This is a genomic window from Burkholderia sp. 10_S31 (assembly GCF_056930375.1).
On the sequence record NZ_JBXOWK010000001.1, the window covers coordinates 794970 to 850439 of the forward strand.

At 68.8% G+C, this 55470-nt stretch carries 51 protein-coding genes and 3 pseudogenes (2 of these 54 running past the window's edge); 22 read left to right on the forward strand and 32 right to left on the reverse strand.

Annotated features, from left to right (window positions below; translation table 11 throughout):
- On the forward strand, positions 1 to 1005 hold the final stretch of the coding sequence (locus tag AC1Z3W_RS03650) for a hydantoinase B/oxoprolinase family protein (protein ID WP_483507048.1). The gene continues 2634 nt to the left of window position 1, outside the view; only the last 1005 of its 3639 coding nucleotides appear in the window; the start codon falls outside the window, past its left edge; the stop codon is at positions 1003 to 1005.
- Between the two features lie 668 nt (positions 1006 to 1673).
- On the forward strand, positions 1674 to 3677 hold the full coding sequence (gene pdeR / locus AC1Z3W_RS03655; protein WP_057925889.1) for a cyclic di-GMP phosphodiesterase: 2004 nt from the start codon (positions 1674 to 1676) through the stop codon (positions 3675 to 3677).
- Between the two features lie 53 nt (positions 3678 to 3730).
- Here the strand turns inward: pdeR and AC1Z3W_RS03660 are convergent, their stop codons facing one another.
- Positions 3731 to 4594, reverse strand: a complete 864-nt coding sequence (locus tag AC1Z3W_RS03660; RefSeq protein WP_057925888.1) for a crotonase/enoyl-CoA hydratase family protein — start codon at positions 4592 to 4594, stop codon at positions 3731 to 3733.
- A gap of 804 nt (positions 4595 to 5398) precedes the next feature.
- Between AC1Z3W_RS03660 and AC1Z3W_RS03665 the strand changes: the two genes are divergently transcribed.
- A complete protein-coding gene (locus AC1Z3W_RS03665; protein WP_057925887.1) occupies positions 5399 to 5719 on the forward strand; it encodes a DUF1840 domain-containing protein in 321 nt (106 codons plus the stop codon).
- A 104-nt stretch (positions 5720 to 5823) separates the two neighbouring features.
- Here AC1Z3W_RS03665 and AC1Z3W_RS03670 read toward each other — a convergent pair whose 3' ends face one another.
- From AC1Z3W_RS03670 to AC1Z3W_RS03680, 3 genes are read right to left on the reverse strand one after another with little or no spacing between them, the layout of a single operon-like run.
- Entirely contained in the window at positions 5824 to 5982 is a 159-nt protein-coding gene (locus AC1Z3W_RS03670) for a hypothetical protein (RefSeq protein ID WP_175826287.1), read from the reverse strand.
- 45 nt (positions 5983 to 6027) lie between these two features.
- Complete coding sequence (locus AC1Z3W_RS03675; RefSeq protein ID WP_483507051.1) at positions 6028 to 6303, reverse strand: hypothetical protein; 276 nt, start codon at positions 6301 to 6303, stop codon at positions 6028 to 6030.
- Positions 6304 to 6360: 57 nt separating this feature from the next.
- Positions 6361 to 6546, reverse strand: coding sequence for a hypothetical protein (locus tag AC1Z3W_RS03680; protein WP_057925886.1), 186 nt, complete (start codon positions 6544 to 6546; stop codon positions 6361 to 6363).
- Positions 6547 to 6879: 333 nt separating this feature from the next.
- Between AC1Z3W_RS03680 and AC1Z3W_RS03685 the strand changes: the two genes are divergently transcribed.
- Positions 6880 to 8784 carry a DUF3857 domain-containing transglutaminase family protein gene (locus AC1Z3W_RS03685; protein ID WP_124835364.1) on the forward strand — a complete coding sequence of 635 codons (1905 nt, stop codon included), beginning with the start codon at positions 6880 to 6882 and terminating at the stop codon, positions 8782 to 8784.
- A gap of 76 nt (positions 8785 to 8860) precedes the next feature.
- Entirely contained in the window at positions 8861 to 9028 is a 168-nt protein-coding gene (locus AC1Z3W_RS03690; protein WP_162840552.1) for a hypothetical protein, read from the forward strand.
- Positions 9029 to 9128: 100 nt separating this feature from the next.
- On the opposite strand, the gene AC1Z3W_RS03695 is transcribed toward AC1Z3W_RS03690, so the two are convergent.
- On the reverse strand, positions 9129 to 10163 hold the full coding sequence (locus AC1Z3W_RS03695; RefSeq protein WP_483507054.1) for an AraC family transcriptional regulator: 1035 nt from the start codon (positions 10161 to 10163) through the stop codon (positions 9129 to 9131).
- 70 nt (positions 10164 to 10233) lie between these two features.
- Between AC1Z3W_RS03695 and AC1Z3W_RS03700 the strand changes: the two genes are divergently transcribed.
- Complete coding sequence (locus AC1Z3W_RS03700; protein WP_057925882.1) at positions 10234 to 11445, forward strand: MFS transporter; 1212 nt, start codon at positions 10234 to 10236, stop codon at positions 11443 to 11445.
- Positions 11446 to 11489: 44 nt separating this feature from the next.
- Here AC1Z3W_RS03700 and AC1Z3W_RS03705 read toward each other — a convergent pair whose 3' ends face one another.
- The 4 genes from AC1Z3W_RS03705 to AC1Z3W_RS03720 all read right to left on the reverse strand — a co-directional run bounded on the left by AC1Z3W_RS03705 (position 11490) and on the right by AC1Z3W_RS03720 (position 14871).
- Positions 11490 to 12335 carry a helix-turn-helix domain-containing protein gene (locus tag AC1Z3W_RS03705; RefSeq protein ID WP_124835359.1) on the reverse strand — a complete coding sequence of 282 codons (846 nt, stop codon included), beginning with the start codon at positions 12333 to 12335 and terminating at the stop codon, positions 11490 to 11492.
- A 48-nt stretch (positions 12336 to 12383) separates the two neighbouring features.
- Entirely contained in the window at positions 12384 to 12941 is a 558-nt protein-coding gene (locus tag AC1Z3W_RS03710) for a carboxymuconolactone decarboxylase family protein (RefSeq protein WP_124835358.1), read from the reverse strand.
- Between the two features lie 120 nt (positions 12942 to 13061).
- A complete protein-coding gene (locus AC1Z3W_RS03715; RefSeq protein ID WP_483507057.1) occupies positions 13062 to 13829 on the reverse strand; it encodes an isocitrate lyase/PEP mutase family protein in 768 nt (255 codons plus the stop codon).
- Positions 13816 to 14871 carry a saccharopine dehydrogenase family protein gene (locus tag AC1Z3W_RS03720; RefSeq protein ID WP_124835354.1) on the reverse strand — a complete coding sequence of 352 codons (1056 nt, stop codon included), beginning with the start codon at positions 14869 to 14871 and terminating at the stop codon, positions 13816 to 13818. The genes AC1Z3W_RS03715 and AC1Z3W_RS03720 overlap by 14 nt, the downstream gene beginning before the upstream one ends.
- Before the next feature lie 119 nt (positions 14872 to 14990).
- Here AC1Z3W_RS03720 and AC1Z3W_RS03725 point away from each other — a divergent pair, with 119 nt between their 5' ends.
- Positions 14991 to 15584, forward strand: coding sequence for a TetR/AcrR family transcriptional regulator (locus AC1Z3W_RS03725; protein WP_483507059.1), 594 nt, complete (start codon positions 14991 to 14993; stop codon positions 15582 to 15584).
- An 18-nt stretch (positions 15585 to 15602) separates the two neighbouring features.
- Here the strand turns inward: AC1Z3W_RS03725 and AC1Z3W_RS03730 are convergent, their stop codons facing one another.
- Positions 15603 to 16070 carry a MarR family winged helix-turn-helix transcriptional regulator gene (locus AC1Z3W_RS03730; protein WP_057925876.1) on the reverse strand — a complete coding sequence of 156 codons (468 nt, stop codon included), beginning with the start codon at positions 16068 to 16070 and terminating at the stop codon, positions 15603 to 15605.
- Positions 16071 to 16152: 82 nt separating this feature from the next.
- Here AC1Z3W_RS03730 and AC1Z3W_RS03735 point away from each other — a divergent pair.
- Positions 16153 to 16515 (forward strand): annotated as a pseudogene (locus tag AC1Z3W_RS03735) (hypothetical protein); the annotation flags it as partial.
- 98 nt (positions 16516 to 16613) lie between these two features.
- Complete coding sequence (locus AC1Z3W_RS03740; protein WP_057925977.1) at positions 16614 to 17231, forward strand: glutathione S-transferase family protein; 618 nt, start codon at positions 16614 to 16616, stop codon at positions 17229 to 17231.
- Positions 17232 to 17296: 65 nt separating this feature from the next.
- On the opposite strand, the gene AC1Z3W_RS03745 is transcribed toward AC1Z3W_RS03740, so the two are convergent.
- The 5 genes and pseudogenes from AC1Z3W_RS03745 to AC1Z3W_RS03765 all read right to left on the reverse strand — a co-directional run.
- Complete coding sequence (locus AC1Z3W_RS03745; protein ID WP_124835348.1) at positions 17297 to 18019, reverse strand: HAD family hydrolase; 723 nt, start codon at positions 18017 to 18019, stop codon at positions 17297 to 17299.
- Positions 18020 to 18048: 29 nt separating this feature from the next.
- Complete coding sequence (locus AC1Z3W_RS03750) at positions 18049 to 19020, reverse strand: ornithine cyclodeaminase family protein (RefSeq protein WP_483507062.1); 972 nt, start codon at positions 19018 to 19020, stop codon at positions 18049 to 18051.
- 149 nt (positions 19021 to 19169) lie between these two features.
- Positions 19170 to 20300 (reverse strand): DSD1 family PLP-dependent enzyme, encoded by a 1131-nt coding sequence (locus tag AC1Z3W_RS03755; protein WP_483507064.1) that lies wholly within the window; start codon positions 20298 to 20300, stop codon positions 19170 to 19172.
- A 113-nt stretch (positions 20301 to 20413) separates the two neighbouring features.
- Entirely contained in the window at positions 20414 to 21340 is a 927-nt protein-coding gene (locus AC1Z3W_RS03760) for a LysR family transcriptional regulator (RefSeq protein WP_260428395.1), read from the reverse strand.
- A 163-nt stretch (positions 21341 to 21503) separates the two neighbouring features.
- Positions 21504 to 21913, reverse strand: a pseudogene (locus AC1Z3W_RS03765) (FAD-dependent oxidoreductase); the annotation flags it as partial.
- On the opposite strand from AC1Z3W_RS03765, the pseudogene AC1Z3W_RS03770 reads away from it, so the two are divergent.
- The 4 genes and pseudogenes from AC1Z3W_RS03770 to AC1Z3W_RS03785 all read left to right on the forward strand — a co-directional run.
- A pseudogene (locus AC1Z3W_RS03770) lies at positions 21914 to 22054 on the forward strand (transcriptional regulator); the annotation flags it as partial.
- 259 nt (positions 22055 to 22313) lie between these two features.
- Complete coding sequence (locus tag AC1Z3W_RS03775) at positions 22314 to 22889, forward strand: DUF2760 domain-containing protein (RefSeq protein ID WP_124835341.1); 576 nt, start codon at positions 22314 to 22316, stop codon at positions 22887 to 22889.
- Positions 22886 to 24727 (forward strand): Hsp70 family protein, encoded by a 1842-nt coding sequence (locus AC1Z3W_RS03780; protein ID WP_057925870.1) that lies wholly within the window; start codon positions 22886 to 22888, stop codon positions 24725 to 24727. The genes AC1Z3W_RS03775 and AC1Z3W_RS03780 overlap by 4 nt, the downstream gene beginning before the upstream one ends.
- A gap of 5 nt (positions 24728 to 24732) precedes the next feature.
- Positions 24733 to 27540: an Hsp70 family protein gene (locus AC1Z3W_RS03785; RefSeq protein WP_483507067.1), complete on the forward strand. Its 2808-nt coding sequence runs from the start codon at positions 24733 to 24735 to the stop codon at positions 27538 to 27540.
- Between the two features lie 149 nt (positions 27541 to 27689).
- Here AC1Z3W_RS03785 and ctlX read toward each other — a convergent pair whose 3' ends face one another.
- Both ctlX and AC1Z3W_RS03795 read right to left on the reverse strand, forming a co-directional pair.
- A complete protein-coding gene (ctlX, locus tag AC1Z3W_RS03790) occupies positions 27690 to 28691 on the reverse strand; it encodes a citrulline utilization hydrolase CtlX (protein WP_483507069.1) in 1002 nt (333 codons plus the stop codon).
- A gap of 59 nt (positions 28692 to 28750) precedes the next feature.
- Positions 28751 to 29830 (reverse strand): ornithine cyclodeaminase, encoded by a 1080-nt coding sequence (locus tag AC1Z3W_RS03795; protein WP_057925867.1) that lies wholly within the window; start codon positions 29828 to 29830, stop codon positions 28751 to 28753.
- A 295-nt stretch (positions 29831 to 30125) separates the two neighbouring features.
- Here AC1Z3W_RS03795 and AC1Z3W_RS03800 point away from each other — a divergent pair, with 295 nt between their 5' ends.
- Positions 30126 to 30557, forward strand: coding sequence for an Lrp/AsnC family transcriptional regulator (locus AC1Z3W_RS03800; protein WP_044845386.1), 432 nt, complete (start codon positions 30126 to 30128; stop codon positions 30555 to 30557).
- A gap of 295 nt (positions 30558 to 30852) precedes the next feature.
- On the opposite strand, the gene AC1Z3W_RS03805 is transcribed toward AC1Z3W_RS03800, so the two are convergent.
- Positions 30853 to 32274 carry a sensor histidine kinase gene (locus AC1Z3W_RS03805; RefSeq protein WP_124835336.1) on the reverse strand — a complete coding sequence of 474 codons (1422 nt, stop codon included), beginning with the start codon at positions 32272 to 32274 and terminating at the stop codon, positions 30853 to 30855.
- Positions 32261 to 32926, reverse strand: coding sequence for a response regulator transcription factor (locus AC1Z3W_RS03810; RefSeq protein ID WP_057925865.1), 666 nt, complete (start codon positions 32924 to 32926; stop codon positions 32261 to 32263). Before AC1Z3W_RS03810 ends, AC1Z3W_RS03805 begins: the two co-directional genes overlap by 14 nt.
- Positions 32927 to 33210: 284 nt before the next feature.
- Here AC1Z3W_RS03810 and AC1Z3W_RS03815 point away from each other — a divergent pair, with 284 nt between their 5' ends.
- Positions 33211 to 34227 carry an ABC transporter substrate-binding protein gene (locus AC1Z3W_RS03815; RefSeq protein ID WP_124835334.1) on the forward strand — a complete coding sequence of 339 codons (1017 nt, stop codon included), beginning with the start codon at positions 33211 to 33213 and terminating at the stop codon, positions 34225 to 34227.
- 111 nt (positions 34228 to 34338) lie between these two features.
- Complete coding sequence (locus tag AC1Z3W_RS03820; RefSeq protein ID WP_057925863.1) at positions 34339 to 35649, forward strand: MFS transporter; 1311 nt, start codon at positions 34339 to 34341, stop codon at positions 35647 to 35649.
- Between the two features lie 46 nt (positions 35650 to 35695).
- Here AC1Z3W_RS03820 and AC1Z3W_RS03825 read toward each other — a convergent pair whose 3' ends face one another.
- Together AC1Z3W_RS03825 and AC1Z3W_RS03830 are read right to left on the reverse strand one after the other, a co-directional pair.
- The gene (locus tag AC1Z3W_RS03825) at positions 35696 to 37495 is read right to left on the reverse strand and encodes a sensor histidine kinase (protein WP_057925862.1); all 1800 of its coding nucleotides are present in this window, start codon (positions 37493 to 37495) and stop codon (positions 35696 to 35698) included.
- Positions 37492 to 38139, reverse strand: a complete 648-nt coding sequence (locus tag AC1Z3W_RS03830; protein WP_124835333.1) for a response regulator — start codon at positions 38137 to 38139, stop codon at positions 37492 to 37494. The genes AC1Z3W_RS03825 and AC1Z3W_RS03830 overlap by 4 nt, the downstream gene beginning before the upstream one ends.
- Positions 38140 to 38445: 306 nt before the next feature.
- Between AC1Z3W_RS03830 and AC1Z3W_RS03835 the strand changes: the two genes are divergently transcribed.
- Both AC1Z3W_RS03835 and AC1Z3W_RS03840 read left to right on the forward strand, forming a co-directional pair.
- On the forward strand, positions 38446 to 38898 hold the full coding sequence (locus tag AC1Z3W_RS03835) for a hypothetical protein (protein WP_057925860.1): 453 nt from the start codon (positions 38446 to 38448) through the stop codon (positions 38896 to 38898).
- A 108-nt stretch (positions 38899 to 39006) separates the two neighbouring features.
- Complete coding sequence (locus AC1Z3W_RS03840; RefSeq protein WP_483507070.1) at positions 39007 to 41025, forward strand: LssY C-terminal domain-containing protein; 2019 nt, start codon at positions 39007 to 39009, stop codon at positions 41023 to 41025.
- A 15-nt stretch (positions 41026 to 41040) separates the two neighbouring features.
- Here the strand turns inward: AC1Z3W_RS03840 and AC1Z3W_RS03845 are convergent, their stop codons facing one another.
- From AC1Z3W_RS03845 to AC1Z3W_RS03865, 5 genes are all read right to left on the reverse strand, one after another.
- Positions 41041 to 41370, reverse strand: a complete 330-nt coding sequence (locus AC1Z3W_RS03845) for an addiction module antidote protein (RefSeq protein ID WP_006752118.1) — start codon at positions 41368 to 41370, stop codon at positions 41041 to 41043.
- Entirely contained in the window at positions 41367 to 41681 is a 315-nt protein-coding gene (locus tag AC1Z3W_RS03850) for a type II toxin-antitoxin system RelE/ParE family toxin (protein WP_483507825.1), read from the reverse strand. The genes AC1Z3W_RS03845 and AC1Z3W_RS03850 overlap by 4 nt, the downstream gene beginning before the upstream one ends.
- A gap of 553 nt (positions 41682 to 42234) precedes the next feature.
- Positions 42235 to 44688, reverse strand: coding sequence for an alpha/beta hydrolase fold domain-containing protein (locus tag AC1Z3W_RS03855; protein WP_483507071.1), 2454 nt, complete (start codon positions 44686 to 44688; stop codon positions 42235 to 42237).
- A complete protein-coding gene (locus tag AC1Z3W_RS03860) occupies positions 44675 to 46402 on the reverse strand; it encodes a GMC family oxidoreductase (protein ID WP_483507072.1) in 1728 nt (575 codons plus the stop codon). Before AC1Z3W_RS03860 ends, AC1Z3W_RS03855 begins: the two co-directional genes overlap by 14 nt.
- A 26-nt stretch (positions 46403 to 46428) precedes the next feature.
- Entirely contained in the window at positions 46429 to 47850 is a 1422-nt protein-coding gene (locus AC1Z3W_RS03865; RefSeq protein WP_483507073.1) for a coniferyl aldehyde dehydrogenase, read from the reverse strand.
- 142 nt (positions 47851 to 47992) lie between these two features.
- On the opposite strand from AC1Z3W_RS03865, the gene AC1Z3W_RS03870 reads away from it, so the two are divergent.
- Positions 47993 to 49051, forward strand: a complete 1059-nt coding sequence (locus tag AC1Z3W_RS03870) for an AraC family transcriptional regulator (RefSeq protein ID WP_483507074.1) — start codon at positions 47993 to 47995, stop codon at positions 49049 to 49051.
- Between the two features lie 40 nt (positions 49052 to 49091).
- Positions 49092 to 49601: a GNAT family N-acetyltransferase gene (locus AC1Z3W_RS03875; protein ID WP_057925853.1), complete on the forward strand. Its 510-nt coding sequence runs from the start codon at positions 49092 to 49094 to the stop codon at positions 49599 to 49601.
- 8 nt (positions 49602 to 49609) lie between these two features.
- Here the strand turns inward: AC1Z3W_RS03875 and AC1Z3W_RS03880 are convergent, their stop codons facing one another.
- On the reverse strand, positions 49610 to 50563 hold the full coding sequence (locus AC1Z3W_RS03880; protein WP_483507075.1) for a CgnE/CgnB domain-containing protein: 954 nt from the start codon (positions 50561 to 50563) through the stop codon (positions 49610 to 49612).
- 58 nt (positions 50564 to 50621) lie between these two features.
- Complete coding sequence (locus AC1Z3W_RS03885; protein WP_006752127.1) at positions 50622 to 50744, reverse strand: hypothetical protein; 123 nt, start codon at positions 50742 to 50744, stop codon at positions 50622 to 50624.
- A gap of 501 nt (positions 50745 to 51245) precedes the next feature.
- Between AC1Z3W_RS03885 and AC1Z3W_RS03890 the strand changes: the two genes are divergently transcribed.
- Positions 51246 to 52505: a YbfB/YjiJ family MFS transporter gene (locus AC1Z3W_RS03890; RefSeq protein WP_057925851.1), complete on the forward strand. Its 1260-nt coding sequence runs from the start codon at positions 51246 to 51248 to the stop codon at positions 52503 to 52505.
- Between the two features lie 53 nt (positions 52506 to 52558).
- On the opposite strand, the gene hpaC is transcribed toward AC1Z3W_RS03890, so the two are convergent.
- Positions 52559 to 53104: a 4-hydroxyphenylacetate 3-monooxygenase, reductase component gene (hpaC, locus tag AC1Z3W_RS03895; RefSeq protein WP_057925850.1), complete on the reverse strand. Its 546-nt coding sequence runs from the start codon at positions 53102 to 53104 to the stop codon at positions 52559 to 52561.
- A 334-nt stretch (positions 53105 to 53438) separates the two neighbouring features.
- Here hpaC and AC1Z3W_RS03900 point away from each other — a divergent pair, with 334 nt between their 5' ends.
- Positions 53439 to 54071 (forward strand): response regulator transcription factor, encoded by a 633-nt coding sequence (locus tag AC1Z3W_RS03900; protein ID WP_057925849.1) that lies wholly within the window; start codon positions 53439 to 53441, stop codon positions 54069 to 54071.
- Here AC1Z3W_RS03900 and AC1Z3W_RS03905 read toward each other — a convergent pair.
- The 3 genes in view from AC1Z3W_RS03905 to AC1Z3W_RS03915 are tightly spaced (at most 56 nt apart) and all read right to left on the reverse strand, a layout consistent with a single transcriptional unit that may run on beyond the window.
- Positions 54068 to 54202, reverse strand: coding sequence for a hypothetical protein (locus AC1Z3W_RS03905; RefSeq protein WP_483507076.1), 135 nt, complete (start codon positions 54200 to 54202; stop codon positions 54068 to 54070). The genes AC1Z3W_RS03900 and AC1Z3W_RS03905 overlap by 4 nt on opposite strands.
- A gap of 9 nt (positions 54203 to 54211) precedes the next feature.
- On the reverse strand, positions 54212 to 54955 hold the full coding sequence (locus tag AC1Z3W_RS03910; protein ID WP_124835321.1) for an SDR family NAD(P)-dependent oxidoreductase: 744 nt from the start codon (positions 54953 to 54955) through the stop codon (positions 54212 to 54214).
- Positions 54956 to 55011: 56 nt separating this feature from the next.
- Positions 55012 to 55470, reverse strand: the 3' portion of a protein-coding gene (locus tag AC1Z3W_RS03915) for an amidase (RefSeq protein WP_483507077.1). The gene runs 666 nt beyond the window's last position; the window shows 459 of its 1125 coding nt (coding positions 667-1125); its start codon lies beyond the right edge, outside the window; it ends in the stop codon at positions 55012 to 55014.

The following is a 55470-nucleotide window of genomic DNA, read 5'->3' on the forward strand; positions in this document are numbered from 1 at the left end:
CGCAACGTCGAGCAGAACATGGCCGATCTGCGCGCGCAGATCGCCGCGAACCAGAAGGGTGTCGACGAGTTGCGGCGGATGGTCGGGCAGTTCGGCCGCGACGTCGTGCTCGCGTTCATGGGGCACGTGCAGGACAACGCGGAAGAAGCGGTGCGGCGCGTGATCGGCGCGCTGCAGGACGGCGTGTACCGCTATCCGCTCGACAACGGCGCCGAGATTCGCGTCGCGATCCGCGTGGACCGCGCGGCGCGCCGTGCGGAGATCGACTTCACCGGCACGTCCGCGCAGCTCGACAACAACTTCAACGCGCCGAAGGCCGTCTGCATGGCCGCGGTGTTGTACGTGTTCCGTACGCTGGTCGGCGACGACATCCCGCTGAACGCCGGCTGCCTGAAGCCGCTGACGGTGATCGTCCCCGCCCGCTCGATGCTGAACCCCGAGTATCCGGCGGCGGTCGTGTCGGGCAACGTCGAGACGTCGTCGGCAATTACCAACGCGCTGTACGGCGCGCTCGGCTGCGTCGCATCGAGCCAGGGAACGATGAACAACTTCACTTTCGGCAACGAGAGAGTCCAGTACTACGAGACCATCGCCGGCGGCAGCGGCGCGGGCGACGGCTTCGCGGGCGTCGGCGCGGTGCAGACGCACATGACGAACTCGCGCCTGACCGACCCGGAGGTGCTCGAATGGCGCTACCCGGTGCGCCTCGACTCGCATCGGCTGCGCGCGGGTTCCGGCGGCGGCGGGCGCTGGCGCGGCGGCGACGGCGCGGTGCGGCGGATCCGCTTCCTCGAGCCGATGACCGCGTCGATCCTGTCGAACAACCGGATCCATGCGCCGTTCGGCGCGGCGGGCGGCGAGGCCGGCGCGCTCGGTCGCAACACGATCGAGCGCGCGGACGGCACGGTCGAGACGCTCGAGCATATCGGCCGCGCGCAGATGGCGCCGGGCGACGTGTTCGTCGTCGAGACGCCGGGCGGCGGCGGTTACGGCGCGGCGGGCTGAGCGGCGCCGCGCAACGCGCGGAAGCGGTGCGGCGGCGTGCCCGCCGGACGGTTTTCGCGCGTCGCGGCGGGGCGATCGCACCGGTTCCATTCATGGCGCCGCAATGCCGGTGCGACCCGGCGATATATCCGCTCACATCGATTGACGCGATATTGCAACGCGTATGGGAATAAAGACGTGCATTCCCGCATAAGCGGACATGGAAAATTCCCGATTCCGCGATCGGCGCCATGCGATCCGACCCCGGCAGAATGCCGCGGGGGCGGATCGCTACAAGGTTAGTGCGATTCCCGCAAACGCCCGTCCGGCAAGGCGCTCAGCTGACCTCGCCGGCCCGCTTCAGGCCCGGCGCCCGCCGACTCGCATCACGCCAACCACGAAAAATCCCCCCTGCCAATCGAGTTCCGATTCCTTGACACTCTGTTCCAAATGTGAGTGCCATTCCTCATCGTCATTTGATAAGATGGGTTACACATTCGCTTGGAAAACCTTACGCGCGACATGCGCGAACGCCGGGTCGCATTAGTCGTTGGAAACACATTCGGAACGAGGACCGTTGTCACGGCCATCAAGACTGTTCTTCCGGGTACGCGCGTTGCGCGCCCGACCGCGGGCGGTCAACTTGCATCCGTCTACACTGTGCGTTTTTTCTGGATCGGGGCGTGTCCATGGATGACGAAAACGAAAGCGCCGTGCTCGAAGCGCATCTCGGTACGCGCAGCCCATGCTGGCGCCTCGGCAGCGACAGCAATGCACTCGAACTGGCCGCCGTTCGCGGCCTGACCAATGTCGCGGTTGCGCTGACCGGCGAGCAGGCCGCGCGGATTCGCGCGCTCACCGGCGTCACGTCGCACCTCGTGCTCGAACTCGCGCTGTTCGGCGATCCGGTCAGTCTCCATCTGGTCGGCAGAAAGATCGACACCGCCAATTGGGCCGGCACGGCCTCCGCCTATTCCGATACCGCGTCCGTCGCCAGCGATCTCGCACACGGGCTCGCGTTCGCCGAGCAGGTCGTGTCGGAAGTGAATTCGCTCGTCGTGATCCTCGACCGCAACGGCATGGTGCAGCGCTTCAACCGCCTGTGCGAGGAAGTGACGGGCAAGCGCGAGGTCGACGTGATCGGCCGCAGCGCGTTCGAGCTGTTCATGAGCCCCGAGCAGGGCGCGCAGTCGCGCACCAACATCACCGGCTTTTTCGCGAGCAACCGGTCGTTCGCGGTCGAGCGCTACATCAACACGGTCAACGGCCCGCGCCTGTTCCAGTTCCGCAACAAGTTCGTGCAGAGCGGCAGCGGCGCCGACGAGCAGTTCCTGATCTGCTCGGGCATCGACGTCACCGAGGAGCGCAACGCGCAGCAGCGGCTCAGCGAACTCGCGAATACCGACGTGCTGACCGGCCTGCCGAACCGTCATGCGATCAGCGAGCGCATCCGCGTCGCGCTGGCCGCGGACCGCACCGACCTGCGCGGCCAGGTCGGCATCCTGTTCCTCGATCTCGACAACTTCAAGCGCGTCAACGATCACTACGGGCACATCACCGGCGACCGCCTGCTGCAGGACGTGTCCGCGGTCATCGGCGGCTGCCTGCCGTCCGGCGCGACGCTCGCGCGGCTCGGCGGCGACGAATTCCTGGTGCTGTTCGAGCACGGCACGCGGCCGCTGCTCGAGGCGACCGCACAGATCATCCTCGAGCGGCTGCGCACGCCGATCCACCTCGGGCTGGTGGAGGTCTACACGAGCTGCTCGATCGGCATCGCGATGTATCCGCAGCATGGCGATTCGCTCGAAACGCTGATCCGCAGCGCCGATACCGCGATGTACGTCGCGAAGGAAGAAGGCAAGCATACGTACCGCGTGTTCTCGCTCGAGATGAACCAGAAGGTCGCGAAGTACATGTGGCTCGACACGAACCTGCGCAAGGCGCTCGAGGAAGAGCAGTTCGTGCTGCATTACCAGCCCGTCGTCGACATCGCGACCGGCGACGTGCACGGCGTCGAGGCGCTGATCCGCTGGCAATCGCCCGATCGCGGGCTTGTCGCGCCGATCGAATTCATCCGCTTCGCGGAGGAGTCGGGGCTGATCGCACCGCTCGGCCGCTGGGTGATGCGCACCGCTGCCGCGCAGGCCGCCGCATGGAATGCGATGGGGCTCGGCGTGCGGATCGCGGTGAACGTGTCCGCGCGGCAGTTGCAGGACATGAACATCGTCGATCAGTTCGCGTCGATTCTCGACGCCGCGGGGCTGAAGCCGAGCCTCGTCGACATCGAGCTCACCGAAAGCAGCTTCATCGACGACGAAGAAGCGGCGCACGAGCTGATGAAGCAATTCCGCCAGCTCGGTGCGGAGATTCACCTCGACGATTTCGGCACCGGCTATTCGTCGCTGTCGCAGCTGTCGCGGCTGCCGCTCGATTCGATCAAGCTCGACCGCAGCTTCATCACGGGCATCGACCGCAACCCGCGCTCGCAAGCGCTGGTGCGCTCGGTCGTGTCGCTCGCGAGGGCGCTGAGTTTCTCGGTGGTCGCCGAAGGCGTCGAGACGCACGCGGAAGCCGAATTCCTGAAGCAGATCAACGTCGACTACGCGCAGGGATACTACTTCGCGCGGCCGATGCCGGCCCAGGCCTTCGAGGCCTGGCTCGCGGAGACGAGGAAGCTCAGGCTGATCGCCTGAGCCTCCCCGCATGACGGAGCGCGCCGCCCGCCATGCGCGGCGCTTCGCTCACATCACACCGTGCGCAGCTTCGACACGCGCCGGTTCTGCAGCATTACCAGACGTTCCATGTACGCGAGATCCTTCGGCTCGATCGTGAACGCCGCGTGAACCCATTGCTCGGTGATGTCCATCAGCTCGGAACGCGTGAGATGGAACACGCGTTCGCGCGCGCGCAGCATCGCGCGGATGCCGTTCAGCTTCGGCTTCATCACGTCGATGAAGGTGCGCGTCGCGAGATACGCGTCGCCCGCGTCGAACGTCTGGTCGATCAGCCCGCGATCCTCGTACCACTCGGCCGCATGTGCCTCGCCGGACGAGATCAGCGATTCCGCGAGCCCGCGGTCCGCCTTGCGCGCGACCAGCGAATAGCCGCCCATGCCCGGGAACAGGTTGAACGCGATCTCGGGAAAACCGAGCTTCACGCCCTTCTGCGCGAGCATGTAGTGGTGCGCGAGGGCGGCTTCGAAGCCGCCGCCCAGCGCGCTGCCCTCGATCATCGCGATCGAGATCGCACCGGTGCCGAAGCCCGTGTAGATCTCGTAGACGCCGTCGATGCACGAGCGCGCGTAGGCCATCAGCTGGTCACGCCGGCCGCTGCGGATCGCGTCGACGAAGAAGCTCAGGTCGCCGCCGACGTTGAACAGCTCGGGGACGAGCGAGCCCGTCACCCAGAAGTCGAACGGCAGGCCCGAGTCGCGTGCGACGCGCGCGAGATGGATGATGTCGGTGACGAGTTGCTGGTTGAAGCACGGCCGCGGCTCCGATCGCAGCATCATCCACATGATGTTGCGGCCTTCTTCGTAGAACGCGGTCAGCTGCGTGAGTTCTCCTGCTTCGTAAAACGGACGGCACGCCGGATGAGATTGGAGTTGCATGGTATGTCCTCGTGAGATGTGGTTTTTCAAAGACCGTCGCGACCGGCGTCGTGGAAACCCGCCCCCGCACGGCGCCGGCCGCGAGGCACCGCCATTGTTGCGCGCACACTAATGTCGAAATGCGGGGAACAACGCACGATCGGGCGCGAGCGCATCGCGTCCGGCGCGAACCGTGCGAACCATGCGAATGACGCGCTCGAGGTGATCGCTCGCCGGGAGAACGGCGGGAGAGCGGCGAGGGGAGCAGGCCCGGGATCGGGCAGTGGCAGCCGGAGTAGCGGGCGCGGTGCGTGCGGCCGGTGTGACGATGCGGCGCCGATCGACGCGGCCAGCCGGCGGCACGGGCGGGCACGGCGGGCACAGGTGCACTGCCCCCGGCGCGGTGCAGCGTGCTGGTCGCTTACGCGCTGAAAGCGACGCCGCGCCGTCGGTCGCGTCTCATGGAATGTGCGGACTGGTGCCGCGGCGGGGCAGATGGTGCTGTTGCCGATGAACGTCGGCTAGCCGGGCGGCGAACGAAGCGGCTGCCTCCCGTTGGCGTTGTCGCAAGACAAGTCGCACCATTCCGGGGGCGTACGCTTGAATACATCACAACGTGATATAAAATAAGAGCAGGCCCTCGCGTCATCCGGCCTCTACGCCGCAAACGAACCCGGCCGCGCGATGCGCGCATCGTGCCGGGCGAACGTCCGGTTCAGAAGAACGGGGCGGCGACCGGGCGCAGCAGGATGGCCGCAGGCCTCGCCGCGGCCGGCGGCGGCTGGCGCCGCACGGTCCCGCGGCGACGACAAGGGGGAAAGGACGATGATGGTTACGTTTCGGTCATCCGCCGCACCGGACATCGTGATGTTGCGCGATCTGGCGCAGTACCTGCTGGGGCTCGTCGGCAAGGGGCTCGACGTGCGCGGGGTGATTTCCACCGACGAATTGCCGGGTGCGATCGCGCGGCTCGAGCAGGCGATCAGGGATGACGTGGTGCGGGAAAACGCGCACGAGCGTTCGACGCAGGCGCTGCGCACCGAACTGTCGCCGCATGCGGGCGGGCTCGCGCAACGCGCGTGGCCGCTGCTGGACATGATGCGTGCGGCCCACGAACAGGGCCGGCACGTGATGTGGGGTGTGTAGGCGCGCGACGCGCCGGCTGCCCGAAGACTGAACCTCCGCTGCAAGGCCGACGGTCTGGCGTCGCACGACGCCGTGCCGCCGGCCGATTTTTTTGTGCGGCGCGATTACGGGTGACGGTGCGTATGCGAGCGTGACGAGCGCCGCGACGAGCGGTGCAGCAGCCGGTCGCGCGTGCGGTCGCGGCTGCGTTGAGCCGCGAAGAACAGCACCGCGAATACGAGAACCGCGAGCAGTACGAGGGTCTGGACGATACCGTTTTCCATGTCGCCTCCGGCAGGTTGGGGGACGAGGTGCGCGGTGGCCGGGCGTCAGCTAGCCGGCTTGACGGTGCCGGCCACCTTCGTATCGATGAAGCGCTTGGCCAGGGCGATCGAGACCTTGATCGCGTCCGCGTCGTTGCGGAACACGTGGTGCTTCGGGTCGAGCAGGTGCGCCTCGTGGCGGCCGCCGGCATCGCACCAGTACACGACCGCGAGCGGCTGGTACAGCGCGCCGAGTTCGAGACCCTCGCCGGCCACCGGGTCGACCCAGGCGCCCGCGTGGATCTCATATTGACGATAGGTCACGCAGCGCGATGGTTCCATGATGATTTCCTTCGGGGTGCCGTTCGTTTCGACCCCGCGCCGCACGCCGGGCCGCGTTCACGTCAGCAGCGGCATCGCTTCGATCAGCGCGATCCCGAGCAGCGCGCCGATTGCGGCGCCGATCAGCTTCGGATGCCACCGCTCGAGATGCAGCGCGGTGAGCAGCGCACCGATCAGGATCACGCCCAGCAGCGCGAACGCGATCACGAGATATCCGATTTCGAAATCGTTGTTGATCAGCATGATGTCTCCTTCCCCATGTCGGCGCGTCGAATTCACCGGATCGTCATTCGTTTCGGTGACATCGCACGCACGCCTTACCTGTCTGAATTATATATCACAACATGATATAAAAAGCGATCGCACGCGGCGTAGTTCGTGAAAGTGCGACAGCCCGCCGGCGTGGCGCGTGCGGCGTGTCGTCGTCCGCCTGGCGCGTGACGGCACGGCCGGCCGCGTCGCGGCTTGACGCTCGCGGGCACGTCACCCACACTGGGCTGAACGACGGCGCGCGGCACGCGCGGATGCGCGCCCGTCGCGTCCGGACATGAACACGAACGCGCAGAGAGCTACGACGTGGTGCGTTTTCCGTTCCGATCGACCGGTAGCCTGCCGGGATGTGCCGCTGCGCTCGCGGTGGCCGTCGCCGCTGCCGCGCTCGCGCGTCCCGCGTGCGCCGACCCGGGCGACGAAGCGCCGGTCACGCTCGTCAGCGATGTCCACGTATTCGTGATCCAGCACGACGGCGCGCTGGACGAGGAGGACGATTCGACACTGCGCGCGAACGATGCAAACGGGATCGACGCGATCGCGCAGCGCTACGTGTGGTTCGACAAGAACCTGGAGAAGGTCGACCTGGTCGCGGCCGAGACGATCGATCGCGACGGCGTCGCGCATCCGGTCGGGCCCGACGGCATCCGCGACGTCCAGGAGCCGCGTTCGGCCGGCGCGCCGACCTTCCAGGACGGGCTGCTGCGCACCGTCGTGTTTCCCGGCGTCGAGGCCGGATCGAGCACGCGCATCGCGTTCCGCAAGTCGCGCACGAGGCCCGTCAATGCCGGCTACTTCGGCTACTACGTCGAACCGTCGCGCGAGCCGGTGGAGAACCAGCGGCTGATCTTCGACGTGCCGGCCGACATGCCGCTGCATGCGGACGCGCGCGGCTACGTCGCGCTGCCGCCGGTAACGGCGAACGGCCGCACGCGCTACGAGTTCGCCTACCGGCACGGCCCGTACGACCGGATCGAGAGCGGCTCGGTCGGCTATCCGACCTACGGCGACCGGCTGGTGGTATCCACGCTGCCCGACTATGCGGCGTTCGCCGCGCGCTACCGCAACGCGGCCGTCGATACGAGCGCGAACGATCCGGCCGTCGTCCAGCTGGCGCGCGCGCTCACCGCCGACGCCGCCGATCCGCACGACAAGGCGCGCATCCTGTACGACTGGGTGCAGGCGAACGTGCGTTACGTCGCGCTCTTTCTCGGCGAGACGGCCGCTGCGCCGCATCGCGTGACGGACATCCTGCGCAACCGCTATGGCGACTGCAAGGACCACGTCGCGCTGTTCGGCGCGTTGCTCGCGGCGGTCGGCATCCGCAGCGAACCGGTGCTGATCAATCTCGGCTCCGTGTACACGCTGCCGTCCGTGCCCGGCTATGGCGGCGGTGCGATCAATCACGCGATCACGTGGCTGCCCGATCTCGGCCTCTACGCGGACACCACGACGGGCGGCATCGCATTCGGCTACCTGCCGCCGATCGTGATGGACCGGCCGGCGCTGCTCGTCGACACCGGCGTGGTGTCGCGCACGCCGGCCACGCAGCCGAAGCGCCGTACCGCGCGCGTGGAGATCGATGCGGCGCAGCCGGGCGCTGCGCGGTTTCACGCGCTCGTCGAGGACGATGGCTGGACTGCGGAGCTCGAACGCACGCTGTTTCGCCGCGCGCCGCCCGAGCGCATCCGGCAACTCGCGAACGAACGCCTGCGGCTGAGCGGGCTGCGGGGCCGCGCACAGATCTCCACCAGCGATCGCCGCGCGACGGACGGGCCGTTCGACGTGACGTATGCGGGCACGCTCGATCACTTCGTGTGGCCGGACGGCACGACCGCCGTGCCCGCGCTGTCGAGCGTCACGGGCGGCATCGCGACGCAGGTCGAGGGCTGGCTCGCCGAACCGGTGCGCACACAGCCGTGGGCGTGTCTTGGCGGCACGTTCGACGAGACCGGCCAGATCGCGTTGCCGGCGGGTGTCATGGTGACCGACCTGCCGACCGATACGGCCGTGCACGACCGCTTCGTCGACTTCACGTCGCATTACGTATTCGATGCGGCCGCGCACGTCGTGCAGGTCACGCGCCGGATGACGGCAGCGTTCGGCCGGCAGGTCTGCACGCCGGACGAGTTTACGGCGTTGCGCACCTCGCTCGAACGCATCGAACGCGACACGCAGGCGCAGATCGTCGTGCGGGCAACGCAACGTTGAACGTCGGGCGCGGCGCATGCGGCGCCCGGCACGATCGGACGCGCGGCCGGACCCGGCCGACGCGTGGGAGAGGAACATGACGAAGCGGGAATGCGAGATCGCCGACCTGTCGAAGGAATTGCTGGGCCGGATCGTGCAGGGCGCGATGATGAACGGCGCGCCGGTGGATGCGCAGCAGTGCGCAGCGCTGGCGGTGCAGTGCGCGACGGCGCTGGTCGATCGGCTCGACGCACGCGGCGACTAAGCGGAATCGTTACGGGCGGCGACCGACCGGGCGAAAACGGAGCGGTTCTACAGGTGCTCGCTTCGCTCCGCGTAACGCGTAACGCGTAACGCGTGATGCGTTACACGTCGGCGTGCGCGTCGCCTTCCGCGCGCACCGCCCCTGGCGGCCGCCCGACCACGCGCTTGAACGCGCGGCTGAACGCGGCGAGCGACCCGTAGCCAAGCCGGTACGCGACCGCTTCGATCGTCTCGCGGTCGCGTGCGATCCACTGCGCGGCGAGCCGCATCCGCAACTCGGTCAGGTAGCGCACCGGCGTCATCCCGGTGGCCGCGAGAAAGCGTTCCGCGAACACCGAGCGCGACACGCCGGCTTCGGCGGCCAGTTCCGCAACGCTCCAGTTGCGCCCCGGATCGCGATGCAGCGCGACGATCGCGCGGCCGAGCTTCGGTTCGCGCAGTGCCTGCACCCAGCCCGTCGCGTCGCCGCACCCGCACTCGACCCAGCCGCGCACGATGAATGCGGCGACCACGTCCGCGAGCCGCGCGAGGATGCCCGCGAAGCCCGCGCGTTCGGAGCATGATTCGCGCTCCATCGCGTCAAGCATCGGACGGATTTCCGGGTAGCGCGCGAGCAGCGTGCCGACGTGCATGAACTCCGGCATCGTCCCGACGAGCGGCTGCATGCCGCCGAGATCGAGCTCCATGCATGCGCTGAAGATCAGCGCGTCGCCGGCAGCCGGCTCCGTCGCGGCGCACGATGTCGCACCCACCGACGCAACCGTGCCGCAGATCTTCGCGACCTCGAACCCGCCGATCTCGCGGCACGGCGCATCCGGATCCGACACCAGCGCATGCGTGCGGCCGTGCGGCAGCAGGATCGCGTCGCCGGCCTCGAGCTGCACCGTCGTGCCGGCCGCGTCGCGCAGCAGCACGGGCCCGCGCCCGACGAAATGGAACTGCGCGCGGCCCGGCGCGTGCCCGAAGCTCAGCCCGAACGGCCGCGGTACCTGGATCCGGCGGTACTGCACGCCGCTCAGGCGCATGCCGAGCAGCAGTTCGCTGACGAGGTCGTGCACGTCGGACACGGGAGGAAGCAGAGGCTCGGACATATCGAGATTCGGACGATCGATCAACAAGAGCGGATTGTATGTCATAGACCGTCCTGTCGCCGTTCCTTACGATACGTCGTCATCGGTATTTTCCCTATACGACTCGGAACCGCGCATGAATCCCGGAATCTCCTCCGCCGCCACCACGGCGGCTCCCCGCGAACCGGCCTGGGGCGCCGTTTTCGCGATGACGCTCGGCGTGTTCGGCCTCGTCACCGCCGAATTCCTGCCCGCGAGCCTGCTCACGCCGATGGCCGACAGCCTCGGCGTGACCGAAGGCGTGGCCGGCCAGACCGTCACGGCCACCGCGACGGTCGCGCTCGTCACGAGCCTCCTGATCTCGGCGCTGACGCGCACGATCGACCGGCGCCGCGTGCTGCTCGCGTTCTCGGTGCTGCTCGTCGCGTCGAATCTCGCGGTCGCGTTCGCGCCCAACCTGGCGACGCTGCTGATCGGGCGTGTCGTGCTCGGCGTCGCGCTCGGCGGTTTCTGGACGATGGCGACGGCCACCGCGATGCGGCTCGTGCCGACCGCGATGGTGCCGCGCGCGCTGTCGATCATCTTCAGCGGCGTGGCGGTCGCGACGATCGCGTCCGCGCCGATGGGCAGCTACTTCGGGCACCTGATCGGCTGGCGCAACGTGTTCCTGATCGCGGCCGGCCTCGGCGGCGTCGCGTTCGCGTCGCAGGTCATGACGCTGCCGTCGATGCCGCCGAGCGGCACGACGCGGCTGCGCACGCTCGTCGACGTGCTGCGCCGGCCGACCGTCGGCCTCGGGATGTTCGCGACGATCCTCGTGTTCACCGGGCATTTCGCGTTCTTCACGTATCTGCGGCCGTTCCTCGAACAGGTTGCCGGCGTCGGCGTGAACGGGCTGTCGGCGATCCTGCTCGGCTACGGGATCGCGAACTTCGTCGGCACGTCGCTCGCGGGCCGCGTGCTCGAACACCGGCTGCGGCCGATGCTGATCGGGATGCCGGCGCTGATGGTCGTGCTCGGCATCGCGCTCGTCGCGCTCGGCCGCGCGCCGATGATCGACGCGGTGCTCGTCGCGTTGTGGGGGATGGCGTTCGGCGGCGTGCCGGTGGCGTGGTCGACGTGGGTCACGCGCACCGTGCCCGATGAAGCCGAGAGCGCGGGCGGGCTGATCGTCGCGGCGATCCAGCTCGCGATCGCGACGGGCGCGGCGGCAGGCGGCGTCGTGTTCGACGCGAACGGCGCGGGCGGCGTGTTCCTGGGCGCGGCCGCGGTGCTGGCCGTCGCGGTCGCGACGATCGTGACCGGCGTGCCGAAGCGGGTCGGCGTCGCGACGGTGCTGGCCGAGTGACGGATCGCGGCGAGCCGGCGCGCGATCGCGCATCGGCTCGCTGCTCAGTGCGTCGGCGCGTGCGCGTCGAGCAACTGCCGGTGACGCGTTTCGGTGGCGTCGTCCGCGGGAAACATGCACTCCATGCGCAGTTCCTGTGCGGCGGCGCTGTACGGCGCACCGACGGTCGTGATCAGCGAGAAATAGCGCAGCACGACGCCTTCGTGGACGAAGCCGACCGGAATGACGGGCATCGACGGTGCGGCGGCCGGTGCCTGCGGCGTTTTCCAGTCATGCGGGGCATCCGGACTGGCGAGCAGTTCGTCGAGCAGCCGCTGCGTGTCGTCGTCGACCACGCGGCCGACCGATTCGCGATACACGCGCTGCAGGAGGCTGCGCGACACGCTGTCCCAGTCGGCCACGAACGGCTGCATGCCGGACGGATCGAACATCAGGCGCAGCAGGTTGCGCGGGCCTTCGCGTGCGGCCATGTCGATGAAGCAGCCAAAAAAACGCGGCGCCGCATCGTTGGTCATCAGCACGTTCCAGTGCCGGTCCATGACGATCGCAGGGAACGGATCGTGCTGGCGAACGACCCGTTCGAGCGCGCGGGTCACGCCATTCATCTCCTGCGCATCCCACGGCGCTTCCGAATACACGGGCGCGTACCCGGCGGCGAGCAGCAACGCGTTGCGCTCGCGCAGCGGCACGTCGAGCGTCTGCGCGAGGGTCAGCAGCGTGTCGCGGCCGGGCACGCTGCGCCCGCTTTCGATGAAGCTGATCTGGCGCTGCGAGATGCCGGCGTCGAGCGACAGGCCGAGCTGGCTCACGCCGCGCAGATCGCGCCAGTAGCGCAACAGCCGGCCCAGTTCATGCGGCGGCGCCTTCGGATCGTTGCCGCTGGCATTCATCGCGTTGTCCTGATCGTTTGGTGACCGATGCCGACGACTATATCGAACTCACGCCGCGCCCGCATGCCACGCGAACGCGTCGAACGGCGCTTCGAGTGCGGGTCGCGTCACGCTGCCGACGTAGTTGGTGATCGTCGATGCGGCGACCACCGCGATCACCTCGAGCAACTGTTCGTCGCTGAACCCGGCATCGAGGAAGCGCCGCCGGTCGGCATCCGCGATGTGGCCGCGGGTCTCGATCAGCGTGCGAGCCAGTGTCGACAGCGCGGCCAGTTGCGCATCATCGGGCAGGCCGCCGCGGCGGAGCGCATCGACGTCGGCAGCGCGCACGCCCTGTTTCAATGCGAGCGCGGTGTGGAATGCGACCGGCCATTCGCTGGCGTTCGTGACCGCGTTGGTGAGCAGCAGCGTCTGGATCTGCGGCTCGGTGAGGCTGCTTGCGTGCACGCGCTCGAACAGGCCGATGAAGCCGTTGATCAGCACTGGCGACGCAGCCATGGCCGCCGCGATGTTCGGGATCGTGCCGAAGGTTTTCCGGAGCTGCTCGAGGACGGGCTTCGACTCGGCAGGGGCCGAGTCGATCGTATGAAGCGGATAGCGGGACATGACGCCTCCTGGGCGATGAGCGCCGCCGGAATGGCGGCGCGACACCCGAAGCGTAGGGACGGCCGCGCCGCGCGCCAATTACATCGGATGTAATCGTCCGCTATCCGTCCCGGGCAGTGGCTAGCCGCCTTGCTTCACCACTGCCGCGAGCGCCTTCATCGCCTGCAGGTAGGGGTACGGCCCGTGACTGATGCGTGCCACGCCGTATTGCGCGAGTTCGGCGAGCGTCGGCGTTTCGGCGATGCGCATGATGTTCACCGGCAGCGGCGACGCGGCCGTCAGCGCGCGAATCAGCGCGGGCGCGCGCAGGCCCGGCACGAACAGGCCGTCGGCGCCCGCCGCCGCGTAAGCGCGTGCGCGGGTCAGTACGTCGTCCGGAAGCCGCTCGTCGTGCGTATCGGCCGCGGCCTTGAAGAACACGTCGGTGCGCGCGTTGATGAAGTAGCCGATATCCGCGCGATCGGCCGCCTGCCGGGCCGCCGCGACACGCGCAGCCGCATCGTCGACGGTGCGCAGCTCGCCCGTCGCCGGAAAACTGTCCTCGAGGTTGCAGCCGATCGCGCCGGCCTCGATGCTGCGCGCGATCGTGTCGGCGATCTCCGCCGGCCGCTCGCCGTATCCGCTTTCGAGATCGACGGTGACGGGCAGGTCGGTTGCCTGCGCGATCCGCGCGAGCACTTCCATCACGAGCGCTTTCGGCATCTGCTCGCCGTCGACGAAACCGTTGGCGGCCGCGACCGACCAGCTGCCGGTTGCCAGCGCGACGCCGCCCGCGTCGGCCACCGTGCGCGCGCTGCCGGCGTCCCACACGTTGAACAGCGCGAGCGGCTGGCCCGCGCGGTGAAGCGAACGGAAATACGCGGCTTTCTCCTTGCTATTGCGGCTCATGCTCATCCCTCCGTGTGAAATTCGAATCGATAGTCGTACCGAACGATACGCCGACCGTGTCGAGCGCCGCGAGGAAATCGCGCGCGTCGAACAGTTCGCCGAGGCTGCGCACGCCGCCCGACGTCAGTGTCCTGCCGCTCAGCAGGCGGACCGTCGCCTCGACGATGATCGGTGCGCTGACTGCATAGATGTCGCGTCCCGATGCGGTCGCGCGATGCGTGATGCCGTTCTGCACAACGACGGCGTCCAGCGCGAATTGCTGCGCCGAGCGGCCGAGCGCGTCGACCGGTTGCGGCGGCGGCGTGCCGGCATCGCGCACGTCGCGCAGCGCGAGCGTCGCGAGCCAGGACTCGATCGTATCGATGCGCAGATGACGCGCGAGTGTCATGACTTCCGAGAACGGCAGCAGCGTCACGTCGACGTCGCCGAGCGGCGACGGGAACGGCCACCGGCGTTCGCGCGCCGTCGATGGCACAGCGGCGGGCTTGCCGTCCTTCTGAATCAGCCGGATCGCGCGATTGCGCTCGCCGGTCACGCGCGTGCCGCGCGTCGGATGCCAGCTGTCGAGGCCGGTCGCGACGTCGACGCGCTCGATCGGCTGGCGCGGGTCGACGACGGCCGTGACGAGCAGGTCGGCCAGGCCGCCGTAGAACGCGGCGGCCGGCACGAGCGTCACGCCGGCGGCGCGTGCGCTGGCGTCGCGCCGGTCGGCCAGCGCCTGGACCGACGGCTGCTCGGCCGTCAGGTCGAGATACGGGATGCCGGCCCGCAACGCCGCATCGGCGAGCGGCAGCGCGGTATCGAGGTACGGGCCCGCGCAGTTGATCACCGCGTGCGCGCCGTGCAATGCTGCATCGAGCGCGGCCGGATCGTCGACCGCTGCGACGCGCGATGGCGTCGCGTCGTTGCCGCCTTGCGCGAGCCGCGCGGCATCGCGCCCGACGCGGATCGCGCCGAGCTCGCGCCGTTCCAGTTCGGCGACGACAAACCGCCCGGTGTGACCCGTGGCGCCATACACCGCAACCGTCATTTGACCGTCCATGATCCACTCCGATACAGAACGGTCTGTTTTATAGTACAGACCTGTAGCGTCGTCAACCTTCGAGTGCTATCATCGGATCCACTTTTGCGGGACGGGCGGCCCTCGGCGGCCGGGCTTGGATGAAAAAGGGAACGGACACGAACGGGGGCGCGCCCGATACGCGCGAGCGCATTCTGCAGACGGCCAGCGCGCTGTTCTATCGGGAAGGGACGCGTGCGGTCGGCGTGGACCTGATCGTCGCGCAGGCGGGCGTCGCGAAGACGAGCCTGTACCGGCACTTCGCGACGAAGGACGACCTGATCGAGGCGTTCCTGCTGCGCGAGGATGCGGAGTTCTGGGCGCACTGGGACGCGGTGGCCGCGCAGTACCGACGCACGCCGCGCGAGGAACTGGATGCGCAGCTGCAGTGGATCGGCGAGCGCATCGAGCGCCCCGGTTATCGCGGCTGTCCGCAAATCAACATCGCAGCCGAGTACGCGGACGGCAGTCATCCGGCGCGCCAGGTCGCCGTCGCGCACAAGCAGGAATTGCGGCGCCGGCTGACGGAGCTGGCAAGCGCGATGGGGATCGACGAACCGCAGACCTACGCATTGCGGCTCGCGACCGTCATCGACGGTGCGCTCAGCAGCGGGCAGGCGCTGCACGCGCACGGCCCCGTGCGTTTCCTGCAGGAGTTCGCGCAACTGCTGATGCCGAAGAAGGGCAGGAAGTGAATCGCACGGCACGCCGCTTCAGCCGCGCGTAGCCGGATCCTCCGACAGCGCGCGCAACTGGCCGCGCAATACATCGACTTCCCCTGCCGCGAACGGCCGTTCGATCTCGGCATGCGTCTGCTGCCAAAGCGGAAACGCTTCGGCGAGCAGCTGCTCACCAGCCGGCGTGAGTTTGAGCAGGCGGCTGCGCTTGTCGTCCGGATCCTGCGTGATGGTGACCAGCCCGCGCCGCTCGAGCGGTTTCAATGCAGCGGTCAGCGTCGTGCGGTCCATCGCGAGCAGCGACGCGACCGATTTCATCGTGGCCGGCTGGGGCCGGTTCAACGACATCAATAGCGAAAACTGGCCGTTGGTGAGATCCAGCGGGCGCAGCACATCGTCGAAGATGCGCGCGAGATTGCGCGCCGCGCGCTGCATGTGCAGGCACAGGCAGCAATCGCGCACCATCAGCGTCGTTTCGAAAGGGAGCTTTTCTTTGCGTGCCATGTTGCAATTGTGTTGATATCAACCTATCGTGTCAAGGGCGGGGAGCGGCAGCCCGCCGTTCCCGCCATCGGACGGAGGAAGCATGAGTGCGCAACAGCAGTTGTATCTCGCGGTATTCCTCGGCAGCAAGGAGAGCGCGGGCATGAAGGCATGGATGGCGCTACCGGAGGAGGAGCGGCGCACGCGGGAACGGGAAGGGATCGCCGCGTGGCATGCGTGGGTCGACCGGCATCGCGACGCGATCGTCGAACTCGGCGGGCCGCTCGGCAAGACCAAGACCATCGGCAAGGGCGGCGTCACGGACACCGCCAATGCGATGAGCGGCTTTACCGTCGTGCGCGCCGCATCGCACGACGCGGCGGCCGCGCTGTTCGAAGGCCACCCGCATTTCACGCTGTTCCCGGGTGACGCGATCGACGTGATGCCGGTGCTCGCGGTGCCCGGCATGCGAATGGCGACGGGCGCTGCGCGCGGTCGTCGAGGCCGATGGGCCATCGCCTGCGCGCGGAGATCTTCCCCGACATTTTCAACGGAGACATTGCGATGAAGCTTTACGGATTTGCCGGTACGCGCTCGCAACGCGCGCTCTGGGGGCTCAAGGAACTGGATGCGGATTTCGAGTTCGTGTCGGTCAACCTGCTGGCGGGCGAGCACAAGCGGCCCGAATTTCTGCAGATCAATCCGGCGGGCAAGGTGCCCGTGCTGGTGGACGGCGATCTCGTGATTCCGGAGTCGGCCGCGATCGTGCTGTATCTCGCGGACAAGTATCCGGAGAAGGCGCTGCTGCCCACCGATCCGGCGCTGCGGGCGCAGGCGTATCGGTGGGTGATGTTCGCGGTGACGGAGCTCGAGCAGCCGCTGTGGCGCATTACGCGGCATACGTTCATCTATCCGCCGGAGAAGCGGCTGCCGGCCGATATCGAACTCGCGCGCGAGGATTTCAAGGCGATGGCCGCGATCCTCGACAAGCATCTCGAGGGGCGTGAATTCATCGTCGGCGACACGCTGACGGTGGCCGATTGCGTGACGGCTTACCTGATCGACTGGGCAAGCGAGTGCCATCTGATCGAACCGTTCCCGCAACTGCAGTCGTATCTCGAGCGGCTTTATGCGCGGCCGAAGGCGCCGCAACGGATCGCGGAGGCGAGGAAGGCAGCGTGAAGACGGCGGTCGGTTATGCCGACGGGCGTGATCGGCTTCGCTTGCGTGATTTCACGGGCCTGCGGTTACACCCCCTCGACGGGGCCGCCGAGCGCGCGACACAGCATCGACAGGTCGCGAACGGTCAGATGCGGGGACGGAGCACGATGCGCGGCGTGCTCCGCTTCCCGACCTTCGCCGCGCACGACCCAGGCCGCCTGAAGCCCCGCGTTCAACGCGCCGACGATATCGAGCTGAAAATCGTCGCCGACGTGCAGCAGTTCGGCCGCGGGCACGCCGAGCGTCGCGGCGGCCGTGTGGAAGATCGCCGGCTCGGGTTTCGCGAACCCGCACGCACGCGCGCTGAGCGTTTCGCGGAAGAACTCGCCGCCGCCCGTCAGCCGAAGGTCAGCATTGCCGTTCGTCACCGCGATCAGCGGAAAGCGCGCGCTCAACCACGCGAGCGCCGGCAATGCGTCGTCGAAGAATTCGACCTGGTTCCGCGCGGAATAGAACACGTCATACGCGTGATCGGTCAGCGCGATGTCTTCGTTCGCGCGTTCCAGCGCGAGTCGGATCGAGCCGATGCGCAACGCACGATAGTCGCCGACGAGGTCCGGCCGCGCGCGTTCGTATTCGTCGCGCAACTGGCTCAGTGTCTGCGACGCAGGCAGCACGCTCGCGGTATTGGGCGCGTGCGTGATGAGCCACGCATGCAATGACGCCTCGGCCCGTTCGACGGACGGTCCGAACGGCCACAGCGTGTCGTCGAGATCGAACGAGATGGCGGAAACGTGGGGCAGGTGCATGGCGACGGAAGATACCACGCAGTTGCCGTTCACCACGGCCACGGGACGGAGCGTCCCGCGCCGTTTTCGACGGCCTGCCGATACAGCAAGCGCGCAACGGTCAGGTCCTGGAGCGCGAGTCCGGTCATGTCGAATACCGTGATTTCGTTCGGGGCGCGATTAACCGATGCAACTTCCGCAAGGATGTCGCCGATTTCAGTGTGCGGCAAATCCGGCGCCCACTGACACTCGCCGATGCTGCGCGCCTGCTCGTGATCGTCGACGAAAACGCGCGCACGTTCCAATACGCCTTCCGGAAGTTCGCGCTTGCCTGCGGTATCCGCGCCCACGCAGGTCAGATGGGTGCCCGGCTGAACCGCATCCGCATCGAACAGCGGGCCGCCGCCCGGTGTCGCGGTGATGACCACGTCGCTGCCGGCCACCGCATCGTTCCGGCCCCGTGCGACGCGGATGTCGCAGCGTTCGCGGAATGCCGATTCGAACAGCGGGTCCGATTTGCCGCTGACGTTCACGTATTGCACCGTGCACCGCTGCGGCAGCAGCCTGATCGCGTAGTCGAGCTGGACGTGCGCCTGCACGCCGGTGCCGAACACGCAGATGCGCGTGCTGTCGCGGCGGGCGAGCGCCTGTAGCCCGATGCCGCCTGCTGCACCGGTCCGGGCCGTGGTGATCGCGTTGCCGTCCATGATGCAGAGCGGGCGGCCCGTGGCCGGATCGAACAGCGCGATCGTCGCCTGATGCGGTTCGCCGCCGCGGCTCCGATTGCCGGGCCAGAACCCGGCCGCCTTGAAACCGAGCAGATCCTGGCGCGCGACGTCGCCCGACTTGATGCCGAATACACCGCCGGTATGCAGCTTCTCGCGTACGACCGGGAACACGCGCCCGGCGCGTTGGCTGTGCAGCACGAAGGCTTCGCGGACCGCCGCCATCACGTGGTCGGCCTGAAGGGCGGGTTCCACGACATCCCGGTCGAGAAGGAGGAGTTGGGCGTCTGACGGCATGGTGGGCGAGCCTGTGAAGGTGCAATGCGAATCGCGATATTTATAGTTTGTACAAATGTAGACAAACTATCAATTTTCTTCAAATGAGGGAGCGATGGCCGATTTCGCCGGGCATCGGATCGCCGCACCGGCTACCGTGCGCGTGACCCTCACCACCCGTAGAAGCGCGGCCAGGTCTGTACCGTGCCATCGCCGCTCAGCGCGTGATATTCCGGATGTTGCGCACCGGTCGCGCACGCGTGGTTCGGCAGGATCCGCAAACGGGTACCGATCGGAAACCGGTGCGCGATGCCCGTGTCGGGCGTATCGATGCGAGACACGATGCCGTGCTCCTGATTGGCCGCGCTCATCACGTATTCGCCGAGCACGTCGCCGTCTTCGGTACACACTTGCCCGTAGCCGAAATCCCGCGCCTGCCGCTGTGTGCCACGATCGCGGCTCATCGCCATCCAGCCTGCATCGACGATGGCCCAACCTTTTTCTTCCTGGTGTCCGATGACGGTGGTCAGCACCGACAGCGCGATGTCGGACAGCGCGCATACGCCGATGTTGTGCATCACGAGGTCGAACAGCACGTAGACGCCTGCGCGAACTTCCGTCACCCCGTCGAGGTTCTCGGCGGACAGCGCGGTCGGCGTCGAGCCGATGCTCACGACCGGGCACGGCAAGCCGGCCGCCCTGAGGCGCTCGGCGGCGCGCACGGTGCGGCTGCGCTCCTGTTCGGCGATCGCGACCCGTGCGTCACGCGTGTCGCATTCATAGCTGGAGCCGGCATGAGCGAGCACGCCGCCGAGCGTCATCCCGCCGTCGACCAGCGCGCGGCCGACGTCGATCAGCAGGCCGTCGTCGGGCCGAATCCCCGAACGGTGGCCGTCGACGTCGACCTCGATCCACACGTTGAAGCGCTCGCCGTGCGCGCGCCCGAATTCGGCGATGGCGTTCGCGGTCTGCAGGCTGTCGGCGACGATCTTCAGGTCGCAGCCCTGCCGGCGCAGCGCGAGTGCCTGGCCGAGCCTCGCGGGAATCATCCCGACCGCGTAGACGATGTCGCGCACGCCGCCCGCGAAGAACTGTTCGGCTTCCTTGAGTGTCGATACCGTGATGCCCTGCGCGCCGGCCGCGATCTGCGCGTCGACGACGTGCCGGCACTTGGTGGTCTTCACGTGCGGCCGGAACCTGACGCCCAGCGCGTCGAGATGCGCCTGCATGCGCGCGATGTTCTCGCGCATGCGATCGACGTCGATCAAGGCGGCGGGGGTGTTGACGGGTGGGATGCCCATGATGCGTTGCCTCGGTGGGTTGCCGACAGCGAACACTGTAGGGTGTTTGGCAAGCGGCGTGTTTAACGCATGCCAAATCGATCATTAAGCGATATTTAATCCAGGAAAGCCGCTCATGCCTTGCCGCGCCATGGCGGCGGATCGAGAAATTGCTTCGCGGCATCGAGAAAAACCCGTTGCCGCGCGGAGCGGCCGGTGCGCGACGGCAGCAGCGCGGTCACCGGCGCGGGCGGCAGATGCCAGTCGGGCAGCAGCCTGACCAGCTTGCCGTTCGCCAGCAGCGGCGCGACGTCCCATTCCGAGCGCTCCACGATGCCGAGCCCGGCCAGTGCCCAGTCGGTGATGACAGTGCCGTCGTTCGACGAAAGCGCGCCCGTTACGCGAATCACCGCGGATCGCCTGGGTTCGCCCTTGTTGTGGCCGGTTTGCGAGAAGTGCCAGCGCGGGATGTCCTCGTCGTTCTCGCGCAGGCACAGGCAGTCATACCGGGCCAGGTCCGACGGATGATTCAGTTCGCCGATGCGACGCGCGTAACCGGGGCTCGCGCACAGGAAGCGCTCGTTGGGGGCGAGCGGATAGCCGATCCACGACGACGACTTCAGGCTGCCGACGTGCACGACCACGTCGGCGCCCGACGCGCTGCTCAACGGGCTTTCCGACAGGTGCAGCGAGATCTCGAGCTTCCGATGCGCGCGTTGCACGTCACGCACGATCCGCGCGACGTACTTGCGTCCGAAGCCGAACGGCGCGACGACGCGCAGCGTGCCCTGCACGTCGCCGTGATCGCCGGAGAGGTTGACCGGCAGCGCCTCGACGCGCTCGAGAATCTCGACGGCTTCCTGATACAGCCGCTGACCTTCGTCGGTCAATGCGATCCCTTTCGGCTGTCGCACGGCAAGGCGGACGTCCAGCCGCGCCTCCATCCGCTGCAGGCGGATCGTGACCGCGGGCGGGGTGAGGTCGAGCAGTCGAGCGGCGGATGCCAATGAGCGCGATGCGCCGATCGCGCGCACGAGGCGAAGGTCTTCGAGGTCTAGCATTTCGTGTCTCTTAATGCTGGCGTTGCCGAGCATTAAACATTACATCGCTGGGTGAATCCAACGATGCGACCATGGATATCGACAAGCGCGCGCGTGGATCGACGTGAGCGAGGCCTCGAGGAAGGGGCGATGCCGCGTCACGCAGCACGCGGCTTCACCTGCCTCACGCCGCGAGTCCGAAAATCAGCGAACGATGCGCGCCCACGGCGGCCGCGACGCCCGACGCCCGACGCCCGACGCCCGACGCCCGACGCCCGACGCCGACGCGAACGTCGCATTCGTCATCAGGCTCGACGCATCGCCGGCCGCGAACACGCCGGAAACGCTCGTCTGCTTCCATGTATCGACGCGAATCGCCATGCCGAGCGGCCCTTCGTCGAACGCGCAGCCGAGCTGTTGCGCGAGATCGCTCGCCATTTCCGTACGCGCGCCGACGAACAGCGCATCGATCGGCACGACCTGCCCGTCGGCGAGCCGCAGCGCTTCGATACGCGGTGCATCGCCGAGGATGTCGACGACCGGCGACCGCTCGATACGCACGCCACGTGTGCGGAGCAGCGCCGCTTCCGCTTCGAACAGACGGTCAATGCGCATCTGTCGGCCACGCTGAAAGAGGCGGAAGCGGTGCTGCTCGCGCGCTTCGGCGAGGTCACGCTGGGCATGCTGTCGCGCGATTTCGAAGCGAAGGCGGCGCGCCGCCGCAAGCCGCGCTGACGCGCCGCAACATCGCGGCCGATCGCAGATAGCCGGTAGTCCGACGTAATCCGGCGCGGCGCGAAATCGTCGCGCCATCGTGTTCTGTCCCCCAACTTCTGCCCGGTTTGCCCGTCACAGGGCAAAATACGGGTTTTCCGCACCCGAGAGGGTGCGTCCGAATCACGCGCCGGGCGGCGGCAGTGCGCAATCGCACGCCGTTGCAGGGCGCCCAGGCAAGATGCTCGCCGCGTCGCGAGCCCACAGGAGTCCAGACCCCATGCCCGAATCCAACCTGTCCTTCTTCGGCCGGCTATCGCTGGCCGTCGGCACGTTCTTCTCCGTGCTCGGCAACCGCGAGTTCGCGGCCGGCGTGCTGCGCGTGCGCGACGGCGCCCCGGCCCCGGTTGCGCCGGCGCCCGCCGCAGCGCCGGCTCCGGCACCCGCGCCCGTGAAGGCCCCCGAGCTGCGCGAAGCCAGCCCGCAAGCCGCGCTGCAACTGCTCGGCCTGCTGCAGCGCGATGCGCGCTTCATCGACTTCGTCGAGGAAGACATCGCCGGCTACGCGGACGCCGACATTGGCGCCGCCGCCCGCCTCGTGCACGACGGTTGCCGCGCCGCACTGCGCGAACACTTCACGATCGTGCCGGTGCGTGACGAAGCCGAAGGCAGCCGTGTGACGCTGCCGGCCGGTTTCGACGCGACGGCCGTGCGCGTGACGGGCAACGTGGTCGGCTCGGCACCGTTCTCGGGCACGGTCAGCCATCGCGGCTGGCGCGTGGCCGACGTGCGCCTGCCGAAGCTGACGGGCAGCCACGACGCATCGGTCGTCGCACCGGCGGAGGTGGAACTGTGAGCGATCCGCGCTATTCGATCGGTATCGACCTTGGTACCACCCACTGCGCGCTGTCGTACGTCGACAGCGCCGCGAGCGACGGCGAAACCATCACGCAGCAGGTGCTGCCGATCGCGCAGCTCACCGCGCCCGGCGCGCTGGAGTCGCGCGACCTGCTGCCGTCGTTCCTCTATCTTCCGCATGAAAGCGAACTCACGCAGGGCGACCTGACGCTGCCGTGGACGGCCTCGCGCGGCTTCGCGGTCGGCGAAATGGCACGCACGCGCGGCGCGGGCACGCCGATCCGCCTCGTGTCGAGCGCGAAAAGCTGGCTGTGCCACCCGGGCGTCGATCGCCGCGCGGCGATCCTGCCGAGCGATGCGCCGCCCGAAGTGTCGCGCGTGTCGCCGCTGGAAAGCTCGATCCGCTACCTGACGCACCTGCGCGAGGCGTGGGACCACACGCATCCCGACGCGCCGTTCGTCGACCAGGACGTGACGGTGACGATCCCCGCGTCGTTCGACCCGGCCGCGCGCGAACTGACGGCGGAAGCCGCGCGTGCCGCCGGCTACGCGCGGATGACGCTGCTCGAGGAGCCGCAGGCGGCGCTCTACAGCTGGATCCAGAAGAGCGAAGGCGGCTGGCGCAAGCAGGTGCAGGTCGGCGACCTGATCCTGTGCGTGGACGTCGGCGGCGGCACGACCGACCTGTCGCTGATCGCGGTGGTCGAGCGCGACGGCAACCTGGAACTGCATCGCGTGGCGGTCGGCGAGCACATCCTGCTCGGCGGCGACAACATGGATCTCGCGCTCGCGCACGTGGTCGCGCGCAAGCTCGCGCAGCAGGGCACGCAGGCCGATCCGTGGCAACTGCGCGCGCTGACCTACGCGTGCCGCGCCGCGAAGGAAACGCTGCTGTCCGACCCGACGACCGACGCGGTGCCGCTCGTCGTGCCGAGCCGCGGCTCGAAGCTGATCGGCGGGTCGATCCGCACGGAGCTCACGCGCGCGGAACTCACGCAGACGATCCTCGAAGGCTTCTTCCCGCAAGTCGACGCAGCCGCGCGCCCGGTGAGCCGCGCGCGCGTCGGCCTGACGCAACTCGGCCTGCCGTATGCGCAGGACGCGGGCATCACGCGCCATCTTGCCGCGTTCCTCGGCCGTCAGGTCGCAGCACTCGATGCGCTCGAAGGCGTGCAGCGCACGCTGCCGCAGGGCGCGACGTTCCTGCATCCGACCGCCGTGCTGTTCAACGGCGGCGTGTTCAAGTCGACGCTGCTCACGCAGCGCGTGCTCGATACGCTCAACAGCTGGCTCGCAGCCGAAGGCGCGCCGGCCGCGCGCCTGCTCGAAGGCGCGGACCTCGATCTCGCGGTCGCGCGTGGCGCGGCGTACTACGGCTATGTGAAGCGCGGCCGTGGCGTGCGCATTCGCGGCGGCACGGCGCGTGCGTACTACGTCGCGATCGAGTCGGCGATGCCCGCGGTGCCGGGGCTGGAGCCGCCGGTGCAGGCGCTGTGCGTCGCGCCGTTCGGGATGGAGGAAGGCTCGGATGCGGCGCTGCCGCCGCAGGAGTTCGGGCTCGTCGTCGGCGAACCGGTGCAGTTCCGCTTCTTCGGGTCGTCGGTGCGCCGCCAGGACCAGGTCGGCACGCTGCTCGACTACTGGTCGCCGGAAGAGCTGCAGGAACTCGAGGAAATCCAGGCCACGCTGCCCGCCGAAGGACGCACGGTCGGCGAGATCGTGCCGGTGAAGCTGCATGCGCGCGTGACCGAAGCCGGCACGCTCGAACTCGAGGCGATCCCGAGTGGCACGAACGAGCGCTGGAAGGTCGAGTTCGACGTGCGCGGCGCCGCCTGAGCGCGATGAAGCGCTATACGGTCGGCATCGACCTCGGCACGAGCAACACGGTCGTCGCATACGTCGAGGCCGGCTCCGACGCGATCCGCGTGTTCGACGTCGAGCAGCTGGTCGGCCCCGGCGCGGTGGCCGCGCAGCCGCTGCTGCCGTCGGTGCGCTATCACCCGGCGGCGGGCGAACTCGCGGCGGAGGCGCTGCGGCTGCCGTGGCAGATGTCCGGCGCGCGCGACGCGGCCGCCCGTTCGGGCGGCGGCCGTGCTGGCGGCCCGGGTGATCGTGACGATGGAAACGGCAGCGCCGGCGCGCTGCCGCCGGTGATCGGCCGCTATGCGCGCACGCTCGGCGCACAGGTGCCGGGCCGGCTCGTCACCAGCGCGAAGAGCTGGCTGTCGCACGCGTCGGTCGACCGGCTCGCGGCGATCCTGCCGTGGGGCGCGGCCGAAGGCGTCGACAAGGTGTCGCCGGTCGACGCGAGCGCGAGCTATCTCGCGCACGTGCGCGCCGCGTGGGATGCGCACTTTCCCGATGCGCCGCTCGCGAAGCAGGACGTCATCCTGACGGTGCCTGCGTCGTTCGACGACGGCGCGCGCGCGTTGACGGTCGAGGCCGCCCGGCGCGCGAAACTGCCGGCGCTGCGGTTGCTGGAAGAGCCGCAGGCCGCGTTCTACGACTGGTTGTACGGCCAGCGCGCGACGTTGCGCGACACGTTCGCCGCACCGCGCCGCGTGCTGATCTGCGACGTCGGCGGCGGCACGACCGATCTCACGCTGGTCGACGTCGCGCCCGGCGACGACGGCGAACCGGCCTTCACGCGCGTTGGCGTCGGCAATCACCTGATGCTCGGCGGCGACAACATGGACCTCGCGCTCGCGCGCCTGGTCGAGACACGGCTGACCGAGCCCGGCACGCGGCTGTCCGCCGCGAGCCTGTCGCAGCTCGTCGAACGCTGCCGTACCGCGAAGGAGCGGCTGCTCGGCGACGACGCGCCGGCGTCCGTCACCGTGACCCTGCTCGGCGCGGGCAGCAAGCTCGTCGGCGGCGCGCGCTCGGCCGAGCTGGCGCGGCAGGAAGTCGAGCAGATCGTCGTCGACGGTTTCTTTCCGCAGGTCGAGGCCGGCGAGCTGCCGCGCCGTGCGCGGACCGCGATCGTCGAATTCGGCTTGCCGTATGCGAGCGACCCGGCCGTTACGCGCCACGTCGCCGCGTTCCTGAATCGTCATGCGCAAGGCCCGCTGCCCGACACGCTGCTGCTCAACGGTGGCGTGTTCCGCGCGGGCGCACTCGCCGGCCGTCTCGCGCAGACGCTCGGCGCATGGCGCGGCGCGCCGCTCGATGTGTTGCACAACGCGCATCCGGACGTGGCGGTCGCGCGCGGCGCGGTGGCCTATGGCCTCGCGCGGGCCGGGCATGCACCGCGCATCGGCGGCGGCTCCGCGCGCAGCTATTTCCTCGTGCTCGACGATGGTGACGGGGGCGCGGCACCGCGCGGCGTCTGCCTGCTGCCGCGCGGCACCGAGGAAGGCCGCGAGATCCGGCTCGACGAGCGCACGTTCGCGCTGCAACTCGGGCAGCCGGTGCGTTTCCACCTCGTGTCGACGGTGGCCGAGGCCGCATACCGGCCCGGCGATCTCGTCGAGCTGGAAGGCGGCGATTTCGTGCGGCTGCCGCCGATCGCGACGGTCGTCGATCGGCAGGCCGGCGGCGACGCACGCGAAACGCCGGTGAAACTCACCGCGTCGCTGACCGAGGTCGGCACGCTCGAAATGCATTGCATCGCGACCGATGATGCCGCGCGGCGCTGGCGGCTCGAGTTCCAGTTGCGCGGCGATGCGCCCACGCAGGGTGACGACGCCGCGCTCGCGCGCCATCCGCGTCTCGACCACGCGATCGAGCTGATCGACCGCTCGTTCGGCGGCAAGTCCGCGGACGTCACGCCGAAGGATACGCGACGGTTGCGCGCGCAACTTGAACAGGTGCTCGGCCCGCGCGACGAGTGGGACGTCGCGCTCGCCCGCGAACTGTTCGATGCGTTGCTCGCACGAGCGCGCAGGCGGCGGCGCTCGGCCGATCACGAACGCGCATGGCTGAACCTCGCCGGCTATTGCCTGCGTCCGGGCTTCGGTCATCCGCTCGATGCATGGCGTATCGAGCAGCTGTGGCCGCTGTTCGACGACGGGATTCAGTACGTGAACGACGCGCAGGTGTGGTCGGAGTGGTGGACGCTGTGGCGGCGCGTGGCCGGCGGTCTCGACGACGACGCGCAAACGCAGGTGCGCGACGCGATCGCATTCCTCGAACCATCCGACGACAAGCGCCGCAAGCTGCCGTTCGACCCGGCCAAGGTCGGCCCGGCCGACATGACGCGCTTGTCCGCGTCGCTCGAGCGATTGCCCGTCGAGCGCAAGGTGGAGCTGGCCGAGCGATTGATCGTGCAGTTGCAGAAGCCGGCCGAGCGCACGTTGTGCGCGTGGGCGCTCGGGCGGATCGGCGCGCGGCGGCCGTTCTACGGCAGCGCGCACAGCGTCGTGCCGGCCGAGATGGCGAATCGCTGGCTCGACGCGCTGTTCGCGCTGGACTGGAAGCAGGTCGAACCCGCTGCATTCGCGGTTGCGCAAATCGCGCGGATGACGGGCGACCGCGAACGCGATTTGCCGGACGACACGCGTGAAGCGGTGATCAAGCGTCTGTCGGCCGCGAATGCATCGGCCGCATGGATCGACATGGTGCGCGAAGCGATTGCGTTCGACGAAGCCGATACGGCGCGCGTGTTCGGCGAAACGCTGCCGGCCGGGTTGAAGCTGCTGGGCGGTTGAGCGGTGTCGTGCGCATGCACGAATATCGTCAGTATGACGATGCATGTCGAGGTGACGCGCCGGTGTGCGTACATCGCCGGCGCGCCACCTTCCGTTCGACATCGGGATAGCGGTTGCCGGCGCCACGCATCGGTAGCCGATCGCTGTTTTCAGTGCTGAAGCGCCGGCTCGTGCTGCCGCGTGACTGACGCAACTTCCGTCACGCTGTCCGCTGCCGAGCGCCGCGCGAGATGAATCCCCGCCAACATGCAACGCACCGACCCGCCGGCCAGTTCGATCGTCGGCACGTCGAGCGGCAGCAGCCGCGCGGAGCGCTCGATCGTCGCGCGCTGGTCGCCGGTGAGACAGTCGAACGCACGCCGCGACAGCGCGAGCACGCGCCCGTCCTTGCCCGACAGTTCCAGCGTATTGCCCGCGAAATTCGCGATCTGCGCGTGATCGAGCGCGATCACCGTGCGCCCCGTTTCGGCGAGGCGTTGCGCGATCTCGTCACGGCGCCGGCGGTCGGCGATCAGGTCGAGGCCGACCATCGCGAATTCGGTGGCGACGCTCATCATCACGTTCGTGTGATAGATCGGGCGGCCGTTCGCATCGGCCGTGTCGAAGCAGATCGGTTCGAAGTTGAAGTTCGTGCAGAAGCGCTCGAGCGCGACCGGATCGGCGCGGCGCGAACGTGCGGCGTACGCGATCCGCGCGACGTGATCGAGCACCATCGCGCCGGTGCCTTCCAGGAACACGTCGTCGTATTCGAGCCCCGAGTAGTCGATCACGTCCTGCACGCGGTACTCGGCCTTCAGCATTTCGATGATGTCGGCGCGCCGCTCGCGGCGGCGGTTCGGGCTATACATCGGATACAGCGCGACGTGTCCGCCCGGATGCGTGGAGAACCAGTTGTTCGGGAACACGGAGTCGGGCGTGTCGCGCTCGCCGTGGTCGTCGAACACGTGTACGCGCACACCTGCATCGGCGAGCGTTTGCGCGGCGGCCGTGACTTCGTCGCGCGCGGCGGCCGACACCGACGACGTGTCGTTCGCGCCGCCGGCCGCCATGCGCTGGAACGCGTTGTCGGCCGCGGTCTGCGGGTTCGGCACGAAGCGGTGCGGCCGGATCATCACGACGGCGGCGGGCGCCTGGATCGATACGAGATTCATGAACGGTAGAGGCGAGAGGCGGTGAGGCGGGCGGCGCGCACGCCGCCCGACGATGACGATCAGCGCGCGAACGCAGCGACGGCTTCGGTCACGAACGCCGCGTGACCCTGCGCGATCGCGGCCGGATCGTCGATCAGCGCGAACAGGTTCTTCGGATCGACGGCCGGCGGAATCAGCGCGATCTCGACGCCCGCGTTGTGCTGCTGCGCCAGTGCGTACAGGTAGCGCAGCGCCGAGTAGTCCTCGAGCGCGAAGCCGACCGAGTCGAATACCGTGACTTCGTCCGCGCGTTCGCGGCCGGTCGTCTCGCCCTGCAGCACACGCCACAGTTCGGTCACCGGGAAGTCGGCCGGCATCTGCTGGATCTCGCCCTCGATGCGCGACTGCGGCTCGAACTCGACGAACACGCGGCCCGCGGTCAGCACGCCGGCTTCGAGTTCGGTCTTGCCGGGACAATCGCCGCCGACCGCGTTCAGGTGCATGCCGGGCTCGATCATGTCGGCCGTGACGATCGTCGCGTAGGCCTTGTCGGCGGTGACGGTCGTCACGATATCGGCGCCGCGCACCGCGTCGGCGGTCGATGCGGCGCGCACGACGCGCAGGGCCGGATAGGCGGCGAGGTTCTGCACCAGCTTGTCGGTCGCGTGCGGATCGACATCGAACACGCGGATCTCTTCGATGCCGAGCAGCGTGTGGAACGCGATCGCCTGGAATTCGCTCTGCGCGCCGTTGCCGATCAGCGCCATCGTGCGCGAGTCGGGGCGGGCGAGTGCCTGCGCGGCCAGCACCGAGGTCGCGGCCGTGCGCAGCGCGGTGGTCAGCGTGAGTTCGGCGAGCAGCAGCGGGTAGCCGGTGTCGACTTCGGCGAGCGCGCCGAAGGCCATCACCGTGTGCATGCCGCGTGCGGCGTTGACGGGGTGGCCGTTCACGTACTTGAACGCGAACAGCGACGCGTTCGCGACGGGCATCAGCTCGATCACGCCGTCGCGCGAATGGCAGGCGACGCGCGGCGACTTGTCGAAGTCGGCCCAGTGCAGGTAATCGGCGCGCAGCGTGTCGACGAGCTCACGCAGGAACGGCGTGACGCCGGTCTTGGCGATCAGTCGGGCGGTGGCGGGAACGTCGAGGAAGCGAGTCATCGGTCTGTCTCCATTTTTTTGCCGGTACGGGTGTCCAGGCGTCCTGGTTGACCGGGGCGGGCGCTTCGGCCCGGGCCCCGGCTCCATCAAAAGCGTTGTCCGGCGTGTGCAGCCGGTCGATGGAGTCATTATTTCCGGGAGTCGAGCCAACAAAAAGACGGCAAAAGTGGCAAATTTATCGATAGACTTGGCAAATTGCTGGCCAGATATGGCAGTTTGTTCAAATTGCACTAGTCGAAATGCACACCGTCCGGCACGCTGGCGGCCGGCTCATGCTCAACAGGAAGATCCGTTCATGATTACGCTCGACGACGTCGACCGGCAGCTCATCGCGCTGCTGCGCGACAACGCGCGAATGCCCGTCGTCGCCCTCGCGAAGGCGTTGCGCGTCGCGCGTGCGACCGTGCAGAACCGGCTGACGCGGCTGGAGAAGAACGGCGTGATCGTCGGCTATACGGTGCGGCTCAAGCCGGCGGCCGAGCGGCATCGGATCCGCGCGCTGATGTCGATCGCGGTGCAGGGCAATCGCGGTGCCGAAGTGGTGAAGGTGCTGCGCGGGCATCCGAACGTCGCGTCGATCCACAGTACCAACGGGCGCTGGGATCTGGTCGCCGAGCTGCACGCCGATTCGCTCGAGCATTTCGATCGCGTGCTTGGCGCGATTCGGTTGATCGACGGGATCGCGAATACCGAGACGAGTATTTTGTTGTCGACGCACAAGGCGTGACGCATGGCGGCGCACGTGACAGGCCGCTTGCGTCGCGCATGATCAGGTTAAACACACCCGAGCACCGTCGCAGGGCTTCGGGCAGAGGCACGAACGGCAAGTCATAGTCGGACGTTTTCGCATGTGGGTGATCCGCACTACGTGCTGCAGACGAGGCGTGTCGTGTGTCGCGCTTCATGGTCCCGCGAGAACGCCTCTTGATGAGAGCGTGTGCGCGATGCGTATCCGGGTGGGCAGGCGGTGGCGGCGTCGGTGGCGCGAGAAGAGGCCCAGCGGTACGCCAGCGGCCGTCGCTTCATGCGTTGCGGGCGCGCGTCCCCGTTGCCCGCGGAAAGGTCAGCACCACCGCGAACCCGCCCGCATCGGGAAACGCGAACCCCACGCGCCCGCCGTGCGCCTTCATCACTTCCTGCACGATCGCGAGCCCGAGCCCCGACCCCGTGCGGCGCTCGGTGCCGTCCGGCGCGATCCGCACGAACGGCTGCAACGCCGCATCCCAATGTTCGCGCGGAATCCCGCGACCGTTGTCGGTGACGGTCAGCGTGACTGCATCATCCACGTTGCCCGCGGTCGCTACCGACACGACGATATCGTCCGCATGCCCATGCAGCAGCGCGTTGTGCAGCACGTTCGACAACGCCTCCTGCAAGCTGATCGCATCGCCGTCGATCCACGCATGCGGCGCATCGCTCGCGAACGCGACAGCCACGTCGCGCGCGTCCGCGAGCGGAATCGTGCGGCCCAGTACATCCTTCGCGAGCGCGACGAGATCGACGGGTTGCAGCGGCACGACCTCGGTGCGATGGATCACCATCGCATGATTGAGCAACTGCCCGGTAAGGCGCCCGACATCCGAACAGGTCGCGCGCAGCGCATCGAGCCGCGCCGCATGACGCGCGGGATCGGCCTCGCCGTCGAGCAGTTCGATCTGCGCGTCGAGCCGTGCGAGCGGCGTGCGCATCTGGTGCGCGGCGTCGGCGATGAAGCGCTGCATCGCGTTGATCCGCTCGGCCAGCCGGCGCATCAGCCCGTTGATCGACCCGATGATCGCGTCGATCTCGCTCGGCGTATCGACGGCCACCGGCCGCAGGTCGGCCGGGTCGCGCGCGGCGATGATCGTGCCGATCTGCGCGAGCGGGCGCAATCCTCGCCGGATCGCGAGGCCGCTCGCGCCGATCGCGAGTACGCTCATCAGCAGGATCAGCGTCCATACCTTGATGCTCATGTCGTTCGTGAGCTGCTGTCGTGCATTGGTTGTCTGCGCAACGGTAACGAGTGCCCAGCCCGGCGTGCTTTCCTCGGGCATGTAGCGTGCGATGGTCGCGGTGCGGATCCTGTGCCCCTGGTAGACGGCGTTCGCGAACGCCGGGCCCTGTTTCGCGGCGGCGAGCGTCGCGGGGCTCGCGAGATCGTTGTAGCCGGCCACGACGACGCCGCGCGAATCGACGACCTTGTAGTAGACGAGGTCGTAGCGCGACAGCGTCGACAGCGCGGCGACCGGCGGATTCAGCGCGAGCACGCCACCCTGCACGTACAGGTTCTCCGCGACCTGGATCGATGCGCCCGCAAGCAACTGGTCGTATGCGCGCTCGGCCGCGACGCCCGCGTAGTAGCGTGCGATCACCGCGAGGGCGAGCGCGCCGGTCGCGACGACGAGCGCGATGAACAGCAGCGTGCGCCCGAACAGCGTCTTCGGGAACCAGTCAATGCGCGGCAATCTGATATCCCATCCCGCGCGCGGTGCGGATCTCGACCGAGCTGCCCTGCAGCTTCTTGCGCACGCGCGTCACGTATTGCTCGACCGCGTTCGCGGTCGGCTCGTTGCCGAAGCTGAACAGCTGGTTCAGCAGCTCGTCCTTCGAGAAGATCCGCTGCGGTCGGCTCGCGAGAATCTCGAGCAGCGCGAACTCCTGGCGCGACAGCGACAGCGGCTGGCCGTCGAGTTCCGCGAGACGGCTGCTGCGGTCGATCACGAGGCCGCCGAGCGTCAGGACGTCGTTCGCATGGCCGCTGTTGCGGCGCAGCAGCGCCTGCACGCGCGCATCGAGCTCGCGGTAGTCGAACGGTTTCACGAGGTAGTCGTCGGCGCCGAGGCCGAGGCCGCTCACGCGATCGTCGATCGCCGAGCGCGCGGTGACGAGCAGCACCGGCGTCGTGCTGCCCGACGCGCGCAGGTTGCGCAGCACCGCGAAGCCGTCGAGGCCGGGCAGGTTCGCATCGAGCACGACGAGGTCGAAGCGCTCGACGCGCAGCAGGCTGTTCGCGGTCGAGCCGTCGGTTTCGAGATCGACGGCATGGCCGAGCCGCGCGAGGCGGCTGCGGATCGCCGCGCCGATTTCGGCATCGTCCTCCACGACGAGAATGCGCATGGTGCCGTTTGCAGGTAGAGGGTTACGGGTTTTCCCGGGGTCGGGATGTCAGCATTTTCTCAGACTCGCTCGATAACCTGTATTCAGCCGGAACAAGCGAAGACGGCCATTAATACCAGAACCACAGGAGACGGCAACATGCAGCAGGAAGCGGAAGCGACGAACGCGCGGCACAGCGCGCCGCCGCCCGGCGCTCGCCGGTGCGGCGAAGCTGGCCGCAGCCGCATGGCGGCCGATGCGATGGCGTGCGCCGGCCGTGCCGTGTGTGCCGGGAAGGCGGGCGCATGACGACGTCGCCGCGCCGCCGCGCGTTGCTCGCCGCCGGCCTCGGCGCGCTCGCCGCGCCGTCGCTGGTGCGCTCGAAGCCGCGCACGGTACGGATCTCGAAAGGCTATGGCGTGCTGTACCTGCCGCTGCTCGTAATGGAAAAGCAGCGGTTGTTCGAGCGGCACGCGGCGCGGCACGGGCTGCGCGACGTCGCGGTCGACTGGGTGCTGCTCGACGGCGGCAATTCGGTCAACGACGCGATGATGGCCGGCACGCTCGACTTCGCCGGGGCCGGCGCGCCGGGCTTCATCGAGCTGTGGGCGCGGGCGCGCGGGATTCCGAACGTCGAGGTGATCGGCATCAGCGGATTGTCGACGACGTCGCTGTCGCTCAATGCGAACCGTCCGGGCCTCGCGACGCTGCGCGACTTCACGCCGGCCGACCGGATCGCGGTGCCGGGCATCCGCACGTCGCTGTCGGCGGTCGTGCTGCAGATGGTCGCGAGCCGGCAGCTCGGCGCGAAGCATTTCGCGCAGCTCGATTCGATCACCGTGAACCTGCCGCATCCGCAGGCGATGCAGGCGCTGATCCGCCGCGAGAACGGCGTCACCGCGCACTTCACGTCGCCGCCGTTCTCGACGCTCGAATTGCGGCAGCCCGGCATTCATCGCATCGTGAATTCGGTCGACGTGCTCGGCCCGATGACGCTCGACGTCGTGTTCGCGCCGAAGCGGCTCGTGGACACGGAGCCTGCACTGGCCGCGGCGTTTCTCGGCGCGCTCGACGAAGCGAACCGCCTGATCGCGCAGGATCCGCGCGCGGCGGCCGCGCTGTATGCGTCGTCGTCGGGTGTCGGCGTGTCGCACGACGACGTGATGCAGATGCTCGCCGCGCCGGACACGCGCTTCTCGGTGCGGCCGAACCAGCTGATGGACTACGTGGAATTCCTTTATCTCGCCGGCACGATCAAGGCGAAGCCGCGCGCGTGGCACGAGATGTTCGCGCCGATGCTCGACGACTACCGGACAGGCTGAGCGCCGCCGTCCGCCGCCGGACCCCATTTCATCGAATACCCTGCGCCCGCGCGTTCGTCGCGCGCGGCGCCGATTCAACCGACAAGCAACCGATTCCCGGAGGAGCCCGCAGTGAATGCCACCGAAACCCTGGACCCCGCGTCCGCCGAAGAGCAGCGCATCATGTCGAAGATGGCGCGGCGCCTGCTGCCCATCCTCGTCGTGATGTTCCTGATCGCGTTCATCGACCGGCAGAACGTCGGCTTCGCGAAACTGCAGATGGTGCACAGCCTCGGGATGACCGAGGCCGCGTTCGGTCTCGCGTCGTCGCTGTTCTTCATCGGCTACCTGCTGTTCGAGGTGCCGAGCACGCTCGCGCTGCACCGCTACGGCGCCCGCGTGTGGCTCGCGCGGATCATGCTGACGTGGGGCCTCATCACCGTGCTGATGGGCTTCACGACGTCGATGCCCGCGTTCTGTTCGCTGCGCTTCCTGCTCGGGATCGCGGAGGCCGGCTTCTATCCGGGCGTGATCTATTACCTGACGCTGTGGTTTCCGCAGAGCTACCGCGCGAAGGTGCTCGGCATCTTCACGCTCGGCAGCGCGCTCGCGAACATGCTCGGCTCGCTGGTCGGCGGCGTGCTGCTGAGCCTGAACGGCGTGTGGGGGCTGGCGGGCTGGCAGTGGGTGTTCGTGGCGACGGGCATCCCGGCCGTGCTCGTCGCGGTCGTCGTGTTCCGCGTGCTGCCGGCGTCGTTCCGCGATGCGCCGTTCCTCGACGAACGCGAGAAGCAGATCGTCGCGGCCGCGCTCGAACGCGAGAAGCCCGCGCAAGCCGAGCATGCTCAGCCGTGGAAGGCGCTGCTCGATCCGCGCGTGATGCTGTTCGCGGCGACCTACATGCTGATGTCGACGTCGCTGTACGGCGTCACGTACTGGCTGCCGACGATCGTGAAATCGTTCGGCGTGTCGAGCGGCACGAACGGCTTGCTGAGCATGCTGCCGTGGGCGCTCGCGGTGCTGCTGCTGCTGTGGCTGCCGTCGAAGCTGCGCCGCGCGAAGAGCATCCTGCGCACGATCGCGATCGTCGCGGCGCTCGGCGCGCTGGGCTTCCTGCTGAGCCTCGTGCTGCCGTCGACGCCACTGCGTTTCATCGCGCTCGTGCTCGGCGGTGCGTGCATCCCGCTGCTGTATCCGTGTTTCTGGTCGATGCCGCCGCGTTACTTCACCGGCGCGCGTGCGGCGGCGAGCGTCGCGGCGATCAACTCGATCGGCAACCTCGGCGGCTTCTTCAGCCAGAACCTGATGCCGTTCGCGGGCAAGGTGACGGGCACGGCGTTCGGGCCGATGATCGTGCCGATCGTGTGTCTCGCGTTGCTCGGGATCGGTGCGCTGGTCGCGTGGACGCGCTCGGAGCGGGGGATGGTGGCGGCGCGGGCGTGAGCGTTCGGCCAGGGGCTGCGGTTCCGCGCGGTTCCTGCTCCCGATGTTACCCCTCCGTCCGCGACGTCCCCCGTCCGTCATGCGCAAGCGCCACATGCGACGACGACACCGGAATATCCACCTCCACCGTCGTTCCTTCGCCGAGCGTCGTATCGATCCGCAGCGTGCCGCCGACCAGATACGCGCGCTCGCGCAGCCCGACCAGCCCGAACGATCCCGACTTGCGCGGCGCCGCGGGATCGAAGCCCGCACCGTCGTCGCGAATCGTCAGTCCGATCATTTCGTCGTGGTACACGAGCGTCACGGTCGCGTTCGATGCCGCCGCGTGCCGCGCGACGTTCGCGAGCGCTTCCTGCGCGATGCGGAACACGGCCGTCGCGTACGGTTCGTCGAGCTGCAGTTCGCCCGGCTCGACATGCAGCGCGCACGCCATGCCGTGACGGTGCTGGAAGTCCTCCACGAGCCACTGCATCGCAGCCGCGAACCCGAGATCGTCGAGCATCAGCGGACGCAGGTCCGACGCGATGCGCCGCGTCGCCGTCACCGCGCCGCGCGCGAGCGCATGCATCGCCGCGATCTTGCGCGCGAGTAGCGCGTCGTCCTGCGGCACGTGGTCGAGCAGCCATTCGAGATCGTTCTTCAGCGTCGCGAGCGTCTGCGCGAGTTCGTCGTGCAGTTCGCGTGCGATGCGGCGCTGTTCGGCCTCGCGTGCGGTCGCGCTGATCGCCGAGATCTCGCGCAGCTCCTCGCGCGACGCCTGCAGCGCACGCTCCGCGCGCACGCGCTCCTCGACTTCGCGCCGCAGGTCGCGGTTCGACGCGCTCAACTGCGCGGTGCGCGCCGCGACACGCTGCTCGAGCCGTTCGTTCGCTTCGTTGAGCTGCGCGCTCTTCTGCACGACGAGCAGGTGCTGATAGCGTGCGCCGGCCAGCGCACGCACCGTCTGCGCATGCAGCCGGCCGTTCTCGAACAGCAGCGCGAACAGCACGACGGCGGATGCGACGAGCCCGTAGGTCCGCCCGGCGTAGAAGCCCAGGTCGAAGCGTCCATGGTTCAGCATCGACGCCAATGCGATGTCGAACAGCCACCCGACGAGCACGATCATCACCCACAGGTCGAGCACGGAATGGCGGTGCCGCTGCCGCCACATCAGCACGAGCGCGGCCAGGTTGAGTATCCAGACGACCGCGATCGCGTAGGTCATCGTCGGGGCCATCCGGTTGCCCTGCATGATGCGCGGCAGCAGGTCGTGGCCGGCGGTCGCGAGCAGTGCGAGCGCGCCGGTCGCGCCGGCCGTCAGGACGATGCAAAGCAGCAGCGGAACCGCCGCGCGCCGCCGCTCGAGCGACGGCGCGCGGGCGCGCGGCGCCGTGCGCAGCAGCACGTACGCGGCGACCGCCAGCGGAAAGCCGCCGTGCCAGAACAGGTACAGCCACGCGGTGGTCTGTTCGCCCGCGCCGAGCAGGCCCGTCGGCGTGAAGAGCCCCGGGAAGGTCAGCATGTGCGTGCCGGCCATGAAGCCCGTGAACAGGTAGCCGGCCGCGAGCGCGAGCAGCGATTTCTCGCGCAGGATCGCGTACTGGCCGAGCAGCAGGCCGGCCGTCACCATGTCGTTGACGACGATCGCCGACTGGTAGACGGGAATGAAGCCCCACACGCGAGCAAGCGGCATGCCCGCGAACGGCGCGAGGGCGGCGAAGATCACGGCCGACACGATCACCGTTGCGATCGCGAGCCGACGCTCGCGCCGGCCGGGCGGCAGCGACGACATGAACAGGCGCGCCGGATCCGGCGCGTCGTCGTCGTCTTCGGGGGCCGCGGAGCGGAAGCGGAACGCGGACATCATGCGTCGTCGACGCCGAGGTCGAGATCGTGGCGCACCGCGTAGCGCACCAGCGCGGCTTCGTGCGGCAGCTCCATCTTCTCGAGAATGCGCGTCTTGTAGGTGCTGACCGTCTTCGCGCTCAGCGTGAGTTCGGACGCGATCCGCGTGACCGTCTGCCCCGCGACGATGCGGCGCATCACGTCGAGTTCGCGCGCGGACAACCGTTCGTGCGGCAGCATCTCGGCCGGCGCGCGCAGCGTGCGCGCGAGGCTCTCGGCAGCCGACGAACTCACGTACACGCCGCCCGCTGCGACCTTGGTGACGGCCGCGACGAGCTCGGCGGTCGCGCTGTCCTTCGTCAGGTAGCCGGTCGCGCCGGCCTTGAACGCGCGCGCGGCGTACTGCGTTTCCGCATGCATCGTCAGCACCAGCATGCGCAGCGACGGCGCATGCGTCTTGACCAGCCGGATCAGCTCGATACCGGTCGGCGCGGGCATCGACAGGTCGAGCAGCAGCACGTCGGCGGCGCGATGCTCGGCCAGTGCGAGCGTGGCCGTACCGTCGCTCGCCTCGCCGACGATTTCGAAACCACCGGCCGTTTCCAGGATGTGACGCAGTCCGTCCCGCATGACTGCGTGATCGTCAGCCAGAATTACCCTGATCATCTAGCGGTCCTCTTCGGGATGACGCCGCGGGCTGCTCTGCCGGTTGTCGCCGCGGCCGTTCTTCTGACCAATATATTCCGCCGGAGCCGGAAAAGGTGCCCCTTCGGGAAATTTTTGAGACATCCGGATGTGGAATTTGCCCTGCAACGAAATAATCAGCGTGAAATGGTACAGGCGATAGGGTCAGACGGGGTGGGTATTCCCGAGGAATCGCCGCAGTGCGGCGGGCGCGGCGCCTCGCGGATCGCCCTGATTCAGAGATAAACTGGTGCCCGATTGCACCGTCCCGACCCGAGGAGCTCCACGATGATCGATCTCGCCGACATCCTGCCGTCCGCACTGCCCGACGCCGTTGCATGGGCCGACGCGCAGGCGGCGCACGGGCTCGCGCAGGGCGTGCCGCTGACACCCGCGCAGGCCGACGACGCGCGTGCCGTGGGTGTCGCGCAACCGGAGCGGATCCGCGTCGTGGTCGCCGACCGGCTGCCGTTTCCCGACACGCCGGCGCTGGGCGGGATCGCGCGCGATACCGGGCTGCTGTCGCCGGGGACGATCGGCCTCACGCTCGGCCATGCGGTGTTCGTGCTGCGCGGCCACGATACGCGGCGCCTGCTCACGCATGAGTTCCGCCACGTGCATCAGTACGAGGAGGCCGGTTCGATCGGCGCGTTTCTCGCGCGCTACCTGCACGAGATCGCGACGGTCGGCTACCACGACGCGCCGCTCGAGGCCGATGCGCGGCAACACGAGTTCGACTGACCCCGCCGGCCGGCGCGAACGCGCACACGCACACACTCCGATGAACCTTTCCCACGCCACCGCCGGCCCGGTGCAGGCTCGCTGCGCCGCCACACCGCGCGGCCCGCGATGAGCGCCACGATCCACGCGTGGCTGGGCGCGATCGGCGCGCATCCGGCGCTGGTGCTCGCGGTCGTGTTCGCCACCGCCTGCGCCGAGGCGATCGCGCTGATCGGCACGGTCGTGCCGGCCGGCGCCGTGATGTTCGCGGCCGGCACGCTGATCGGCGCGGGCGCGCTCGACGGCTGGACGACGATCGGCGTCGCAGCCGCCGGTGCGATCGTCGGCGACGGGATCAGCTACGAGCTCGGACGCCTCTACCGCGGTGCGATCCGCAACGGCTGGACGCGTCTCGGCTACGCGGATGCCTACGCACGCGGCGAGGAGTTCGTGCTGCGCCACGGAATGAAGAGCATCGTGCTCGCGCGCTTCCTGGCGCCGGTGCGCGCGGTCGTGCCGGTCGTGGTCGGCTGCGCGACGCTGCCGCGCCGGTCGTTCTACCCGGTCAACATCGTGTCGGCGCTGATCTGGGCGCCCGTGCACGTCGCGCCGGGCGTCCTGTTCGGCGCGTCGGCGGTGCTGGCCGCGGCGATCAGCGTGCGGGTCGCCGCGATCCTGCTGGTGCTTGCCGCGCTGGTCGCGCTCGTGTGGTTCGGTGTGCGCCTCGCGCTGCGGCGCGGCTGGCCGTTGCTGTGCCGGGCGGCCGGCGCGGCCGTGCACGCATGCACGCACCGCTGGCCACGCTTTGCCGCCCGGCTGCACGACGGGCTCGGGAAGCTGCGCCGCCTGCCGGGTGTGGTGCCCGTGTTCGCGCTGCTGTTCGTCGGCTGCGTGTGGCTGTTCGCGGGCATCGTGCAGGACATCGTCGCGAACGATCCGCTGATGCACACCGACATCGCGCTGTATGCGTTCCTGCAGAACCTGCGCACGCCGCCCGTGGATGCCGCGATGCGCGCGCTCGCGGTATTGCACGGACACGATACGGGGCTGATCGTCGCGGCCGCGTTTCTCGTCTGGCTGATGATCCATCGCTGCTGGGTGACGTCCGCATGGTGGCTCGCGACGATCGGCATCGCGGTCGTGCTTGTGCCGGCGTTCGGCGCCGGCATGCCCGGCTCGACGCCCGCGAGCCTGCCGCCCGGCGCGTTGCACGTGCCGCTGCCCGATGCCGATGCGGCGTTCGCGATACTCGCGAGCAGCGGGATCGGCTGGGTGCTGACGCGCGACCGCCCCGCGCCGTGGCGCGTTCCGGTCGTGACGGCGGTCGTGCTGTGGATCGTGCTCGGCGGCTTCGCGCGGCTGTATGTCGGCGATACGTGGCTGTCGGGCCTGCTCGGCGGCTGGAGCCTCGGGTTCGCGTGGTTCGCGGTGCTGGCGGGCGCCTATGCGTACTGGCAGGTGCGCGAGCACGTGCAGCCGCGCGGTGCGCTCGTTGCGGTGCTCGTCGTGCTCGCGACGGCCGGCGTGTGGACCGTGCCCGTGCAGTGGCAGCTCGATCGTGCGGCGCGTCCGCATGTGGGCGACGTCGTCGCGATGACCGTCGATCAGTGGATGCGCGGCGGGTGGCAGCGCGTGCCGACGCGGCGCACCGAGATCGGCGGCGATCGCGAGGAATATCTGCCGCTGCAATGGTGCGCGACGTCGGACACGCTCGATCGCCATCTGTCGCTGGCCGGCTGGCAGCGCGCGACGCCGTGGTCGCCCGCCACCGCGCTGCGCTGGCTGCTGCCGCAGGCGTCGGCCGATGCGTTGCCCGTGCTGCCGCGCTACACCCACGGCGAGAGCACGCGCCGCGTGTTCGTGCGGGTCGATCCGGCCGATCCGGACAGCCGTCTCGTGCTGCGGCTGTGGCGTTATCCGTACGTGCTGCAGGATGCGCTCGGCATGCGGCCGCTGTGGTACGGCGCGCTGTACCGCGAGACGCTGCATCGGCCCGCGCGGTTGATGACGACCGTGCACACGACGACGGTCGACGATGCGGCGACGATCGCGCGAGCACTGAAGGTCGAGCCGACGATCGAGCAGCCGCCGGCGGGGATGAGCGTGGCGCCGGCCGCGATGGTGCTCGTGTGGATGGTGCAGCCTTGAAGCGCGGGGGCCGCGTTACGCATGCGCCGGTTGCGCGGGGACGACGGACAGGCGCAGGCCGACCGTCTTGAGCACCGCGAGCAGGGTTTTCAGCGTCGGGTTGCCGTTGGGCGACAGTGTGCGATACAGCGATTCGCGGCTGATCCCGGCTTCCGCCGCGACCGCGCCGAGCCCGCCGTATGCTTCCGCGACGGTGCGCAGCGCGAGCAGCGCGGCCGCGCGGTTGTCGGGATCGTCGAGCGATTCCATCGCGACGCGCAGATAGGCCACCGCGAGTTCGCGGTCGGCGCCGAGTTCGGCGACTTCCGCATCGTGGTGCGATACCGCGCCTTTGAGCTTGTTCATGTTTGCCTCCGTTTCCAGTTGAACCCCTGTTCCTTCGCATGCCTGATGTCGTCGGGTTGACTGCGCTTGTCGCCGCAGGACAACAGCAGCACCAGCGCACTGCCGTACCGGCCGAAGTACACGCGATAGCCGGCACCGACGTGGATGCGCAGTTCGATCACGCCTTCGCCGACAGGCTCGCAATCGCCGAAATTGCCGGTCTGCACGCGTCGCAGGCGTTCGCGAATCCGTGCCTGGATGACCTTGTCGCGCACGGCGTTCAGCCATTCGGTGAAGGGCTCGCGACCGTCGTCGCGTTGATAGCGAAGCAGTTCGAACTTGGAGAGAGTTGTAACTTATAAGCTACATCATGGGTCAAGGTATCCACGTGATTGCATCGTCAGTCGGATGAGGCGGACGAAGTGACGCGTACGCGGGCCGACTGCCGAATCGAGACGAAGCATCATGCAAAGGCGCTGCGCAGGAATGCCTGCGGTGCCGTCGTGGCTCGGGGTTTCGGGGAAGGTGGGTGAGGCTGGCTTCCCGAACGACGCTCATTCTTTCATTCGGGGCGTGCGATGACGATTCGGCCGAACGGCCGATCTCATCGGCGCGTTCGGGATACGCGCCGTGTGGGGGAAACGGCTTGAACGGCTGACCCAGCGCGCCGCCGCACGACGCGACGGGCGACGCCGGCAGGCCCAACCGCGTTACTGCTTCGCGGGTGCGGCCGTCGCGGCATCGCGCCGAGGCTTGCGGCGATCATGCCGGCCACGCGTGCCGGAAAAAATAAGCGACAGGTTTGGGCAAGAGGGTGTCGCACGGTTGCAAGCGGGACGATCGAGGCAGCCGCGTGCCGCTGCCTCGACACCGGCATCGCCGGCATCACTGCGCCGTCGCCGCCACCCGCTGCGCAGCAAACCCCGCCAGCGTCCGCAGCGCGTCTCGCGCCGAGCGCAGATAGAACGCCTGCAGATGAAACACATGCCAGCGCGCGGCATGAATCTCCAGCCGGCATGGCACGCCGCACGCGAGCGCATGCGCCGCGAGCCGCTGCGCATCCGACAGCAGCACTTCCTGGTCGCCGGCCTGCATCAGGATCGGCGGCAGGCCGCGCAAGTCGGTGTCGAGCGGGCCGCGCGCCGCCACCGAGCCTGCGCCGTGATACCAGCGCAGCCCCTGTTCGAGCCAGCCGCGACGGATCATCGGATCGTCGCGGCGGCGCGATGCGAGCGTGTCGCCGCTGAGTGCCGGGTCGGTCACGGGCGAGATCAGCAGCAGCGCGGCCGCGGCCGGCTCGCCACGCTCGCGCAGCGCGATGGCGAGTGCCAGCGCGAGCGCGCCGCCGGCCGAATCGCCGGCAAGCACGATCCGGTGCGGCGCACAGCCTTGCGCGCGCAACGCATCGTATGCGGCCAGCGCGTCGTCGAGCGCCGCCGGGCTCGGATGCTCGGGCGCGAGCCGATAGTCGGGCACCCACACCGGCAGGCCGGATTCGGTCGCGAGCCGCGTCGTCACGCCGCGATGCGTGTGCGGGCCGCCGAGGCAGAACGCGCCGCCGTGCAGGTAGAGGATCGCGCCGCCCGTGTCGCCGCGCTTCGGCGCGATCACCTCGACCGGCACGCTGGCGGCGGACGTCCGGTAGCGCAGCGTGCCGCACGTGCCCGGCATCAGCGGCGACAGCAGCGCGACGACTCGGCGCTGCATGCGCGCGCCGAACGGCGGCCCGATCAACGGCCGGAATGCCACCCGCAGAAAGCCGCGCAGCGATGCGGCGGCGAGTGCTTCCGTGCGGCCGGCGGGCGGCGCGACGACGGCTCCTTGCGTCGGTGTGGCCGTGCCGGGCAGCGGCTGCGTGAAGCGATACGCGGACAGCCCCGTGAAGCGCGTGATCCATCGATAGGTCAGCGTGAAGCCGGGCCAGTTCGTGCTGTTGTGGCCCGACGCATCGACGTACCAGCTCTTGCAGCCGCTCCATACCGAGCCTTCGAGCCGCTGCTGCACATGCGTGTTGTAGCGCCGGTAGCGACGCGGGTCGACGTCGATCGCACGCGCGCCGTCGCGCCGCATCGCGCGCACGCAGCGCATCACGTGCGCGATCTGGCTTTCGAGCATGTAGACGATCGAGTTGTGGCCGAGGTTGGTGTTCGGGCCGTACAGCATGAAGAAGTTCGGAAAGCCCGGCACGGTGAGCCCGAGATACGCCTGCGCGCCGCGCCGCCACGCGTCGTTCAGGTCGAGCCCGTCGCGGCCGGTGATGCGCATCGGCGACAGGAACGCGGTCGCCGCGAAGCCGGTGCCGTAGACGATCGCGTCGACCGGATGATGCACGCCGTCGTCGGTCTCGATGCCGGTTTCAGTCACGCGCCGGATGCGCTGCGTGACGAGCTCGACGTTGTCGCGGCCGATCGCGGCGAGGTAGTCGCTCGACAGCAGGAGCCGCTTGCAGCCGATCGGATAGTCGGGCGTGAGCTGTTCGCGCAGCACGGGATCGCGCACGTCGCGTGCGAGCAGCTTGCGGAACGGCCGGCCGATCGCGACATCCATCAGTCCGTGCAGCCGCGTGAATGCGATCGCACGTGATTCGTAGCGCACGTAGATCGCCGCGCGATGCAGCTTCATCGCCCACGGCAGCCGACGGAACAGCGCCCGCTCCCACGGACGATACGCGCGGTCCGGGCGCGGGATCACATAGGCGGGCGAACGCTGGAACACGAAGAGGCGCTCGACGTCGCCGGCGATCGCCGGGACGAACTGGATCGCCGACGCGCCGGTACCGACCACGGCCACACGCGTGCCGGCGAGCGGATAGTCATGATCCCAGTGTGCGGAGTGGAAGGCGCGGCCGCGAAACGTGTCGATGCCGGGCAGGTCGGGCATCGCCGGGCGGCTCAGTTGACCGGTGCCGCTGACGAGCATGGCGGCACTGAGCGTCGTGCCGTCGACGAGCGTGACATCCCACAGCGCACGGGCTTCGTCGTATTGCGCGCGCTCGACCTCGGCACCGAAACGCAGATGGCGTGCGAGGCCATACTTGCGCGCGCAATGCTGCAGGTACGCGTAAATTTCGGGCTGCGGCGCGAACACGCGCGACCAGTTCGGGTTGGGCTCGAACGAGAACGAGTACAGATGCGAGGGCACGTCGCACGCGGCACCCGGGTAGCGATTGTCGCGCCACACGCCGCCGACGTCGTGCGAGCGCTCGACGATCACGAAGTCGTGAATGCCGGCGCGTTGCAGCGCGACGGCCATGCCGATGCCGGCAAAGCCGGCGCCGATGATGATCGCCGACAGCGGCGCGGCGGTTTCGGCAGGACGGGAAGCTTCAGGCGACGACATGGCGGGTTTCCTCGAGCTGGATTGCATCGTGCGACGCGCACGACGCAGGGACGGTATCGCGGTGTGTCGGCACGGTGGCCGGTTCGCATTCGGTATCGGCAGGCGAACGTGCCGGTGCACGCCGCACGCCGCGGATCAGGTCGACGGCCTTCTCGGCGATCATGATCGTCGGCGCGTTGGTGTTGCCGCCGATCAGCGTCGGCATGATCGACGCATCGACGATGCGCAGCCCCTGCAGGCCGTGCACGCGCAATTGCGGATCGACGACCGCGAGCGCATCGCGCCCCATCCGGCAGGTGCCGACCGGGTGATACACGGTGTCGGTGCGCCGGCGCAGCACGTCGCGAATTTCGTCGTCGGTGGTCACGTTCGCGGTGAACAGGTCGCGCGTGATCCATTCGGCGAGTGCCGGCGCTTCCATCAGCCGGCGCGTGATGCGGAAGCCGGCGACCATGTCGTCGAGATCGCGCGGATCGTCGAAGAACGCGGGATCGATGCGCGGCGCGGCGAGCGGATCGGCGCTGTGCAGCGTGACCGAGCCGCGGCTGCGCGGCCGCAGCAGGCACACATGGCACGACAGCCCGTGGCCGGCGTGCAGCCGGCGCGCATGATCGTCGACGAGCGCGACGACGAAGTGCAACTGGATGTCGGGCGCATCGAGGTCCGCACGCGTCTTGAGGAAGCCGCCGCCTTCCGCGAAATTCGACGTCAGCATCCCGCGCCGTTCGCGACGAAAGCGCGCGAACTCGCGCAGCATGCGCAGGCCGCCGCGCGCGGACACGCCCATCGTGTCGACGCTGCGCGTGCGGTAGCCGAGGATGAAGTCGGGATGATCCTGCAGGTTGCGGCCGACGCCGGGCAGCTCGGCGCGCACCGGAATGCCGAGCCGCTGCAGTTCGCCGGCCGGACCGACGCCCGACAGCATCAGCAGTTGAGGCGTCTGCAGCGCGCCGGCCGCGAGCACGACTTCGCGCCGTGCGCGCAGCGTGCGAACCTTGCCGTGCTGCCGCACCTCGACGCCCGTCGCACGCGTGCCGTCGAACAGGATGCGCAACACCTGCGCATGCGTCTCGACCGTCAGGTTGTCGCGACGGCCGACATGCGGCAGCAAATACGCGCGCGCCGCGCTCCACCGCTCGCCGTGCTTCTGCGTGACCTGGTAGATGCCGACGCCTTCCTGCTGCGCGCCGTTGAAGTCGTCGGTGAGCGGCAGGCCGGCCTGCCGCGCCGCTTCCAGGTAGCGTGCATGGAACGGGTTGCCGGTGCGCAGGTCGCTGACCCACAGCGGGCCGTCGCGGCCGTGAAACGCGTCGTCGAAGCGCTCGTTGTGCTCGCTCAGGCGGAAGTACGGCAGCACGTCGTCGTAGGACCAGCCTTCGTTGCCGAGCGCGGCCCAGCCGTCGTAATCGACGCGATGGCCACGAATGTAGACCATCGCGTTGATCGCGGACGAACCGCCGAGCGCCTTGCCGCGCGGCTGATAGCCGATGCGCCCGCCGAGCCCCGGCTGCGGCACCGTGTCGAACGCCCAGTTGTTCACGCGGGTCGGCATCATCGCGACCGCGCCGGTCGGCACGTTGACGACCGCGCTGTCGCCGCGGCCGCCGGCCTCCAGCACGCAGACGGTGACGGCCGGGTCCTCGGTCAGGCGTCCGGCGACGACGCACCCGCCCGAACCGCCGCCGACAACGATGTAGTCGAAAGTCTTGCTCAAGAAATCGTCTCCCGATGGTCGATGGATCACGCGATGCGCGTCAGCACGCGCAGCAGCAGCTCGAAGGTCTTGCCGTACGGCGGATGGAACAGCGCGGTGCCGCTGCGGCGCGCCTGGTGGAACACGGGCTTGTGATGGCTGAACGTGTCGAACCCCCATTTGCCGTGATACGCGCCGATGCCGCTCGGGCCGACGCCACCGAACGGCTGATGCTCCTGTACGAGATGCCACAGGCAGTCGTTGACCGTGACGCCGCCCGACACCGTTTCGCGCAGCACGCGATCGCGGCGCGCGGCGTCGCGGCCGAACCAGTACAGCGCGAGCGGGCGCGGGCCGCGATTCACGCGGTCGATCGCGTCGTCGAGGTCCGCATATTCGACGATCGGCAGCACGGGGCCGAAGATCTCCTCGCGCATCACCCGCATCGTGTCGCGCGCGCCGAGCACGAGCGTCGGCGCGAACTTGAGCGAGCCCGCGGCGAAGCGTTCGCCGGCCGGATTGACTTCGAGCACGCGTGCGCCGCCATCGCGCGCGTCGTCGACCAGCGCCGCGAGGCGGTCGCGATGCCGCGCGCCGATGATCGCCGTGTAGTCGGGGTTGCCGGCGAGCGTCGGGTAGCGGCGTGCGATCGCGTCCGACAGCCGCGCGGCGACGGTCTCGGCGGTGCCGGCCGGCACCAGCAGATAGTCGGGCGCGATGCAGGTCTGGCCGGCATTGAGCAGCTTGCCGAACGCGATGCGCCCGGCCGCCTGCGCGACGTCGCACGACGGGTCGAGGATCGCGGGCGACTTGCCGCCGAGTTCCAGCGTGACGGGCGTCAGGTTCGCGGCCGCGGCTTGCGCGACGTCGCGCCCGACCGCGGTCGAGCCGGTGAAGAACAGATGGTCGAACGGCAAGCGCGCGAACGCTTTCGCGATGTCGACGTCGCCCGTCACGATGCCCAGCTCGTCGGCGTCGAACGCGTCGGCGACGATCGTGTCGAGCAGGGCCGACAGCCGCGGCGTCAGTTCCGATGGCTTGATCAGCACGCGGTTGCCGGCGGCGAGCGCCGCGACGGCGGGGCCGATCGCGAGCTGAAGCGGATAGTTCCACGGAGCCATCACGCCGACGACGCCGCGCGGCTGCGGCGCAAGCCGGTTGTAGCCGGGCCGGAAGTGCGCGGCGGTCGGCACGCGGCGTTCGCGCATCCAGTGCCGCAGGTGTGCGCGGGCATGGCGCAGGCCGCTTCGAACCACGAAGAGTTCGGCGAGACGCGTTTCGTGCGCGGAGCGTCCGCCGAAATCGGCGTCGATCGCGCGCACGATCGACGCTTCATGCGTATCGAGCAGCGCGCGCAGCCGATCGAGCCGCGACAGGCGGATCGCAAGCGGCGGGGCGGGGTCGCGGGCGAATGCTTCGCGCTGGCGTTCGAAGCGGGTCGCGAGGTCGGGCGGGCGACTGGGTCGCATGGTGTCTCCTCCGGGGCGTTGACGTCGTTCAGGCGACGACTGATGACGCCGATGGTGCGGGCCGCATGGGAAAACACCAATGCTGCTTCGGGACAATTGTTTTAGTATTTGGGCCAAATCGGCGCTTCGAGGGTTTCTCCGCATGAGCTTCTGGGACTTCACCCGGAGTCCGGCCAGCGCGCGGCTGCTGGTCGATTTCGGCGACGAACGCGGTGTGTCGCGCACGAAGCTGCTGGCCGGCACGGGCCTCGCGGACGCGCAGCTCGACGATCCGAACGTCGAGGTGACGGCCGCGCAGGAACTGCGGCTGACCGGCAACCTGCTGCGCGCGCTCGGCCGCGCGCCGGGCCTCGGGTTCGAGGTCGGGCAGCGCTATCACTTCTCCGCGTACGGCGTGTGGGGCTACGGGCTGATCGCGAGCGCGACCACGCGCGACGCGCTGGCGCTCGCGATGCGCTTCCTGCCGCTCACGTATGCGTTCACGGTGATCACGTATCGCGAGGAGCCGCAGACGTGCGTGCTCAATTTCGGCGCGCCGGAGCTCGATGCCGACCTGAGCCGGTTCCTCGTCGAGCGCGACATGGCGGCCGCGGCCGTGCTGCTGCAGGAAATCGGCGGCGGCGATTTCGCGTTGTCGCGCTTCACGATGCAGGCCGCGAGCGCGGCGAGCGCATCCACGTCCACACGCGCATCCGCACCGCGCATCGCCGGCGTCGAACCCGCGTTCGGCGCGCGCGCGAACAGCCTCGCGTTCGACCGTGCGTTTCTCGACCGGCCGCTGCCGCATGCGAATCCGCTGACGGTCTCGATGTGCGAGCAGATGTGCGGCCAGCTGGTCGAAGCGCGGCGCGCGCGGGTCGGTACGTCGGAGATGGTGCGGCAATACCTGACGGCGACGCCCGGCAACGTGCCGTTCTCGCTCGAGGACATGGCGCGGCTGATGAACACGAGCCCGCGCACGCTGAAGCGCCGGCTGCAGGAAGAAGGCACGACGTTCCGCACGCTGCTCGCGCAGGCGCGCGGCGCGATGGCCGAGACGCTGCTCGGCGATGCACATCTGTCGTTGACGGAAGTCGCCGAGCGGCTCGGCTTCAGCGACCTGTCGAGTTTCTCGCAGGCATTCAAGCGCTGGTATGGCGTGCCGCCGGGCACCTATCGCAGCGGCCTGCTGCACGACGGCGCCCGCAGCGACGCGGCGTAGCACCGCGCGCATCCTCCCACTCCTTCACGAGAAAATCCGCATGATCACGCTTCGCCCGATGACCGAAGACGACTTCCCCCGCTTCTGGCCCACATACCACGCGATCGTCGCCGCGCAGGAGACCTATGCATTCGATCCGGCGCAGACGCGCGAAGCCGCTCGCGCGCTGTGGCTCGACGCGCCGCTGTGCACGTGGGTCGCCGAGGAGGACGGCGTGCTGCTCGGCTCGTACTACCTGAAGGCGAACGCGGCCGGGCCCGGCAATCACGTGTGCAACTGCGGCTACATGGTCGGCGAGGCCGCGCGCGGCAAGGGCGTCGCGCGCCTGATGTGCGAGCACTCGCAGCAGGTGGCGCGCGAACGCGGCTTCCTCGCGATGCAGTTCAACTCGGTGGTCGCGACGAACGAAGTGGCGGTCGCGTTGTGGCAGAAGCTCGGCTTCGAGATCGTCGGCCGGCTGCCGCGCGCATATCGTCACGCGCGGCTCGGCTTCGTCGACTGCTTCGTGATGTTCAAGTGGCTCGGCGACGCGGCGGCCGCCGAAGCCTGATTCTCGAGTCAGACGGCGAACGTGCCGTCGAACACGATCCGCTCGTCGAACGCGAGCGTGCCGCGCGCGAAGATCAGGTCGAGGTGGTGGCTGCCGTTCGCGCCGCCGCCAAGGCCGAGATGCAGGCCCGGATGGCGTTCCTCGAATCCGGCGTTGCGGCCGTACAGCCCGCGGATGCCCAGGTTCGTGCCGATGCCGAATTCCTCGATGCGCCGGTGATTGTCATGCCGGTCGAGATATGACGCGAAGTCGCGCCGGAAGCCCGCGTCGTCGCTGTCGAAATCGACGATCACGCTGTCTTCGACATGCAGCGTCGCGAGCCGCTCGACCACGCGGTACTTGATCGCGAACGGCACGGTGCCGAGAAACGTGCCGCTGAACACGATCGAGCCGTGCAGATCGGTGACGTGTGTCGCGATCTCGCCGGGCACGACGTCGAGATTGCCCATCCCGTCCACGCTCGTCCATTTCTGGTCCGGGGAAAGCGAGCCGGCCAGCGTGTTGCCGGCTTCGTCGATGAAGCGGATCTGCGACGCGCGCGCGGCCGCTTCGATCAGCCGGCCGTTGCGCGCGGCGATGTCGTCCAGCGATTCGGCGAACGCCTCGTCGAGATGCGGGCCGTAATCCTTGAACAGCACCGACTTGCTCCAGTGCCCGACGATCGCGGGACGGATCGCGGCCAGGAACGGCGGGCCGCTCGGCGACGGTGTCGGCAGGCACGACGGGTCGTACAGCAGCACGAACAGGTCGGCGTGCGCGAGCGCGGCGGTGAGGTCCGCGGGCGGGGTGCTTTCGAGGCAGAGGATCGTCGCATCGAGCGAGTCGGGCAGGGCGGAAAACGCGCGCAACGCGGTGTCGCGATTGCGGGTGTCGTAGCCGACCAGCAGTTTGCCCGTCTCGCCGCGTGCGAGCTTGTCGCGCAGCGCCGGATGACAACCCAGCGCGCGATGCAGGTTCAGCATGCGTGTCTCCGGAGGCGGCGGAAGGGCCGCGGCCCTTCCGCGGGAACGGGCTGGCCGCTCAGACCGGCCAGAGCGCGGTGCCGAACGGCACCACGGCATCCTCGACCATCATGTCGACGGCCTCGGGATGCGTGTCTTCCTGCATCCAGTCAAGCAATTCGATCTGCCGGGTTTCCTGCATGTCAATTCTCCTGTGGTGAACAGCGATTCAACATGAAAGCGCGGTAAAGGGATTACCGCCGCTCATCCGGCATTTTTTGAATACCGGACGAGTGGCGTCGATATTAGTCTGACGATTTCGCGAATGCAATGCGTTGCAAGGTTTTTAGCCGAAACGTGCTAAACAAGCGGGTTCGTTCGACGTCGTGCGATGAAGGCGAATAAATCGAATCTTATGAAGCGCATCGATTTTTTATCGAATATCGGGGCCGTGACCGATTAATCGATTCATATGGCTTTTTTAAACCCTGAATCCAATCGTATCGATCGTTTCGATTTCCACCATTCACGAACGCCGCGTGCGCGACGATCGTGCCCGCGAATCGGCGGCCGGCTGCGGGCGAGCCGGCTCCGGCGGCAGCGCCGATTTTCTGGCACCATCTGACGACTTCACGCGCGGGCAGCAACCACGCGCGCACCGCCGTCCCGGCGGCACGATTCGAACCACGATGGAGACACCGCGATGCGCGCAGCGCCGCAGCCCGAGCACGCCGGCCGAGCACGGCCGGATGCCGGCGCCACCGAACCCGACCACATGGCCGCATGGCGGCTTGCGATCGGCCTGTCGCTCGGCAGCGCGATCGCGCTCGGTCTCGCGCGCTTCTCGTATGCGCTGCTGCTGCCGCCGATGAAGGCCGATCTCGGCTGGACCTTCGCGCAGGCCGGCGCGCTGAACACGGCCAACGCGGCCGGCTACCTGATCGGCGCGCTCACGTTCCCGTTCCTGTCGCGGCGCTGGCGCACCGGCACGCTGCTCGCGGCCGGCTGCGCGCTGACCGCGGTGCTGATGGCCGCATGCGGGCTCTCGTCGAGCATGCATGCGCTGCTCGTCGAGCGGCTCGCGACGGGCGTCGGCAGCGCGCTGATCTTCATCAGCGGCGGCGTGCTGGCCGCGCGGCTCGCGTCCGCGTCGCCGCGCGATGCGGGGCTGCTGCTCGGGCTCTATTACGGCGGCACGGGGTGGGGCATCGTCGCGTCGTCGCTGCTCGTGCCGGCGACGCTCGTGCCTGGCGCGCAGCACGCGCACGGCTGGCAGCCCGCGTGGTTCGCGCTCGCCGCCGCATGCGTGCTGTTCTCGATGCTGGCCGTGTCGGCCGCGCATCGCATCGAGCGCATGCATGCGGCACCGTCCGCGCCGCGCGACGGCGCCGCGCCGGCCGCGACCGCGAGCCCCGCGCGCTTCGCACTCGCGCTCGCGGGCTACGGCCTCTTCGGTGTCGGGTATATCGGCTACATGACGTTCATCGTCGCGCTGCTGCGCGGCGCGGGAATGAGCGGCACGATCGTATCCGCGTTCTACGTGGTGCTCGGCGTCGCGACCGTCGTGTCGGCACGGCTGTGGTCGGGGTTGCTCGACCGGATGCGCGGCGGCCAGGCGCTGGCCGTGCTCAACGCGCTGCTCGGCGTCGCGACGCTGATGCCGGCGCTGTTCGTGCATCCGGCGGCCGCGTTCGCGTCGGGCGTGCTGTTCGGCGCGACGTTCCTGTCGGCGGTCGCGGCGACCACCGCGTTCGTGCGCCACAACCTGCCGCCGCAAGGCTGGGCGAAAGGCATCAGCGCGTTCACGACGGTTTTCGCGTTCGGGCAGATCGCCGGGCCCGTCGCGATCGGCTGGGTGTCGGACAGCGCGGGGCTCGCGCGCGGGCTCGTGTATTCGGCGCTGACGCTGTTCGCGGGCGCGGCGCTCGCGGCCGGCCAGCGCGCGTTGCGGGCGGCGGCGTAGCCCTGCGTGAGCGCGCGTCCGGCGAGCGCGGCACCGTTTCGTTGCCCTGACCGTTACCGCACGCAGGCGGTGCGCGACACGCGATGGAACGCGCGGCTGAAGTAGATGAGGCTGTCGCCGTCGTTGCGCACGCGGATCGACGTCGCCTCGATGAACATCACCGAATGCGAGCCGACTTCCTTCATCTCGGCGATCGTGCCCTGCAGGCTCGCAAGCGCATCGCGCAGCACGGGCACGTCCTGCTCGCCGCGATCCCACACCGGCAGCTCGAAGCGGCGCTCCATCGGCAACTCGGTGAGCCCTGCGAAATGCCGCGCGAGCAGCTCGTGCTCGGCCGGCAGCACGTTGATGCACACGTGCCGATTGCGTTCGAAGATCGCGTGCATCGCGCTCGAACGGTTCAGGCACACGAGCAGCGTCGGCGGCGCGTCGGTGACGGAACAGACGGCGCTTGCGGTGATCCCGCAGCGGCCGTGCGGCCCCGCGCTCGTGATCACGTTGACGGCCGCACCGAGGTGGGCCATCGCTTGCCGGAAGGCCTTTTGCGCGTCGGTCGGTTCGGCGCGTGCCGGTTGCGGGGTATCGGTCGTTGCGGACATGGGCGCTCCTGGGTGAATGAGGGCGGCGATCGTGCCTGCCGTCGATGCGGCATCGGATCGTCGACGTTTGACTCAAGCGTACGTCGCGAAAATGCGGGCGAACATTCGCACGATTGATGCCGAAGCTGGCGTTCCCGCCAACGCGTCTAAAGGTTCTACCTAGATGCGCGGCACGGCGCGCGAAAAAATGTGCGATCGGGCGTTCGTGCGGGACGTAAAGGGGTATTCAGCGCATTTTCGGCTCGCTATGATGTGCCGCATACCCCCGACGAACGACGCTTGCATCACCTGCGGCGCGTGCGGCACCGATACCGATATCTTGCGAGACACCCCGATGACGTCACCCGCTCCGATCGTATACATCGTCGACGACGACAGCGGCATGCGGACGTCGCTCGCCTGGCTGCTCGAATCGGTCGGCATCGCATCCGAAGGCTTCGCGAACGCGGCCGATTTCCTCGCGCGCTTCGACGTGAACCTGCCCGCGTGCCTGGTGCTCGACGTGCGGATGCCGGAGAAAAGCGGGTTCGACGTGCAGGCGGAACTGAACGCGCGCGGCGCGACGCTGCCGGTGATCTTCGTCAGCGGTCACGGCGATATTCCGATGTCCGTGCGCGCACTGCAGAACGGCGCGATCGATTTCGTCGAGAAGCCGTACAACTCGCAGCAGATGCTCGAGCGCGTGCAACGCGCGCTGCGGCTCGCGCAGCAGCGGCACGCGGTCGGCCAGCGGCACCGCGTGCTGCGCCAGCGGCTCGACGCGTTGACCGCACGCGAGAAGGAGGTGCTGCGCGGCGTCGTCGACGGCAAGGGCAGCAAGCAGATCGCGTCGGACCTGTCGATCAGCGTGAAGACCGTCGACGTGCATCGCGCGAGCATCAAGGAGAAGCTCGGTGCGACGTCGATCGCCGCGCTGGTGCGCGACGTGATGGTCGTGTGGGGCGACGACGGCGACACGCCGCGCTAGACGGATTCGCACGCGTCGAAGCGCGCGTCGTGGTCGACAAGCACGACAAGCACGACAAGCACGACAAGCACGACAAGCACGACAAGCACGACAAGCACGACAAGCACGACAAGCACGACACGCGCGGCCACGCAACGCGCTCAACGCATGTACAACCCGCCGTTGATGTCCCAGCACGCGCCGTTCGCGAAATGCGCGTCGCCCGACGCGAGCAGCACCGCCGCATCCGCGACGAAACCGGCCGACCCGAGCTTGCCGCCCGGCAGGCTCGCGAGCACCTGCCGCAGCTTTTCCGGCGCGACGCTTTCATGGACGATCGGCAGATCGAGCGGGCCCGGCGAGATCGCGTTGACGGTCACGCCCTGCGCGGCGAGGTCGCGCGCGAACACCTTGGTCAGCGTCAGCGTGCCGCCTTTCGCGGCCGCATAGTGCGCGCCCGTCGCCGAGCCGCCGTTCTGCCCGGCGAGCGACGCGATGTTGACGATGCGGCCCGCGCCGCGCGTCGCGAAGTACTGGCCGAACACCTGGCAGCCGAACAGCACGCTGCGCAGGTTCACGTCGATCACCTGGTCGAACTGCTCGGCCGTGATCTCCATCGCGGGCACGACCTTCGATGCGCCGGCATTGTTCACGAGCACGTCGATCGCGCCCCAGCGCGCGACGAGCGCATCGCGCGCGGCTTCGAAATCGCGTTTCGACGTGACGTCGAGCGGCAGCGCGATCGCGCGTTCGCCGCTCGGGTCGAGTTCGCGTGCGTGCGCATGAATGGCGTCGGCGGCGATGTCGGCCAGCGCGACGCGATAGCCGGCCGCGTGGAAGCGTTCGGCGATGACGGCGCCGAGCCCGCGCGCGGCGCCGGTGACGAGGACGACTCGGTCTGACATGGTGCGTGATTCCCTGGTTCGCGGGCGCGTGGCCGAAGCGGCGCCCGCATCGTGGTTCATGCGGCAAGTGCCGCTTCGAAGTGTGCTGCAATCGCGCACACCAGTTCGTCCGCGCCCTTGCGTCCGACGATCTGCAACCCGGCCTTCAGCGGCGTTCCGGCGAGCGGCAGCGGCAGGCTGAGCGCCGGATGGCCGCTCAGGTTGAATGGCCGGATCAGCGACGACATCGCGATGACCGATACGCCGTCGCGTGCCTGCGCAAGCGTGATCGGCAGCGCGGGCAGCGTCGGCAGCACCAGCACGTCCGCGCGGTCGAGCGCGGCATCGACCTGCGCGGTGAAGCGCGCGCGTACGGCTTCGGCTTGCGCGAGTGCGGCCGGCGTCGTCTGCGCGGCCGTGCGCAGCCGCGCATCGAGATCCGCGCCGAGCTTGCCGGTTGCGACGAGGTGCCCGAATGCGCGCGACGTTTCCGCGTTGATGACGGCGAGCCCCGCCGTGAACGCGGCAGGCAGTTC

Excerpts from the sequence above, each read along its gene's own strand:
- pdeR (WP_057925889.1), top strand. The coding sequence starts at position 1,674 with ATGGATGACGAAAACGAAAGCGCCGTGCTCGAAGCGCATCTCGGTACG.
- AC1Z3W_RS03660 (WP_057925888.1), bottom strand. The coding sequence starts at position 4,594 with ATGCAACTCCAATCTCATCCGGCGTGCCGTCCGTTTTACGAAGCAGGA.
- AC1Z3W_RS03665 (WP_057925887.1), top strand. The coding sequence starts at position 5,399 with ATGATGGTTACGTTTCGGTCATCCGCCGCACCGGACATCGTGATGTTG.
- AC1Z3W_RS03670 (WP_175826287.1), bottom strand. The coding sequence starts at position 5,982 with ATGGAAAACGGTATCGTCCAGACCCTCGTACTGCTCGCGGTTCTCGTA.
- AC1Z3W_RS03675 (WP_483507051.1), bottom strand. The coding sequence starts at position 6,303 with ATGGAACCATCGCGCTGCGTGACCTATCGTCAATATGAGATCCACGCG.
- AC1Z3W_RS03680 (WP_057925886.1), bottom strand. The coding sequence starts at position 6,546 with ATGCTGATCAACAACGATTTCGAAATCGGATATCTCGTGATCGCGTTC.
- AC1Z3W_RS03690 (WP_162840552.1), top strand. The coding sequence starts at position 8,861 with ATGACGAAGCGGGAATGCGAGATCGCCGACCTGTCGAAGGAATTGCTG.
- AC1Z3W_RS03695 (WP_483507054.1), bottom strand. The coding sequence starts at position 10,163 with ATGACATACAATCCGCTCTTGTTGATCGATCGTCCGAATCTCGATATG.
- AC1Z3W_RS03700 (WP_057925882.1), top strand. The coding sequence starts at position 10,234 with ATGAATCCCGGAATCTCCTCCGCCGCCACCACGGCGGCTCCCCGCGAA.
- AC1Z3W_RS03705 (WP_124835359.1), bottom strand. The coding sequence starts at position 12,335 with ATGAATGCCAGCGGCAACGATCCGAAGGCGCCGCCGCATGAACTGGGC.
- AC1Z3W_RS03710 (WP_124835358.1), bottom strand. The coding sequence starts at position 12,941 with ATGTCCCGCTATCCGCTTCATACGATCGACTCGGCCCCTGCCGAGTCG.
- AC1Z3W_RS03715 (WP_483507057.1), bottom strand. The coding sequence starts at position 13,829 with ATGAGCCGCAATAGCAAGGAGAAAGCCGCGTATTTCCGTTCGCTTCAC.
- AC1Z3W_RS03720 (WP_124835354.1), bottom strand. The coding sequence starts at position 14,871 with ATGGACGGTCAAATGACGGTTGCGGTGTATGGCGCCACGGGTCACACC.
- AC1Z3W_RS03725 (WP_483507059.1), top strand. The coding sequence starts at position 14,991 with ATGAAAAAGGGAACGGACACGAACGGGGGCGCGCCCGATACGCGCGAG.
- AC1Z3W_RS03730 (WP_057925876.1), bottom strand. The coding sequence starts at position 16,070 with ATGGCACGCAAAGAAAAGCTCCCTTTCGAAACGACGCTGATGGTGCGC.
- AC1Z3W_RS03740 (WP_057925977.1), top strand. The coding sequence starts at position 16,614 with ATGAAGCTTTACGGATTTGCCGGTACGCGCTCGCAACGCGCGCTCTGG.
- AC1Z3W_RS03745 (WP_124835348.1), bottom strand. The coding sequence starts at position 18,019 with ATGCACCTGCCCCACGTTTCCGCCATCTCGTTCGATCTCGACGACACG.
- AC1Z3W_RS03750 (WP_483507062.1), bottom strand. The coding sequence starts at position 19,020 with ATGCCGTCAGACGCCCAACTCCTCCTTCTCGACCGGGATGTCGTGGAA.
- AC1Z3W_RS03755 (WP_483507064.1), bottom strand. The coding sequence starts at position 20,300 with ATGGGCATCCCACCCGTCAACACCCCCGCCGCCTTGATCGACGTCGAT.
- AC1Z3W_RS03760 (WP_260428395.1), bottom strand. The coding sequence starts at position 21,340 with ATGCTAGACCTCGAAGACCTTCGCCTCGTGCGCGCGATCGGCGCATCG.
- AC1Z3W_RS03775 (WP_124835341.1), top strand. The coding sequence starts at position 22,314 with ATGCCCGAATCCAACCTGTCCTTCTTCGGCCGGCTATCGCTGGCCGTC.
- AC1Z3W_RS03785 (WP_483507067.1), top strand. The coding sequence starts at position 24,733 with ATGAAGCGCTATACGGTCGGCATCGACCTCGGCACGAGCAACACGGTC.
- ctlX (WP_483507069.1), bottom strand. The coding sequence starts at position 28,691 with ATGAATCTCGTATCGATCCAGGCGCCCGCCGCCGTCGTGATGATCCGG.
- AC1Z3W_RS03795 (WP_057925867.1), bottom strand. The coding sequence starts at position 29,830 with ATGACTCGCTTCCTCGACGTTCCCGCCACCGCCCGACTGATCGCCAAG.
- AC1Z3W_RS03800 (WP_044845386.1), top strand. The coding sequence starts at position 30,126 with ATGATTACGCTCGACGACGTCGACCGGCAGCTCATCGCGCTGCTGCGC.
- AC1Z3W_RS03810 (WP_057925865.1), bottom strand. The coding sequence starts at position 32,926 with ATGCGCATTCTCGTCGTGGAGGACGATGCCGAAATCGGCGCGGCGATC.
- AC1Z3W_RS03815 (WP_124835334.1), top strand. The coding sequence starts at position 33,211 with ATGACGACGTCGCCGCGCCGCCGCGCGTTGCTCGCCGCCGGCCTCGGC.
- AC1Z3W_RS03825 (WP_057925862.1), bottom strand. The coding sequence starts at position 37,495 with ATGATGTCCGCGTTCCGCTTCCGCTCCGCGGCCCCCGAAGACGACGAC.
- AC1Z3W_RS03830 (WP_124835333.1), bottom strand. The coding sequence starts at position 38,139 with ATGATCAGGGTAATTCTGGCTGACGATCACGCAGTCATGCGGGACGGA.
- AC1Z3W_RS03835 (WP_057925860.1), top strand. The coding sequence starts at position 38,446 with ATGATCGATCTCGCCGACATCCTGCCGTCCGCACTGCCCGACGCCGTT.
- AC1Z3W_RS03840 (WP_483507070.1), top strand. The coding sequence starts at position 39,007 with ATGAGCGCCACGATCCACGCGTGGCTGGGCGCGATCGGCGCGCATCCG.
- AC1Z3W_RS03845 (WP_006752118.1), bottom strand. The coding sequence starts at position 41,370 with ATGAACAAGCTCAAAGGCGCGGTATCGCACCACGATGCGGAAGTCGCC.
- AC1Z3W_RS03855 (WP_483507071.1), bottom strand. The coding sequence starts at position 44,688 with ATGTCGTCGCCTGAAGCTTCCCGTCCTGCCGAAACCGCCGCGCCGCTG.
- AC1Z3W_RS03865 (WP_483507073.1), bottom strand. The coding sequence starts at position 47,850 with ATGCGACCCAGTCGCCCGCCCGACCTCGCGACCCGCTTCGAACGCCAG.
- AC1Z3W_RS03870 (WP_483507074.1), top strand. The coding sequence starts at position 47,993 with ATGAGCTTCTGGGACTTCACCCGGAGTCCGGCCAGCGCGCGGCTGCTG.
- AC1Z3W_RS03875 (WP_057925853.1), top strand. The coding sequence starts at position 49,092 with ATGATCACGCTTCGCCCGATGACCGAAGACGACTTCCCCCGCTTCTGG.
- AC1Z3W_RS03880 (WP_483507075.1), bottom strand. The coding sequence starts at position 50,563 with ATGCTGAACCTGCATCGCGCGCTGGGTTGTCATCCGGCGCTGCGCGAC.
- AC1Z3W_RS03885 (WP_006752127.1), bottom strand. The coding sequence starts at position 50,744 with ATGCAGGAAACCCGGCAGATCGAATTGCTTGACTGGATGCAGGAAGAC.
- AC1Z3W_RS03890 (WP_057925851.1), top strand. The coding sequence starts at position 51,246 with ATGCGCGCAGCGCCGCAGCCCGAGCACGCCGGCCGAGCACGGCCGGAT.
- hpaC (WP_057925850.1), bottom strand. The coding sequence starts at position 53,104 with ATGTCCGCAACGACCGATACCCCGCAACCGGCACGCGCCGAACCGACC.
- AC1Z3W_RS03900 (WP_057925849.1), top strand. The coding sequence starts at position 53,439 with ATGACGTCACCCGCTCCGATCGTATACATCGTCGACGACGACAGCGGC.
- AC1Z3W_RS03910 (WP_124835321.1), bottom strand. The coding sequence starts at position 54,955 with ATGTCAGACCGAGTCGTCCTCGTCACCGGCGCCGCGCGCGGGCTCGGC.